Annotated in this window: 48 protein-coding genes and 1 pseudogene; 21 read left to right on the top strand and 28 right to left on the bottom strand. The window is 64.4% G+C overall.

The genetic code is table 11. The annotated features are described in order from the left end of the window. Positions 1-1,733: 1,733 nt before the first annotated feature. Both BMX92_RS07170 and BMX92_RS07165 read right to left on the bottom strand, forming a co-directional pair. Entirely contained in the window at positions 1,734-2,657 is a 924-nt protein-coding gene (locus tag BMX92_RS07170) for a DUF4007 family protein (protein ID WP_093014172.1), read from the bottom strand. A gap of 40 nt (positions 2,658-2,697) precedes the next feature. Next, the gene (locus BMX92_RS07165; RefSeq protein ID WP_093014169.1) at positions 2,698-3,882 is read right to left on the bottom strand and encodes a cysteine desulfurase family protein; all 1,185 of its coding nucleotides are present in this window, start codon (positions 3,880-3,882) and stop codon (positions 2,698-2,700) included. Positions 3,883-4,279: 397 nt separating this feature from the next. Here BMX92_RS07165 and BMX92_RS07160 point away from each other — a divergent pair, with 397 nt between their 5' ends. From BMX92_RS07160 to BMX92_RS07100, 13 genes are all read left to right on the top strand, one after another. After that, on the top strand, positions 4,280-6,313 hold the full coding sequence (locus tag BMX92_RS07160) for a conjugal transfer protein TraG (RefSeq protein ID WP_093014166.1): 2,034 nt from the start codon (positions 4,280-4,282) through the stop codon (positions 6,311-6,313). Next, the gene (locus BMX92_RS07155) at positions 6,310-6,729 is read left to right on the top strand and encodes a CopG family ribbon-helix-helix protein (RefSeq protein ID WP_093014163.1); all 420 of its coding nucleotides are present in this window, start codon (positions 6,310-6,312) and stop codon (positions 6,727-6,729) included. Before BMX92_RS07160 ends, BMX92_RS07155 begins: the two co-directional genes overlap by 4 nt. Before the next feature lie 140 nt (positions 6,730-6,869). Then, on the top strand, positions 6,870-7,856 hold the full coding sequence (gene trbB, locus BMX92_RS07150) for a P-type conjugative transfer ATPase TrbB (RefSeq protein WP_093014158.1): 987 nt from the start codon (positions 6,870-6,872) through the stop codon (positions 7,854-7,856). Then, entirely contained in the window at positions 7,853-8,185 is a 333-nt protein-coding gene (locus BMX92_RS07145; RefSeq protein ID WP_093014154.1) for a TrbC/VirB2 family protein, read from the top strand. Before trbB ends, BMX92_RS07145 begins: the two co-directional genes overlap by 4 nt. Continuing rightward, positions 8,185-8,457, top strand: a complete 273-nt coding sequence (locus tag BMX92_RS07140; protein ID WP_093014151.1) for a VirB3 family type IV secretion system protein — start codon at positions 8,185-8,187, stop codon at positions 8,455-8,457. The genes BMX92_RS07145 and BMX92_RS07140 overlap by 1 nt, the downstream gene beginning before the upstream one ends. Further along, positions 8,454-10,904 carry a conjugal transfer protein TrbE gene (gene trbE / locus BMX92_RS07135; RefSeq protein ID WP_093014806.1) on the top strand — a complete coding sequence of 817 codons (2,451 nt, stop codon included), beginning with the start codon at positions 8,454-8,456 and terminating at the stop codon, positions 10,902-10,904. Before BMX92_RS07140 ends, trbE begins: the two co-directional genes overlap by 4 nt. Continuing rightward, positions 10,901-11,617, top strand: coding sequence for a P-type conjugative transfer protein TrbJ (gene trbJ, locus BMX92_RS07130; RefSeq protein WP_093014148.1), 717 nt, complete (start codon positions 10,901-10,903; stop codon positions 11,615-11,617). Before trbE ends, trbJ begins: the two co-directional genes overlap by 4 nt. Before the next feature lie 8 nt (positions 11,618-11,625). After that, positions 11,626-11,919: a putative entry exclusion protein TrbK-alt gene (trbK-alt, locus tag BMX92_RS07125; protein WP_093014145.1), complete on the top strand. Its 294-nt coding sequence runs from the start codon at positions 11,626-11,628 to the stop codon at positions 11,917-11,919. Beyond that, positions 11,916-13,295: a P-type conjugative transfer protein TrbL gene (gene trbL / locus BMX92_RS07120; RefSeq protein ID WP_093014141.1), complete on the top strand. Its 1,380-nt coding sequence runs from the start codon at positions 11,916-11,918 to the stop codon at positions 13,293-13,295. The genes trbK-alt and trbL overlap by 4 nt, the downstream gene beginning before the upstream one ends. Before the next feature lie 6 nt (positions 13,296-13,301). Next, complete coding sequence (gene trbF, locus BMX92_RS07115) at positions 13,302-13,985, top strand: conjugal transfer protein TrbF (protein ID WP_093014139.1); 684 nt, start codon at positions 13,302-13,304, stop codon at positions 13,983-13,985. After that, complete coding sequence (trbG, locus tag BMX92_RS07110; protein ID WP_093014137.1) at positions 13,982-14,998, top strand: P-type conjugative transfer protein TrbG; 1,017 nt, start codon at positions 13,982-13,984, stop codon at positions 14,996-14,998. Before trbF ends, trbG begins: the two co-directional genes overlap by 4 nt. Then, entirely contained in the window at positions 14,995-16,209 is a 1,215-nt protein-coding gene (locus BMX92_RS07105; RefSeq protein ID WP_093014134.1) for a TrbI/VirB10 family protein, read from the top strand. Before trbG ends, BMX92_RS07105 begins: the two co-directional genes overlap by 4 nt. Beyond that, a complete protein-coding gene (locus BMX92_RS07100; protein WP_093014131.1) occupies positions 16,206-16,427 on the top strand; it encodes a DUF2274 domain-containing protein in 222 nt (73 codons plus the stop codon). The genes BMX92_RS07105 and BMX92_RS07100 overlap by 4 nt, the downstream gene beginning before the upstream one ends. 17 nt (positions 16,428-16,444) lie before the next feature. On the opposite strand, the gene BMX92_RS07095 is transcribed toward BMX92_RS07100, so the two are convergent. From BMX92_RS07095 to BMX92_RS07000, 20 genes are all read right to left on the bottom strand, one after another. Next, positions 16,445-16,753, bottom strand: coding sequence for a hypothetical protein (locus BMX92_RS07095; protein ID WP_093014128.1), 309 nt, complete (start codon positions 16,751-16,753; stop codon positions 16,445-16,447). Next, the gene (locus BMX92_RS07090; protein WP_093014125.1) at positions 16,750-17,697 is read right to left on the bottom strand and encodes a LysR family transcriptional regulator; all 948 of its coding nucleotides are present in this window, start codon (positions 17,695-17,697) and stop codon (positions 16,750-16,752) included. The genes BMX92_RS07095 and BMX92_RS07090 overlap by 4 nt, the downstream gene beginning before the upstream one ends. A 60-nt stretch (positions 17,698-17,757) precedes the next feature. After that, positions 17,758-20,805 carry an efflux RND transporter permease subunit gene (locus BMX92_RS07085; RefSeq protein ID WP_093014122.1) on the bottom strand — a complete coding sequence of 1,016 codons (3,048 nt, stop codon included), beginning with the start codon at positions 20,803-20,805 and terminating at the stop codon, positions 17,758-17,760. A gap of 6 nt (positions 20,806-20,811) precedes the next feature. Next, positions 20,812-21,924 (bottom strand): efflux RND transporter periplasmic adaptor subunit, encoded by a 1,113-nt coding sequence (locus BMX92_RS07080; protein WP_218145741.1) that lies wholly within the window; start codon positions 21,922-21,924, stop codon positions 20,812-20,814. A gap of 2 nt (positions 21,925-21,926) precedes the next feature. Next, on the bottom strand, positions 21,927-23,420 hold the full coding sequence (locus tag BMX92_RS07075) for an efflux transporter outer membrane subunit (protein ID WP_093014116.1): 1,494 nt from the start codon (positions 23,418-23,420) through the stop codon (positions 21,927-21,929). Positions 23,421-23,478: 58 nt separating this feature from the next. Further along, on the bottom strand, positions 23,479-24,285 hold the full coding sequence (locus tag BMX92_RS07070) for a MipA/OmpV family protein (protein WP_177184955.1): 807 nt from the start codon (positions 24,283-24,285) through the stop codon (positions 23,479-23,481). A 288-nt stretch (positions 24,286-24,573) separates the two neighbouring features. After that, a complete protein-coding gene (locus tag BMX92_RS07065; RefSeq protein WP_093014110.1) occupies positions 24,574-25,005 on the bottom strand; it encodes a glycine zipper 2TM domain-containing protein in 432 nt (143 codons plus the stop codon). Positions 25,006-25,051: 46 nt separating this feature from the next. After that, positions 25,052-25,891, bottom strand: coding sequence for a DUF3313 family protein (locus tag BMX92_RS07060; protein ID WP_143066735.1), 840 nt, complete (start codon positions 25,889-25,891; stop codon positions 25,052-25,054). A gap of 131 nt (positions 25,892-26,022) precedes the next feature. After that, positions 26,023-26,613 (bottom strand): TetR/AcrR family transcriptional regulator, encoded by a 591-nt coding sequence (locus BMX92_RS07055; RefSeq protein ID WP_093014103.1) that lies wholly within the window; start codon positions 26,611-26,613, stop codon positions 26,023-26,025. Positions 26,614-26,807: 194 nt separating this feature from the next. Beyond that, the gene (locus tag BMX92_RS07050) at positions 26,808-27,932 is read right to left on the bottom strand and encodes an ABC transporter permease (protein WP_093014100.1); all 1,125 of its coding nucleotides are present in this window, start codon (positions 27,930-27,932) and stop codon (positions 26,808-26,810) included. 3 nt (positions 27,933-27,935) lie between these two features. Beyond that, positions 27,936-30,689: a ribosome-associated ATPase/putative transporter RbbA gene (gene rbbA, locus BMX92_RS07045; RefSeq protein WP_093014097.1), complete on the bottom strand. Its 2,754-nt coding sequence runs from the start codon at positions 30,687-30,689 to the stop codon at positions 27,936-27,938. Beyond that, positions 30,686-31,762, bottom strand: coding sequence for an HlyD family secretion protein (locus tag BMX92_RS07040; protein WP_093014094.1), 1,077 nt, complete (start codon positions 31,760-31,762; stop codon positions 30,686-30,688). Before BMX92_RS07040 ends, rbbA begins: the two co-directional genes overlap by 4 nt. Further along, entirely contained in the window at positions 31,759-33,228 is a 1,470-nt protein-coding gene (locus tag BMX92_RS07035) for an efflux transporter outer membrane subunit (protein ID WP_371262290.1), read from the bottom strand. Before BMX92_RS07035 ends, BMX92_RS07040 begins: the two co-directional genes overlap by 4 nt. A 309-nt stretch (positions 33,229-33,537) precedes the next feature. After that, positions 33,538-34,413: a universal stress protein gene (locus BMX92_RS07030; RefSeq protein ID WP_177184954.1), complete on the bottom strand. Its 876-nt coding sequence runs from the start codon at positions 34,411-34,413 to the stop codon at positions 33,538-33,540. Between the two features lie 41 nt (positions 34,414-34,454). Next, entirely contained in the window at positions 34,455-37,112 is a 2,658-nt protein-coding gene (locus tag BMX92_RS07025) for an HAD-IC family P-type ATPase (RefSeq protein WP_256213304.1), read from the bottom strand. 235 nt (positions 37,113-37,347) lie between these two features. Further along, entirely contained in the window at positions 37,348-37,653 is a 306-nt protein-coding gene (locus BMX92_RS07020) for a hypothetical protein (RefSeq protein ID WP_093014082.1), read from the bottom strand. Positions 37,654-37,848: 195 nt separating this feature from the next. Then, positions 37,849-38,706, bottom strand: coding sequence for a universal stress protein (locus tag BMX92_RS07015; protein ID WP_256213303.1), 858 nt, complete (start codon positions 38,704-38,706; stop codon positions 37,849-37,851). Between the two features lie 107 nt (positions 38,707-38,813). Beyond that, the gene (locus BMX92_RS07010; RefSeq protein WP_093014800.1) at positions 38,814-39,203 is read right to left on the bottom strand and encodes a response regulator; all 390 of its coding nucleotides are present in this window, start codon (positions 39,201-39,203) and stop codon (positions 38,814-38,816) included. Between the two features lie 89 nt (positions 39,204-39,292). Next, positions 39,293-39,916: a response regulator transcription factor gene (locus tag BMX92_RS07005; RefSeq protein WP_093014079.1), complete on the bottom strand. Its 624-nt coding sequence runs from the start codon at positions 39,914-39,916 to the stop codon at positions 39,293-39,295. Further along, positions 39,906-41,798 carry a PAS domain-containing sensor histidine kinase gene (locus BMX92_RS07000; protein ID WP_256213302.1) on the bottom strand — a complete coding sequence of 631 codons (1,893 nt, stop codon included), beginning with the start codon at positions 41,796-41,798 and terminating at the stop codon, positions 39,906-39,908. Before BMX92_RS07000 ends, BMX92_RS07005 begins: the two co-directional genes overlap by 11 nt. A gap of 280 nt (positions 41,799-42,078) precedes the next feature. Between BMX92_RS07000 and BMX92_RS06995 the strand changes: the two genes are divergently transcribed. Beyond that, complete coding sequence (locus BMX92_RS06995; protein ID WP_093014076.1) at positions 42,079-42,504, top strand: hypothetical protein; 426 nt, start codon at positions 42,079-42,081, stop codon at positions 42,502-42,504. A 29-nt stretch (positions 42,505-42,533) separates the two neighbouring features. On the opposite strand, the gene fabI is transcribed toward BMX92_RS06995, so the two are convergent. The 5 genes from fabI to BMX92_RS06970 form a co-directional block, all read right to left on the bottom strand. After that, the gene (gene fabI, locus BMX92_RS06990; RefSeq protein ID WP_093014074.1) at positions 42,534-43,307 is read right to left on the bottom strand and encodes an enoyl-ACP reductase FabI; all 774 of its coding nucleotides are present in this window, start codon (positions 43,305-43,307) and stop codon (positions 42,534-42,536) included. Continuing rightward, a complete protein-coding gene (locus tag BMX92_RS06985; RefSeq protein ID WP_093014071.1) occupies positions 43,304-44,500 on the bottom strand; it encodes an acetate/propionate family kinase in 1,197 nt (398 codons plus the stop codon). The genes fabI and BMX92_RS06985 overlap by 4 nt, the downstream gene beginning before the upstream one ends. After that, complete coding sequence (locus BMX92_RS06980; RefSeq protein WP_093014069.1) at positions 44,497-45,918, bottom strand: bifunctional enoyl-CoA hydratase/phosphate acetyltransferase; 1,422 nt, start codon at positions 45,916-45,918, stop codon at positions 44,497-44,499. The genes BMX92_RS06985 and BMX92_RS06980 overlap by 4 nt, the downstream gene beginning before the upstream one ends. Position 45,919: 1 nt before the next feature. Beyond that, positions 45,920-47,671: a PHA/PHB synthase family protein gene (locus BMX92_RS06975; RefSeq protein ID WP_093014066.1), complete on the bottom strand. Its 1,752-nt coding sequence runs from the start codon at positions 47,669-47,671 to the stop codon at positions 45,920-45,922. Between the two features lie 167 nt (positions 47,672-47,838). After that, on the bottom strand, positions 47,839-48,747 hold the full coding sequence (locus BMX92_RS06970) for a LysR family transcriptional regulator (protein WP_093014063.1): 909 nt from the start codon (positions 48,745-48,747) through the stop codon (positions 47,839-47,841). A gap of 111 nt (positions 48,748-48,858) precedes the next feature. Between BMX92_RS06970 and BMX92_RS06965 the strand changes: the two genes are divergently transcribed. The 4 genes from BMX92_RS06965 (at position 48,859) to BMX92_RS06950 (ending at position 51,900) form a co-directional block, all read left to right on the top strand. Then, positions 48,859-49,212 carry a putative quinol monooxygenase gene (locus BMX92_RS06965; RefSeq protein ID WP_093014060.1) on the top strand — a complete coding sequence of 118 codons (354 nt, stop codon included), beginning with the start codon at positions 48,859-48,861 and terminating at the stop codon, positions 49,210-49,212. Positions 49,213-49,250: 38 nt separating this feature from the next. After that, on the top strand, positions 49,251-49,934 hold the full coding sequence (locus BMX92_RS06960; protein ID WP_218145740.1) for a hypothetical protein: 684 nt from the start codon (positions 49,251-49,253) through the stop codon (positions 49,932-49,934). 136 nt (positions 49,935-50,070) lie between these two features. Beyond that, a complete protein-coding gene (locus tag BMX92_RS06955; RefSeq protein WP_093014057.1) occupies positions 50,071-50,655 on the top strand; it encodes a carboxymuconolactone decarboxylase family protein in 585 nt (194 codons plus the stop codon). A gap of 117 nt (positions 50,656-50,772) precedes the next feature. Next, positions 50,773-51,900 carry an alkene reductase gene (locus BMX92_RS06950; RefSeq protein ID WP_093014054.1) on the top strand — a complete coding sequence of 376 codons (1,128 nt, stop codon included), beginning with the start codon at positions 50,773-50,775 and terminating at the stop codon, positions 51,898-51,900. Between the two features lie 422 nt (positions 51,901-52,322). On the opposite strand, the gene BMX92_RS06945 is transcribed toward BMX92_RS06950, so the two are convergent. Continuing rightward, the gene (locus BMX92_RS06945) at positions 52,323-53,591 is read right to left on the bottom strand and encodes a tyrosine-type recombinase/integrase (protein ID WP_093014052.1); all 1,269 of its coding nucleotides are present in this window, start codon (positions 53,589-53,591) and stop codon (positions 52,323-52,325) included. 488 nt (positions 53,592-54,079) lie between these two features. Here BMX92_RS06945 and BMX92_RS06935 point away from each other — a divergent pair, with 488 nt between their 5' ends. From BMX92_RS06935 to BMX92_RS06925, 3 genes and pseudogenes are all read left to right on the top strand, one after another. Next, complete coding sequence (locus BMX92_RS06935; protein WP_093014047.1) at positions 54,080-55,303, top strand: TCR/Tet family MFS transporter; 1,224 nt, start codon at positions 54,080-54,082, stop codon at positions 55,301-55,303. Positions 55,304-55,374: 71 nt separating this feature from the next. Continuing rightward, the gene (guaA, locus tag BMX92_RS06930; RefSeq protein WP_093014044.1) at positions 55,375-56,946 is read left to right on the top strand and encodes a glutamine-hydrolyzing GMP synthase; all 1,572 of its coding nucleotides are present in this window, start codon (positions 55,375-55,377) and stop codon (positions 56,944-56,946) included. 294 nt (positions 56,947-57,240) lie between these two features. Further along, positions 57,241-57,528: pseudogene (locus BMX92_RS06925) on the top strand (Arm DNA-binding domain-containing protein); the annotation flags it as partial. Positions 57,529-57,671: the final 143 nt, after the last annotated feature.

Here is a 57,671-nt window from a genome sequence, read left to right as displayed (position 1 = left end):
GCGCAATGCGTAGCTGTCGGTCAGGCTTCCGATCGCCATTACGGCACCGGACGCTTTCAGCTTCTTGGCGCTTGCCTTGGCGAGGGCTTCCACTTCGCCGCCATCGATCGAGCCGTCGCCCATCAACATGACCAACGCGCCGCTGCCGCGGGATTTGCTCGTCGCCAAGGTGACTGCAAGATCTGCGGCAGTATCTTCCGAGCCGACCATGCGGATGAGAATCTCGAAGGTTCTGAGTGCACCGGTCTTGAAATAATGGCGCTTCGCAGCCGCGAACCCGAAGCCCGCACGCTGGGGAAGTACGACCAGCTGCTCGGCCTCGATCGGCCCAATCGAGCGCGCGATGGCGTCTTCGAGGTCAAAGTCGCTGCCAGCGAACAGCGCATAGCCGCCGAGGCGCGGCTGCCGGATCAGGACTGCCCAGTCGAGCAGATCGGCCAGCACGTTCGCGAGACCGGCGGTGTCCAGTTCGGGTACGGCAAGGCCGAGGAAATCGTCGGCGAGGACGACGCCCGACCCGTTGCGGAAGAACTCAATGACCGCTGCCGCCTTGGTGACCGCGACATGCGCCGCCCCGCCCTTGGCGCCGGCACGCTCGATCGCCTCGAAGGCGAGGCTGAAGCGGGCGCCATCATTGCCGCCTGCGAGCGCCATGCCAACATTGCCGACGAGATAATCCCACAGCTGTGCCGGGCCATAGGTTGTGCCGTCGTTCGGCGTGGATGCCAGAAAGTCCTGAAATCCATCAGGCTCGGCCGAACTCAGAAAGCCGAACAGGCTGCGTTCGTTCTGGGAGAAACGCTGGCGGGATACCGGTCCCATGAGCAAGGCCGTAACGGGATTGAGCGGCCAAGTCTGGGCAAGCGCGTCCGCGAGCAAGGCAGCATCCGCGGGGCGCCGCTGTGCGACCGCAGTGGCCGCGAGCTCGGCTTGCTCTGCCGCGCCTGCAGGCCGGGTGTCGCAGGCGATCGCCTGCCCGAGCAAGGCCACTGTTTCATCCGCCCCGCTCAGGAATGCGATATCCTGATAGCGGCCCTGAACCTTGGCCCATTCCTGCCGGGCATCGCGCGCAGCTCGCGCGGCATATTGGTCGAACGACTGGTGTAGGATTCCGATGACGATCAGCCGGCCGGCACTACGCGAGGCGCGCTCGGCGAGATCTTGCAGCAGGTGAACGTCACCCCCGGACGCAGCCTCATGCTCGAGCATCTTGCCGAGTTCGTCGAGAATCACGAGAACTCCACCACCCTGCGCCGCTGCCGCCGACAGCCTGTCGATCAGCGCGCCATCACTGGCCATGGCGGAGGACCGTTCATCGGAACCCCATCGAAACGTCGCCGAAGCGGCCTCGGCCACCGCGTCGCGCAAGCTCATGCGGCCGCCGGTCACGGCGACGACATGCCACGGACCGTTTTGTTCGGGGAAAGCCTTGGCATAATGCTGCTGGAACGGCTTCCCCACGATCTTGCGCGCGATCTTGCGATTGTCCGGCGCGCCGGCGACGAGGTTGGCCAGCAGCAGCGCCGCACTGGACTTTCCGCCACCATAAGGACCCGTCCAGGTGAAAGCCCCTTGCTGACTCTCGATTTGACTGTCCGCCAAGGTCGAGAGCGCTTTCGCGACGCTCGCCTGCAGCACATAGCCTACAAGCGGCGGCGTGCCGTTCAGATCAGTATCGACGCGCGCGGAACGGGCAAACCGGCGATTGATCGCGACGATGTCGGCGAGCGGCGTCATGCGGCGTCCGCGAGCGAAGATGCATGCCCATAAGCGGCGGGGATCAGCATTTCGACAGCGATATCCCGTATCCGCTGAATCTGGCGCAGTCCCGCCGTATCGGTCCACCGCCAAGCGTTGTCGGTGGTATCGGCGATCCGCATCAGGCGGGTGATGACGCTGTCTTCGTCGAGCTTGAACACGCGTCCCGGCGACCCCGGGGCAAAGCATAGCTGCTCGGCTGTGAGTACGCTCGAACTGCCCTGCGCGGCCCAATAGCGCCCGATCGCATAGGCGAACACCGCGTCGGGCAGAGAAGGCTTTGGCCCCCTCACAAATTCATACCATCCGCCAAGCCGGGCTTCGCGAATCAATCCGAGTTCTGCGAGCAATGGCTCGGCCGCATCCTCGGAAGCGGCGTCGTCGCGGCGAACGTAACTGCGAAGGAACACCTCGACATCGCGTTTGAGAGTGCCGCGCGTCGCACGCCATCCCCGGCTGCTGACCAGAGCCATCAGCTCATCGACCAGGGTCGCCGGATCGAACTCGATCGCGGCCAAGCCATTGAAGGCATAATATGCGGTGGTCGTCATCTCGGGCGAGCCCGCGATATGCCAGTGGGCAAGCCAGACCGTAGCCGCCGCTTCGACATAGGGATCGAAGCCGTCGTCTTTGAGGATCATCTTGCCGAGCGTCGTCGGCAAGATCGTCCGCTCGCGCTCCGTAAAAAATCCCGATGCGGTCGCCCAGAATCGCATCGACACGGCCATGTTGCGACCGACTCCGAAACGTGCGATAGCATCTTGTTCTTGGAATGTTCCAGAAGGAGCCCCGTCGCCGACAGCGTCAAAGGCCTTTTTCAGCCACAAGAGCCGCAAAGGGAAGGTTTCGTGACCGGCAAATTGACCGCGAATATCGGAACTGACGACGGCGTGCTTCATGCACAGCATAATAGGCCGGACTGGCGAAGCCGTCCAGTAGCTATCGCTGCCTGCGCGCCGCCTCGGTGATCGCATCTGCCGCTTCTGCGATGTCCGCTTCCGTTAGATATCGGTGGCAAAACACGCGGACAACACAGGCGGCATCCTGACCAGATAAACCCATTGATTCAAGAACATGGGAGGTTCTAAGTTGCCCTGCTGTGCAGGCGGAGCCGGTCGATATCGAAACCCGATGGCTTGCTGAGGCGCAGAGATCCTCAGCATTCACGCCAACGAACTGGAGCGCGAGGCTGCCGGGAACCGTCACATGATCGCCAGTGATCGGACGATACCCAATCTGCCGATCAGACAGAGCACGCAATAGTTGTAACGACAATGAGCGGGTGTGCGCGCCGCTCGCATCGAGGTCTCGGGCCGCGATGCGTGCAGCCTCGCCGAAACCGACAATGAGCGGTACGGGCTCCGTACCCGCGCGCAGACCGCCCTGCTGCCCTCCACCAAAGCTCTGCGCCACCGGGCGCGGCGCATTGCTCGACACGTACAGCGCGCCGATGCCCATCGGTCCATACATCTTGTGAGAGGAGAAGCTCAGATAGTCGACATCAAGGTCGAACACGTCGATCGCAATCTTGCCGACTGCCTGAGCCCCGTCGCAGTGGACGAGCGCGCCGCGAGCGTGCGCGAGAGCAACCACCTCCGCGACGGGCTGCAAAACACCGGTTTCGTTGTTCGCGGCCATCAGCGAGACGAGCAGGGTATGCTCGTCGAGAAGGGCCTCCAGCTTTACAAGATCGAGCCGGCCATGATGATCAACGGGTGCCAAAACGATCTCGAAGTTCAGCTTCGCGAGATGGGCGGCTACTTCGAGTACCGATTTGTGCTCGATGGCCGACACGATGATCTTGCGCTTCAAGGCGGTTGGCACGGCTGTCCCGAGCAAAGCGAGATTATTGGCCTCGGTGGCGCCAGACGTGAAGATCACTTCAGCGCTCATGGCACCAATCAAAGCTGCAACGGACGCGCGCGCATCAGCAACGAGCCGCGCTGCTTGCTCGCCAGCGATGTGAGGCGAACTTGCATTGCCTGGCCTGCTCCAGGCTTCGATCATTGATGCTCCCGCTTCCGGGGCAAGCGGGAGGGTTGCGAAACCGTCAAGATAGATGGGAACGGCGCGCGCACGCGCATTGTGGGCCAGCGAAGCATCAAGATGGGCCGGGACGTTCAACGAATCTCACTCGAAGCGATTGCGAGCTTTGAGCTTCGCTTATCATCTGTGCGCGCGCGCATATACATGGCGGGAATGCTAGCAGAGATAGCCGCGCCGAGAAACTGGTTCGTACATCCATCCGCTGTAGATAACGCAGCTATGCCTGGTCCGGTACAAAGGGCCACTTAAACGAATGACCCTTTATGAGCGCCGCCGATCACGGCAAACAGCGCGACGGGCAATTGATGGTAATGGTCTGCGCCCATCCGAGCGGCAGTTATTCCTCTATGACATATCAGAAGTTGCCCGCTAGGATTGATTTGTAATTACGCCATTCCCGGTATTTCTGCGCTAGGCTTTCCACTCCGAGCCTCACGGCTTGATTCTTTAGCCAGCATCCACTGATCTTAGCGCTATGTCCGCGACTAAAATCCTGTGGGGCCAGATCATCGTCGTCTTCCTGATCGTCCTCATGACGGTCTGGGCCGCGACGCAATGGACGGCCGCCGCGCTCGCCTATCAGCCCGAACTGGGGCCGCCCTGGTTCGAGGCGTTCGGCTGGCCCGTCTATCCGCCGCCCGCCTTTTTCTGGTGGTGGTTCTCGTTCGACGCCTATGCGCCCGAGATATTCCAGACCGGGGCCTTCATCGCGGTGTCGGGCGGGTTCGCGGCGATCGTCTTCGCGATCGGTATGTCGGTGTGGCGCGCGCGCGAATTGAAGAATGCGCAGACCTATGGCTCGGCGCGCTGGGCCGGACGGCCGGAAGTCGGCGCGGCCGGGTTGCTCGGCGACAATGGTGTCATGCTCGGCCGGCTCGGGCGCGACTATCTGCGCCATGACGGTCCCGAGCATGTGCTGTGCTTCGCGCCGACCCGAAGTGGCAAGGGCGTGGGCCTGGTGGTGCCGACGCTGCTCACCTGGCCGGGCTCGGCGATTGTCCATGACATCAAGGGCGAGAACTGGACGCTCACCGCCGGCTTCCGCGCCACGCAGACCCGCGTGCTGCTGTTCGATCCGACCAACGCCGCGTCGGCCGCCTACAACCCACTGCTCGAAATCCGCAAGGGAGCCTGGGAAGTGCGCGACGTGCAGAACGTCGCCGACGTTTTGGTCGACCCGGAAGGCTCATTGGAGAAACGCAATCACTGGGAGAAGACCTCCCATGCCCTGCTGGTCGGCACGATCCTTCATGTCCTTTACGCCGAGGCCGATAAGACGTTGGCGGGAGTCGCCGCCTTCCTGTCCGACCCCCGCCGCCCGATAGAAAGTACCCTATGGGCCATGATGACGACGCCGCATCTCGGCGAGGCGGGCGTGCATCCCGTCGTCGCCTCGGCCGCGCGCGAGCTGCTCAACAAATCGGCCAACGAGCGATCGGGCGTGCTCTCGACCGCGATGTCGTTCCTCGGCCTCTATCGCGATCCCGTCGTCGCGCAGGTCACGCGCACATGCCAGTGGCGCATAAAGGATCTGGTCGAAGGCGAGCGGCCGGTGACGCTCTATCTCGTCGTGCCGCCGTCCGACATCTCGCGCACCAAGCCGCTCATCCGCCTCATCCTCAACCAGATCGGCCGCCGGCTCACCGAAGACCTGAAGGCGCGGCAGTCGCGCCACCGGCTGCTCCTGATGCTCGACGAGTTTCCCGCGCTCGGCCGGCTCGATTTCTTCGAGAGCGCGCTGGCCTTCATGGCCGGCTATGGCATCCAGAGCTTCCTGATCGCGCAGTCGCTGAATCAGATCGAGAAGGCGTATGGGCCGAACAACGCGATCCTCGACAATTGCCATGTGCGCGTCTCGTTCGCCACCAACGACGAGCGCACCGCCAAGCGCATCTCGGACGCGCTCGGCACGGCGACCGAGATGCGGGCGATGAAGAATTATGCCGGGCACCGGCTGTCGCCCTGGCTCGGGCATCTGATGGTCTCGCGCTCGGAGACCGCGCGCCAGCTCCTCACCCCCGGCGAGGTGATGCAGCTCCCGCCCGACGACGAGATCGTCATGGTCGCCGGCATCCCGCCGATCCGGGCGAAGAAGGTCCGCTACTACAAGGATCGCCGGTTCACCGAGCGGGTGCTGGCACCGCCCGACGCCAAGGCCAGCCTCGGGACTCCGCGTCCCGATGACTGGAGCGGGCTGCCGCCGGTCGCGGCCCCACCGATGCCCGAGCCGGTGGAGGATGCAAAACCGAAGAGGCCGAAAAAGAAAAAGGCCGACAAGGCGCGGGCAGAAACGGATGACGACGCCGCAAACGCCGACCTGCGCCGCGAGCCGCAGATGGAAACGCATATCGACATCGCGCCTGCGCCGAAGCCGGCGCCGGCCAATGAGTTCGAAATGGACGAGCCCGATCCCGACACCGACGCGGCGCGGCAGGCCGCAGTGCGCCGCCAGATGCAGGGTATGGCGCGACAGGCGTCGCTCGATCCCGACGACGGTATCGAGCTATGACTACCAAGACGCCGTTCTCGGTCTATCTCGACCCGGAGCTGATGCACGCGCTGGCGGCCTATGCCGACCGGCGCGGCAAGTCTCGCTCGCTGGTGGCCGAAGCCGCCATCGCCTCGTTCCTCTCGCCCGACGCCGACGAGCAGCGCGAGGCCGCCATCGCCAAGCGGCTCGACAAGTTGGACCGCCGCACCACCCGGCTGGAGCGCGATGTCGGCATCGGCGTCGAGATGATCGCGATGTTCGTGCGCTTCTGGCTGTCGAACACGCCGCCACCGCCCGAAGCGGAACGACCCGTCCTGCGCCGCCAGGGCGGTGATCGCTACGACGCTTTCATGGAGGCGCTGGGCCGCCGACTCGCGAAAGGCCCGAAGGTCCGGCAGGAGATCGGCGAGGACTTACCGCCTCAAGAAGAATGAGCGCCCTACGCCAGACTTGGTTTGTCGTCGCCAGCCCGCGATGATCGCATTTACTTGTTGAATCCCTATCTTTGCTGTCTCTCTTGATGTGTCCCTGACGCCGGGCGGCGGTTCGCCCGGCCCAATTCAGGGGCCAGTCGTTGACCGTCCAGCCGATCCGATCCGAGGCGAACTCACGCGGCGCGCGAATGCTGCGCACGGCGCTAGGATCGTCGATCGCGGCCTGGCTCGACGACCCCGCCGTCATCGAAGTGATGCTGAACCCGGACGGCCGGCTGTGGCTGGATCGGCTGGGCGAAGGGATCAGCGACACCGGCGAGGTGCTGAGCGCCGCCGATGGCGAACGCATCGTCCGCCTGGTCGCTCACCATGTCGGCGTCGAGGTTCATGCCCGCTCCCCGCGTGTCTCGGCTGAGCTGCCCGAAGGCGGCGAGCGGTTCGAGGGGCTGCTGCCGCCCGTCGTCGCCGCGCCCGCCTTCGCCATCCGCAAGCCCGCGGTCGCGGTGTTCACGCTGGGCGACTATGCGGCCGCCGGCATCATGTCGCCGGCCGAGGCCGAGGCGCTACGGCACGGCGTCGAGACTCGGGCCAACATCCTCGTCGCGGGCGGCACCGGCAGCGGCAAGACCACGCTGGTCAACGCGCTGCTCGCCGAAGTCGCCAAGACCACCGATCGCATCGTCCTCATTGAAGACACGCGCGAGCTGCAATGCGCCGCGCCCAACCTCGTCGCCATGCGGACGAAGGATGGCGTCGTCTCGCTGTCCGATCTTGTCCGCTCCTCGCTGCGCTTGCGGCCCGACCGCATCCCGATCGGCGAGGTGCGCGGCGCCGAGGCGCTCGACCTCCTCAAAGCCTGGGGCACCGGCCATCCCGGCGGCATCGGCACGATCCACGCCGGGACCGCGCTCGGCGCGCTGCGCCGCATGGAGCAGCTCATTCAGGAGGCCGTCGTCACGGTCCCGCGCGCGCTGCTGGCCGAGACCATCGACCTGATCGCCGTGCTGGTGCGCGACGGACACGGCCGCCGCCTCGCCGAGCTGGCCCGCGTCGAAGGGCTCGACGCCGCGACCGGCGACTACCGCCTCACGCCGCTTTCCCAACCCCAGCCAGGAGACCTCAAATGATCCATGCCCTTCGGCATGGCGCACGCCGCGCCATGCTTGCCGCCACCGCCAGCGTCGTCGCGCTGACCTTCGCCGTCCCGGCCCATGCGTCCGGCTCGTCGATGCCATGGGAAGGGCCGCTCCAGTCGGTCCTGGAAAGCATCGAGGGGCCGGTCGCCAAGATCATTGCCGTGCTGATTATCATCATGACCGGCCTGACGCTGGCGTTCGGCGATACGTCGGGCGGTGCGCGCAAGCTCATCCAGATCGTGTTCGGTCTGTCGATCGCCTTCGCGGCCAGTTCCTTCTTCCTGAGCTTTTTCAGCTTCGGCGGCGGGGCGCTGGTCTGATGTCGGACGGAGCCGAACCGATCGGAGGCTTCTACGCGCCGGTCCACCGGGCGCTGACCGAGCCGATCCTGCTCGGCGGCGCTCCCCGGTCGCTCGCCATCGTCAACGGCACGCTGGCGGGCGCGATCGGCCTGGGCCTCCGCCTCTGGATCGCCGGCCTGGTCATCTGGGTCATCGGCCACGCGCTGTCGGTCTGGGCGGCGCGGCGTGATCCGCAGTTCGTGGACGTGACCCGCCGCCACCTCCGCTACCCAACGTGGATGCGGCCATGATGAGCCTCAGCGAATATCGCGGCAAGGCGGCGCATCTGGCCGACTTCCTGCCCTGGGCCGCCCTGGTCGGCGAAGGCCTCGTGCTCAACAAGGATGGCAGCTTCCAGCGCACCGCCAGGTTCCGCGGTCCCGATCTCGACAGCGCCACGCCGGCCGAGCTGGTGGCGACGACATCGCGGTTGAACAGCGCGCTGCGCCGGCTCGGCTCGGGCTGGGCCATCTTCGTCGAGGCGCAGCGCACCCCGGCGCTCGACTATCCGGAATCCGAGTTTCCCGATCCCGTGTCGGCGCTGGTCGATATGGAGCGCCGCGAACAGTTCCGCGAGGAAGGCGCGCATTTCGAGAGCGCCTATTATCTGACGCTGCTGTGGATGCCGCCGGCCGAGGACGCCGCGCGCGCCGAAGGCTGGCTCTACGAGGGCCGCTCGACCACCGGCGTCGATCCGTGGGAGCTGCTGGCGGGCTTTCGCGACCGCAGCGACCGGGTGCTGGGTCTGGTCGAAGGTTTCGTACCCGAGGTCCGCTGGCTCGATGACGCCGAGACGCTGACCTATCTGCACAGCACCATCTCGACCCGCCGCCAGCGCGTGCGCGTGCCCGAGACACCCATGCACCTCGACGCGCTGCTCGCCGACGAGCCGCTGACCGGCGGGCTGGAGCCGAAGCTGGGCGACCATCATCTCCGCACGCTGACCATCACCGGATTCCCCAGCGTCACCTTTCCCGGCCTGCTCGACGAGCTGAACCGTCTCGCCTTCGAGTATCGCTGGTCCACGCGCGGGATCATGCTCGACAAGACCGATGCCACGAAACTGCTGACCAGGATCAGGCGGCAATGGTTCGCCAAGCGCAAGTCGGTCGCGGCCATCCTGAAAGAGGTGATGACCAACGAGGCGAGCACGCTGCTCGACAGCGACGCCTCGAACAAGGCGGCGGACGCAGACACCGCCCTGCAGGAGCTGGGCGCCGACTATGCCGGCATGGCCTATGTCACCGCGACGGTGACGGTGTGGGACCGCGATCCCGCCATCGCCGCCGAGAAACTCCGGCTGGTCGAGAAGGTCATCCAGGGCCGCGATTTCACCGTGATCCCGGAAGGGATGAACGCCATTGAAGCGTGGCTCGGCTCACTTCCCGGCCACACCTATGCCAACGTCCGGCAACCGCCGATCTCCACGATCAATCTCGCCCACCTGATCCCCCTGTCAGCAGTATGGGCGGGGCCGGAACGGGACGAGCATTTCGGTGCAGCCCCCTTGCTCTACGCAAGAACCGAAGGCTCGACCCCGTTCCGGTTTTCCCTTCACGTCGGCGATGTCGGCCACACCGCTATCGTCGGGCCGACCGGCTCCGGCAAATCGGTGCTGCTGGCGCTGATGGCGATGCAGTTTCGCCGCTACGAGAATGCGCACGTCTTCGCCTTCGACTTCGGCGGCAGCATCCGCGCCGCGGCGATCGGCATGAGCGGCGACTGGCAGGATCTCGGCGGGATGCTCGCCGACGAGGCGGAAACCGGCGTCCAGCTTCAGCCGCTCGCCCATATCGACGATCCCGCCGAACGGTCCTGGGCCGCCGAATGGCTGGCCGCGATCCTCGCATCCGAGAACGTCACCGTCGATCCGCAGGCCAAGGATCATATCTGGTCGGCGCTGACCTCGCTCGCCACTGCGCCGGTCGCGGAACGGACCCTGACCGGGCTCGCCGTTCTCCTCCAGAGCCAGCAACTCAAGCAGGCATTGGCGCCGTGGTGCGTCGGCGGTGCCTGGGGCCGGCTGCTCGATGCCGAGAGCGAGCGGCTCGGTGACGCCGCGATCCAGGTGTTCGAGACCGAAGGCTTGATGGAGAGCGGCGCCGCGCCGGCGGTCCTGTCCTATCTGTTCCATCGCATCGCGGGGCGACTGGACGGACGCCCCACGCTCATCATCATCGACGAAGGCTGGCTCGCGCTCGAATCCCCCGCATTCGCCAGCCAGCTTTCGAAATGGCTGGTCACGCTGCGCAAGAAGAACGCGAGCGTGATCTTCGCCACCCAATCGCTCGCGCAGATCGAGGGCAGCACGATCGCGCCCGCCATCGTCGAGAGCTGCCCGACGCGCATCTTCCTGCCCAACGAGCGTGCGGCCGAGCCGCAGATCGCGGTGATCTACGAGCGGTTCGGGCTCAACGCCCGCCAGATCGAAATCCTCAGCCGGGCGACGCCCAAGCGCGACTATTACTGCCAGTCGCGGCGCGGCAACCGCCTGTTCGAGCTGGGGCTGGGCGAGGTCGCGCTGGCCTTCGCCGCCGCCTCTTCCAAAACCGATCAGCTCGCCATCGCCGACATCATGGAAACGCACGGCCAGGCCGCTTTCGCGGCCGAATGGCTGCGCCATCGCGGCTGCGCCTGGGCCGTCGAGCTTCTTCCCGCCGATCCCCAACCCCAACCCCAGCAGGAGTTACTTCTATGAAGACCCCCATTCTGCGCCGTGCCATCCTGGCCGGCGTCCTCGCCACGACGGCTATCGCCCCAGTCATCGCGCCCATGCCGGCCTACGCGCAGTTCGGCGGGATCGTCTATGATCCCACCAACTATGCGCAGAACGTCCTGACGGCCGCCCGGTCGCTCCAGCAGATCAACAATCAGATCCAGCAAATCCAGCACCAGGCGACCAGCCTCATCAACGAGGCGCGCAACCTGACGTCGCTGCCGTTCAGTTCGCTTCAGCAATTGCAGCAGCAGGTCCGCCAGACCCAGCAGTTGCTGAGCGAAGCCCAACGCATCGCCTACGACGTGCAGGACATCCAGCAGGTGTTCAACGGGCGCTACAAGGGATCAGCGCTGACCGGCGATCACGCGCAGATGGTCGCCAATGCCAACGCCCGCTGGGAGGATAGCGTGGGCGCCTTCCAGGACGCCTTGCAGGTGCAGGCCGGCGTCGTCGGCAACATCGAAGGCGCGCGCACGACGATGGACAGCCTGGTCTCGGCCAGCCAGTCCGCGACCGGTGCGCTTCAGGCGACCCAGGCGGGCAATCAGCTTCTCGCGCTTCAATCGCAGCAGCTTGCGGACCTTACCGCCGCCGTCGCCGCGCAAGGCCGCGCGCAGGCGCTGCAATCCGCCCGGCAAGCGGCCGAGGAAGCCGAAGGCCGCGAGCGGTTCCGCCGCTTCATGGGCAACTGAGCCAAACCATGTCGCGCACAGCGAAGATCGCGGGGGTGGCGGCGCTGGCCGGGCTGATGATGACGGTGGCGATCGTCGCCGTCGTAAAGCCCGATGAGCCTGCGCCGCCACCGCGCGCGCTGCCCGCGGCCGAAGGCCACGCCCGGCTCGCCCGCGAACTCGACCGCTGCGCCACGCTCACCATGCCCGATGCCGGCTGCGAGGCCGCCTGGGCCGCGAACCGTCGCCGCTTCTTCCGCCAGGACGAGCCTGCGTCCCAGACGGAGAGCGAGACCCCGGATGCCGAAGGCGCCGAACCATGAACGACACGGGCGTCATCGACACCTTCCTCAATGTCTTCACCAGCTACATCGACAGCGGGTTCGGACTGCTCGGCGGCGAAGTCGCCTTTCTCTCGACCACGCTGATCGCCATCGACCTGACGATCGCGGGTCTGTTCTGGGCCTGGGGCGCCGACGAGGACGTGCTTCAGCGCCTCGTCAAGAAGACGCTCTATATCGGCACCTTCGCCTTCATCATCGGCAATTTTTCGACGCTCGCCACCATCGTCTTCGAGAGCTTCGCCGGGCTCGGCCTTCAGGCCAGCGGCGGCGGAATGTCGATCGCCGATTTCATGAAGCCCGGCACGATCGCCGCGAAGGGGCTCGAAGCCGGCAAGCCGCTGCTCGACGCGGCGGGCCAGTTCTCGAACCTCTGGGCGGTGTTCTCGAACCTCGCGCTCATCCTCATATTGCTGCTTGCCTGGGTGATCGTCGTGCTCGCCTTCTTCATCATCGCGGTGCAGGTCTTCATCACCCTCATCGAGTTCAAGCTGGTGACGCTGGCGGGGTTCGTCCTTCTGCCGTTCGCCTTCTTCAACAAGACCGCCTTCATGGCCGAGCGCGTACTGGGCCATGTCGTCTCGACCGGTATCAAGGTGCTGGTCCTCGCCGTCATCACCGGCATCGGCACGACGCTGTTCAGCCAGTTCACCAATGCCAGCCTCGGCGTTGCGCCCGACATCAATCAGGTCATGGCGATCGCGCTCGCGGCGCTGTCGCTGCTCGGCCTCGCCATCTTCGGCCCCGGCATCGCCAACGGCATCGTCTCGGGCGGACCACAGCTCGGCGCGGGCGCGGCGGCGGGAACCGCGCTCGCGGCCGGTGGCGCGCTGGTCGGCGGCGCAGCGGCCGCGAAACTGGGCGTGGGGGCGGCAGGCTCGGCCATCGGCGCGGCCGGCCGGATGACCGGCACCGCCGCGCGTGGCGGCGCACAGGCCGCGGGCGGAGCCGCCAGCGCCTACAGCCTCGGCTCGCTCGGCAAGAGCGGCGCCGGTGCGGTCGCGGGCGGCATGGCGGCGGTCGGCCAGGCAGCGGCTGGCAGCGCCGCGAGCGCCGTCCTCTCGCCGCTGCGCAAGGCGGCCGCCAAGGGCGGCGAGGCGATGAAGGCCAGTTTCCGCTCGGGCGCCCGCGCCGGGTTCACCGCCACCGGCGGCACCATCACCGGCGGCCCCGCGCCCGCCGCCGCCAGCGCCACAGCGGCCTCTTCAACCGCCGCCGCCTCCGGCCCACCCGCGTGGGCGGCCGCGATGAAGCGCCGCCAATCCGTGTCGCACGGCGCCACCGTCCTCGCCCACACCATGAAGGCCGGCGACAGCCACGGCGGCGGCGGCGGTCCCGACATCAAGGAAAAGGACTGAGCCCCAATGTTTCGACGTCCCACCATCCGCTATAGCCAGACCCCCGAGGCCACCACGCCCTATCAGCGCGCCGCGCAGGCGTGGGACGACCGCATCGGCTCGGCCCGTGTGCAGGCGAAGAACTGGCGCCTCGCCTTCTTCGGCGCGCTCGCCTTGTCGGGCGGGCTCACGGCCGGCCTCGTCTGGCAATCGGCACGCGGCCATATCGTCCCCTGGGTGGTGCAGGTCGACCGGCTCGGCGAGGCGCAGGCCGTCGCGCCGGCCGAAGCCGGCTACCGCCCGACCGACCCGCAGATCGCGTTTCATCTCGCGCGGTTCATCGAGCAGGTTCGGGCCATTCCCGCCGATCCGATCATCGTGCGCCAGAACTGGCTGCGCGCATACGAGTTCACCACTGATCGCGGCGCGATGGCGCTCAACGATTATGCCCGCGCCAACGACCCCTTCGCCCAGGTCGGCAAGGTGCAGGTCGCGGTGGAGGTGTCGAGCGTGATCCGGGCCTCGCCCGACAGCTTCCGCGTCGCCTGGACCGAGCGCCGCTATCAGGACGGCAGCCTTGCCGCCACCGAACGCTGGTCGGCGATCCTCACCATCGTCGTGCAGCCGCCGCGCACGCCCGACGCGCTGCGCAAGAACCCGCTCGGCGTGTTCGTCAACGCCCTCAACTGGTCGAAGGAGCTGTCGCAATGACCGCAAGTCCGCTTCGCCGCGCCGCCTCGGCTGCGCTGCTCGTTTCCGCTTCCGCCTTGGCCGGCTGCGCCACCACGTCGGCGAAGCCGCCCGCCATTACCTATGACGATCCGCCGCGCGAGATCGCGGCGACACCCGCGCCCGAACCGCCGCGCGCTGTCGAGGTGGTGACGATCCCCCAGCCGCTGCCGCTTCCCGGTCAGTTGAAGCCGCTCGGCCCCAGTGCATCGCTACCGGAATCCGGCGATCCCCGCCGCCGCGTCGGCGCGGCCAACGCCGCCGCCCGCGTGCAGCCGGCGCGCGACGGCTTCCTCAATGCGATCCAGCAATACCCCTGGACCGATGGCGCGCTCTATCAGGTCTATACCGCGCCCGGCCAGGTAACGGACATCGCGCTTCAGGAAGGCGAGCAGCTCGTGGGGCCAGGGCCGGTCGCGGCGGGCGATACCGTGCGCTGGATCATCGGCGACACGGTGAGCGGCAGCGGCCCCACGGCGCGCGTGCATATCCTCGCGAAGCCCACGCGGCCCGACATTTCCACGAACATCGTCATCAACACCGACCGTCGCACCTATCACCTGGAGCTGCGTGCGACGGCTTCGACCTACATGGCGTCGGTAAGCTGGACCTATCCGCAGGACGCGCTGATCGCCCTGGCAGGCCGCAATGCCGCTGCCGCATCCGCCACGCCGGTCGCGAGCGGCGTGGACGTGACCGCGCTCAATTTCCGCTACCGGATCGTGGGCGACCGCGTGCCGTGGAAGCCCGTTCGCGCCTTCGACGATACCGCGCAGGTGTTCATCGAGTTTCCAGCCGGGATCGCGCAGGGCGAGATGCCGCCGCTGTTCGTGACCGGCGCGGCCGGCGATGCCGAACTGGTCAACTACCGCGTGCAGGGCCGCTACATGGTGGTCGATCGTCTGTTCGCCACCGCCGAGCTGCGCTTGGGCGACAAGCGCAGCGAGCAGCGCGTTCGTATCGTGCGCGAGGACGGACGGCGGGGGCGGCCATGAACGATCCGGCCGACACCCCTGCCGCCGAAGCGCCCGCACCGCAGGCGCCGCGATCCGATCCTCAAGCCTTCCAGCTTCGGGGTGATCCGCCGCGCGTCATGCGCCTCTCGCGCAAGGCGCTCGCTGTCGTGGGTCTCGCCGCAGGGATCGGCATCGGCGGCTCGCTGATCTACGCCTTGAAGCCCGCTGGTGAGAAGGAAGCGAAGGAACTCTACAGCACCGACAGCCGCGCCACATCCGAGACCATCACCTCGGGACCGAAGGACTATGGCCAGGCCCCGAAGCTCGGCCCGAAGCTCCCCGGCGACCTCGGCGGCCCGATCGTCGCGGCGCAGCAGCAGGGCGAGAATGTGCCCGTGCCGCCGATCGGCGGGCAACCCGATCCCCGCGCGCAGGCGGAGGAAGCCGCCCGGCAACGGGCGCAACAGGAACGCGACGCCGCCCGCACGGCCGGCGTCTTTCTTGGCGGCGGCGGTGCGGGCGCCATGCCATCCGCTGCGACCCCACCGAGCCTTGTGGCGGCCCCGACCGTAGCCCCGCCCGTGGACGAGACCGCGCAGGGCGACCAGGCCGCGAAGCGCGCGTTCATGGCGCAGGCGTCCAATCAGCGCACGGTCAGCGTCGAGCGGCTCGTAACCCCCGCATCGCCCAATATCGTGCAGGCGGGAAGCATCGTGCCCGCGGCGCTTATCACCGGCATCCGCTCGGACCTGCCCGGCCAGATCACCGCCCAGGTGACGGCCAATGTCTATGACAGCCCGACCGGGCGCATCCTGCTCATCCCGCAAGGCGCGCGACTGATCGGCGAATATGACAGCGAGGTCGCCGCCGGACAGACCCGCGTGCTGCTCGCGTGGGATCGGCTGATATTGCCGGACGGCCGCTCGATCGTTCTCGAGCGCCAGCCCGGCGCCGACGCGGCCGGCTTTGCGGGCCTACAGGACCGCGTGAACCAGCATTGGGGCAATCTGCTCAAAGCCGCCGCCGTCTCGACGTTGCTGGGGGTCGGGACCGAGCTGGGCGCCGACAGCGAGGACGATCTGACCCGCGCGCTGCGGCGCGGGTCGCAGGACACCATCAACCAGACCGGCCAGCAGATCGTGCGGCGGCAATTGAATGTGCAGCCGACGCTCACGATTCGGCCGGGCCACCCGTTGCGGGTCGTTCTGACCCGCGACCTCATATTGGAGCCGACCGGAGTGACACGATGACCAAGTTAAAGCTGGGGCCGCTTCCCGACGAGAAGCCGATCAAGGCGACCGTGGACATTCCCGCTGCGGTGTATCGCGAACTGAACTCCTATGCGGAGGCGCACGCGGCCGAGACGGGCGGTTCGCCTATGCCGCCCGAGAAACTGCTCGTGCCGATGGCCACTCAGCTCATGGCGACGGACCGGGGTTTTCGCCGCTGGCTCACGCAGAGGAAGTGAGCGCGCGCCGCCTGCTGTCAGTTGCCCATGAACTTCTTGAAACGCTCGCGGCCTTCCGCCTCGATCACCGCCTGCTCGGCGTTGGTGCATTCGTCGCCCCGCGCCGAACCCTCCGCGCATTGCTGCACGACCTGCCGAGCTTCATCGATATGTGCCGCGAAGTATTGCGTTCCGCGCGGCTCGGCCGGCGTCGGGGAGGCGGCAGACGGGCCGACGACGGTCGCTGTCCGTTCGACGGGCACGATCACCGGCCGCAGCACGAAGCCGGCGCCGAACCCTATAATGAGCGTGACCAGCACGATTATGAGTGTTTTTCCTTGCATCATGACGGCTCCTTTCCCGGTTGCTGAAACGGTGGTTGCGGCCCAGGCACGGACGGCATCGAATAGCGAGCGGTGACGAACTCAAGAAAACGGCGCAGCACCGGATTTTTATTGTCCTCGCGCCAGTAGCCCGAGAAGCCGATCCGCGTGTGCCCGTTGGTGTCGTGGACCTCGCGGAAGACCACGCCGGGGACGTGGATGCCGAGCGCCGACTCCGCGACGACCGAAATGTGCCCGCCGAGCGCGATGACGCTCAGCACGGTATCCCGCCGGATGTCATCCATGACGATCTCCGGCGAGTAGCCCGGCATCCCGAGCTTGCCCAAGAGCATGTTGCGCGTCTCGGGACCTGGATCTTGCTCGGTGAGCAAGAACCGCTCGCCGGTCAGGTCGGGCCAGTGGATGCGTTCGCGCGTCGCAAGCACGTGCGCTTCCGGTATCGCCACCAGGATGCGCTCGCTCCAGAACGGGCGCCTCATCAGGCCCCGATACGACGCCTCGCCGATCATGATCGCGATGTCGAGCAGTCCGTTTTCAATCCCCGTCAGCAGTATTTTGCGGTCGCGCTCGAACCCGCATAGCTTCACCTTGGGATGGCGTTCGCCAAACTCGCTCAAGGTGGCACGCAGGTTGCCTGCCGAAAAGGACGTGTAAAAGCCCACCGCCAACCTGCCAGCCTCGCCATTGCGCGTAGAGCGGACCCAGGCGTTTAATTCGTCCCACTCGCCCACGATTCGCTGCGCGGTGCGGAGATAGGTCTCGCCATCCTTGGTGAGCGTCGCGCCGCGCGTCTTGCGGTCGAATAGGGTTATGCCAAGCCGCTTCTCAACATCGAGGACATGCCTGCTGAGCGTTGCCTGCTTTATATTGAGATTGCGTGCGGCTCGACTAAAGCTCCCAGCTTCGGACGCTGCTATCAAATAGCGGAGCTGGCGCAACTCAATCATTTAAGGGTACTACTGTCATGGAATTTGACCGACTACCTGTGCTCACCAATAAATACTGCCTCATGAGGCAGTATTTTTCGTTTCAGGCGCTGTGATGAAGCGGGCCAATCGTGGTCGAACACGCATCTCGAGATCGTCGATGATTTCATAGACCACGGGAACCAGAACCAGCGACAGCGCCGTCGACGAGATCAGCCCGCCGATCACCGCAAGCGCCATCGGCACACGGAACTCGGAACCTTCGCCAAGCCCCAACACGGTCGGGACCATGCCGGCGGCCATCGCGAACGTCGTCATGACGATAGGCCGCGCGCGTTCGCGACAAGCTTCGATCAATGCATCATGCTGGCTCACGCCCGCACGTTCGGATTCGATCGCGTGCTCAACGAGCAGGATCGAGTTTTTCGCGGCGAGCCCCATGAGCATCAGCAATCCGATCAGCGCCGGCAGGTTAAGCGCGGCGCCGCCAAGGACGAGACCGGCAAAGGCCCCGATCAAGGACAGCGGCAGGGCGACAAGGATGGTGATCGGCTTGAAGAAGCTGCGGAACAGCAGCACCAGCACCGCGAAGATCAGCGCGACGCCGGCGATCATTGCGCCTATGAACCCGCCGAACAGTTCAGCCATATCGGCGGACTGACCGAAAGCGGGCCGGGTCACACCATCGGGCAGTTGCTGGATGATCGGCAAGGCGTCGATCTTCGCCAGTGCCTGCCCGATCGATACGCCGTTCAGTTCGGCCTGAACCGTCACCCGGCGCTCGCGGTCGAACCGCTCGATGCGGGTTACACCCGGCTCGAAGCTGAGAGACGCCACGGCCGAAAGCGGCACGGATTCTCCGTTGGCCAGAGGCACGCGCAGATTGCCGATGGTCTCGAGATCGGCGCGCGCGCTGTCAGGGAGCCTGACCCGGATCGGAAGACGCTGCTCGCCATCGTTGAACCGGGCGGTATTGGCGTCGATATCGCCCATGGTGGCGACGCGGATAATCCCGGCCAGCGCCTCGGACGTTACGCCAAGCCGCGCCGCTTCATCGGGCTTCGGGCGGATGACCAGTTCGGCGGCAGGGCGCGGGGCGAGCTGGTGGACATTGGCCATTTCCGGCACGCCGCGCATCTGGCGTTCGAGCGCCAGCGCGGCTTTCGCGAGGGCATCGCCATTCTCGCCAGCAAGAATGACCTGGACGTTGGACCCGCTGCCGCCGCCTTCGCCATAGCTCAGGCGCACATCGGGGATGGTGAGGAGGACAGGCCGGATCGCCGCCTGAAACGCCTGCGTGGTCCGGTCGCGGTCTTTCTTGAGGAGGATGGTGACGGTGCCCGTGCCGACGCTTCCGCCGCTGCCGATCGAGCTGAAGACGAGATCGACATCGGCCTGTTCGTGCAGCCTGTCGGTGAGCAGGGTCGTGGCCCGGCGCATCTCCTCCAGCGTGACGCCGGGCGGCCCCTCGACCTGGATATCGACGATGCCGTCGTTGCTCTCCGGCGTGAACCCGGTCGGGAGGGTCGTTGCCAGCCACAGCGAGGCGATGAACAACAGGCCCGCGCCGGCCAGAGAGCGCCAGCGATGAGCAAGCGCCCATTCGACGGTTCGGCGGTAGGGGCCGTTAAAGGGCTTGCGCGGCTTGGGGTGGGCGGAGGGCTTGAGGAAGTAGGCGGCCATGAGCGGCGTGAGCAGCCGCGCGACCAGCAGCGACGACAGCACCGCGATCGCGACCGTCAGACCGAACTCGCGGAAAAACCGGCCAGCCATGCCGGGCATCAGCGAGACGGGCACGAACACGACGACGATCGCCATGGTCGTCGATATGACGGCGAGCCCGATCGCGTCGGCGCCGATGAGTGAAGCCTGATAGGGTGTTTCCCCGGCCTCGATACGCTTCTCGATATTCTCGATCTCGACGATCGCGTCGTCGACCAGCACGCCAATCACCAGCGTCAGCGCCAGCAGGGTGATGATGTTGAGGCTGAACCCGAGCACCGCCATCGCGGCAAAGGTCGGGATCAGCGCGATCGGCATGGCGATCGCAGCAATGACCGTGCTGCGCCACTCGCGCAGGAAGGCGAACACCACCAGCGCGGCGAGCAGCATGCCTTCGAGCAGGACCATGACGGTGGCGTTGAAACTTTCGCGCGTATTGTCCGCGCCCGATATGAGCTTGCGGAACTGAACATCGCCATGCTCGGCCTGGAGCTGCGCGATCGCCTCGGTCATCTCGTCCTCGACCGCCACGTCGGACGCGGCGCGGGTCTTCATCACCTGGAAGGCGACGACCGAGCGGTTTTCGAGCTGGGCAAGATGCGTGCGCTGCGCCGGGCCGCTGGTGACGCTGGCGATATCGCCAAGGCGTATCTGGCGCCCGTCGCCCGTCGGGATGATCGTATCGCGCAGCTTGTCGACCGTATCGGCCGCGCCAAGCACGCGCACGGTCTGCGTGCGCCCGCCGACCTCCGTGCTGCCGCCCGGCACATCGGCATTGAAGCTGCGCAGGGCATTGTTGATCCCCGGCACGGTAAGGCCGCGGGCTTCAAGACGCTCCGGATCGAGCGTCACGTTGATCTCGCGGTCGACCCCGCCGAGGCGCTGGACCTGGCCGACACCTTTTCGCGCCGCGAGGCGCCGGGCGACCGTATCGTCGACGAACCAGCTCAGTTCCACATCGGACAGGCGCGACGAGGACACCGCATAGATGACCACCGGCTTGCTCTCGAACTCAAGCCGCGAGACCACCGGCTCCTCCACCTCGCGCGGCAGTTCGTCGCGGATACGGTCGATCGCCGCGCGCACTTCATCGCTCGCGCGCTGCGGATCTTCGCCGATGTCGAAATTGACGATCGTGCTCGACCGGCCAAGGGTGACGGTGGATTGAACATGATCGACGCCCGGAATATTGGAGACCGCGGCCTCGACCTCGCGCGTGATCTGCGTCTCCACTTCACTCGGCGCGGCGCCGTTGAGCGTCACCGACACCTCGACGCTGGGGAAGGACACGTCCGGCACCAGCTTGACCGGCAAGGTGAGATAGCCGCCGACCCCGGCGAGCATCAGCAGAATGAAGAGGATACTGACCGGAATCGGGTTGCGGATCGCCCAGGCGGATATGCGCATCGCGCGTCAGCCCTTCACGGGTGAGGCAGGCGCGGGTCCTGCGGCGGGCTTGACCGCTTCGACGACATCACCGTCGAGCAGGAAGGCGCCGCCCCCCAGCGCGACGCGGGTGCCCGCCGGCGGGCCGTCGATCAATTCGACCCACCCGGCTTCCCTGACGCCGGTGCGGACCGTCTGTGCGCGCACACGCTTGTCGGCGCCGACCACCATGATCGTGGCGCCGCTGGCATCGAACTGGATTGCGCTTTCCGAAACGGCGGCGGCCATGCGCGGCACGCGCTGGAATTCGGCGCGGGCAAAGCCGCCGCTGCGCACCTGCGGATTGACGGGCAGGCTGATCCGGGCGCGGCCGAGCTTGGTGCGGGGATCGACGCGCGGCGACACCAGACGGACGGTGCCGTCAAGCTGGAGGCCGGAAGGAAGACTGACCCGCACGGCGGTTCCGGGGCCGATCGCCGACAGTGCGTCTTCGGGGATCTCGGCATCGAGTTCGATGCGGCGGTCGCGGGCGATCCGGAACAGGGGATCGCCGCCTCCGCTGGCAACCGCGCCGGGCCTCGCGGTTCGCTCCAGCACCACGCCGGCGAACGGCGCGCGGATCACCATCTGGGCGCGCTGGGTCAGAAGGTCATTGAGCTGGGCGTTCGCGGCAGCAGCGGCGGCTTTCGCGCTGTCGGCCTGGGTCCGGCGGCTCATGATCTGCTCGTCGGACAAAACGCCGGTGCCATCGAGACCCGCCACGCGCTCGGCTTCCTGCTCCGCCTGACTGGCCTGAGCCTTCGCCTGGGCCAGCCCTGCGCGGGCCTGTGCGATCCGCGCTTCAAGCAGGGTAGGATCGAGGCGGGCCAGGGGCTGGCCGGCGCGAACGACCGTGCCTTCATCGACCAGGACGGCGGAGATGCGAAAGCCCGTCAGCTCCGACCCGATCGCCGCTTCCTCGAAGGGGATGAGCAGACCCGATGCGGCGAGCGTGCCTCCCAGGGGACGCATCTCGATCGCGGCCACCGAGACCGCTCGGGCGGGGGAGGCAGCTTCCTTGGCGTTTTCATCGCCGGTCGACCCGCCCGAACAGCCGGTCAGGGCGATCGCCAGCAGCGCGGCGGACAGGTGGGTCTTCATCGTCATTCCCTGGATCGCTGGGGCGCCTCGGGCGCGGTCCAACCGCCGCCGAGTGCCTGGAAGGTCTGGACCGAGCGTTGCAGCGCATCGACCCGCGCATTGGTGAGGGCGGTTCGCGCGGCGCGGAAACTCCGCTCCGCATCCAGCGTCTCGGAGAGGTCGTTCAGCCCGCGCCGGTATCGTTCGAGCCCTGCGTCATAGGCGCGCTGCGCGCGCACCAGCCCCGCCTCAAGGGCTGCTACCCGCTCGCGATCGGCGGCAAGCCGCGTCAGCGCCTGATCGACTTCGGAATAGGCGGTGTGGACGGTGCGTTCATAGGCCAGCACCGCCTGCTCCGCCCGCGCGCTGGCGCCGCCAAGTTCCGCCTTGAGGCGCCCGCGATCGAAGATCGGCAGCAGGATATTGCCGCCGATCGCGCCGAAGACCGTGGTCGAGGCGATGCCGCCGGTCTGCGCATTATAGCCGAGCGTCGCCTGGGGCGTGATGGTCGGATAAAAGGCGAGTTCGGCAAGCCGGACATTGCCGGTCTGCGCGGCAAGGCGGGCATCGGCCTCGCGTATATCGGGCCTGCGGATCAGCAGCGTGCCGGGAAGCGTGCCGGGGACATCGGGCACGCGAACCTCAGCCTGCGTAATGGCGAGGCTTTGCAGCGGCGCCGTCCCGGTCCCGATCAGCACCAGCAGGGCACGCCGGCTCGCATCGAGCGCACCGGCAAGGTCCGCCGCCTGCGCCCGCGCCTGCGCAAGATCGCTTTCCACCCGGTCGAGATCGGAGGTCGCGGCAAGGCCGCGGTCCACACGCACGCGCACAATGTCGGCGAGCTGCCCCTGTATGCGTTCGCTGGCGCACGCATCCTCAAGCTGGGCGGCGAGCCCGCGCGCCTCGAACAGGCCGCGCGCGACATCGGCCGCGAGCATCGCGCGGACACCTTCATAGTTGAAGCGGGCAGCGGCAAGGTCGGCCTCGGCCACATCGCGCGCCGCGCCGCGCCGCCCGAACAGGTCCAGCTCCCAGCTCAGCGGGAGCGAGACATTGCCGGTCTTCGTCGTATTGGGGGCGAAGAGGTTGGTGAGCGAGCCGCCCCCCGGAAGCCCCGGGATGGCAAGATCGGGCGCCGATACATAATCGGTCCGGCGGATCTCGCCGGTCGCCTGGACATTGCCCTGAAGGCCATAGCGCGACAGCGCCGATGCGCGCGTGGCGCGGGCCTCGGTCAGCCGCGCGAACGCCTCGCGCACCGAGAAACCGCGTGTCAGCGCCTGATCGACGAGAGCCAGCAATTGCGGATCGTCATAGAGCAGCCACCAGCGATCGAGCGCGGCCGCCGGGAGGGCGGGGCCGGCGGCATCATAGGCCGCCGGCAGGTCTGCCGCTGCCGGTCGGATCGGCGGCGCGTTTGCGCAGCCGCCGAGCCAGAATACCGCGCCAAGCGCGGGCGCCTGCCAGGCAAGCGCGCGCGACAAGGCCGTTCGCGGCCGCGAACCGGAGCGTTTCATCTTCACCCGTCTCAGGCCGATGCGCGCCGTAAGGCGGTCATTCCCCGCGACCCGCGCATTACAGGCGATAGGTCAGCGTGAAGATGCCCGAGGGCTGGGTTTTCTTCTCGACGAGCGGGCTATCGGCAGCGTCGCCGATCATCGAGGTGACGCCGCCCGTGGCGCTCAGTGTGATCCGGTCGGTCAGCCGGTAGGAGGCGGTCAGCATGCCCGACACATCCTTGAACCCGCCGCCCATGCCGAACTCCGGCAAGCCCGACGCGAGCGATTCAGTCGGCGTAACGCCGAAATAGCGATCATTATATTTGCGGTCGGCCCAGGTCGTGCCAACCGTGGGGGTGAGCGTGAAGCGCGACGAGATATTGATCGGATAGGAGATGCTGGCGTCCGCCACCGTGCCCTTGGTTCCGCCCGAGACGATCTTGACCGCGCCGAGCGTCGCGACGAAGCCGCCGGCACGGATGTTGGTGAAGAGACGGGCGCCCACCCCATCACTCAGCCTGTCGATGCCATCGGGTACATCCTTGCCGCGATAGCCCTGCACGAAGACGGCGCTGGCGCCGATCTCGAAATGCTCCGTGCTGATCGGGATGACGCCGACGCCGTTGCGCAGATTGGCGAAGAGCCAGCCTTCGCGAATGTCGATGGCGGGAATGGGGATGATACGCGTTTCATCGGACCCCTGATAGGCAGGCGTGGCGGCGACACCGACGCCAAGGACGATATGATCCTGGTTCTGCGATTGCGCCTGGGCCTGCGTCTGCGCGGGCGTCTGGGCCTGGGCGGTGCCGGCCGCCGCCGCGCTCGCGGCGACAATCAGCAAGGCGGTGGACCGTCGGAAGTGACCCTTGGAAATCAGCATCATGGTAGAACTCGCTTTCATATCTGGTGTTCGTTGGAACGCAGGGGGTGGCTGGACATCAAAAGTGTGAGGACGTGCCGAAGCACGCCCTCACACAGTCATCGGCACGGGCTGGCGGACATGGCGACGGCTCTCGCCGGGCAAGGGTGTGGGGGCAGCCCGGCATTGCCGTCTGTCGCTTCCCGGTGCCGATGAACTGCGAGTCCACTTTCGAGGTTGTTTGCGACCCGAGGCGCTCGCAGCGAGATGAAGGGAAGGGCATGGTCGTCACCAATGCCGAGCGGCATGGCGCTATTCACAGCGGACATTCTTTCGATCGATCGCGCGTCCCGCGAGCGCGCCGCCACCGGCGCCGAGGATCGTGCCGAGCGTCTTGGAATCGCCGGGCGCGATGATGTTGCCGAGGATGCCGCCAGCCAGGGCACCGACGATGGCGCCGCGCGAACCGTCCCGGCGCTGGCAATAATAGCGCCCGTCGCGATCGCGATAGATCCGGTCGCGATCGCCGAGCTGGCGGCGCTCGCGTGCGCCCCGCCGGTCATCGTCGCGCCGCCGATCGGAACGACTGCGATCCCGATCCCGGTCCCGGTCCCGATAGCCATCTCTGTCCCGGTCGACATGGCCATAACCGGGGCGTGCGCCGCGGTCGCCATAACTGTCGGAAGCGCAGGCCCCGAGCGAGAGCATGGCCGCGATGACCGGAACGAAGACGATGGTACGCATGTATATTTAGTCCCTTTCTGAATTTACCGCGCCGCAGACGGCTGCGTCACTTTTCGTCGTCAGGCTCGTCCTGCGAGACGCTGGTGCCCGCGACCTGCGGCATATAAAGCCCGGTCACGCCGCCCACGACGCCGTTGGCGACCCCGCGGGTGATGTTGCGGCGCGACCCGAAGCGCGCGCAGGGGTCGGGGTCGGCGATCTTGAGCTTCGGGCGGTCCTCGCTGGCGAAGGCGTCCGCCACCCTGTCGCCGAGCGGCTCGGCGAGCTGGAGGGCATCACCGGCGCGCGACAGCGATGGCTTGGTCCGCCCGACGATGCCGGCATTTTTCGTCCACAGCACGGCCGCCACCTGACGGCCATCCGGCGCCAGAAGCTCGGATTCGACGGCAAGGCCGCCGGTCGAGGAGGGAACACGGAAATTGACCAGCGGGACCGGATTGACGAAATCCACAGCAGCGGCGGCAACCGATCCAACCCGGCTGTTCGATTGCAGGCGGACAATCGCGGTGCGGATCGTCCCGGCGCCAGGTGCCGGTTCGGCCGCGATCACGAAGCGTTCGCTGACCTCGAAGCAGATCTGCCGATCGACCTCGCGCAGCACCATCGCCTTTTCCTCGGCCGACAATTCGGTCTCGATATCGGGGGCGATGACGGCGGGCTGGATGAAGACCATCTGCACCGCGTCAGACGCCGCGTCGTCACGGTGATGGGCCGACGCATTCCTCTTCGCTTCCGCCGCAGGCAAGCCCGCGTAGCTCGACAGGAAACCGGACTGCGCAGCCGGGCTGCTCTGGCATGCCGATGTCGCGGCAAGGATAGCAACCAGTCCGCCATATTTGAGTGTCATCGCGCCGAAGCGGCTGTGACGAGCAAAACCCACCGACACGTTTGACCTCCACTACAAGATACGCATCGTATCCTAAATATGAGGGTCCACTGTCAATAGGGATCGCACTGTCTCTTATAATTTTCTCCCGGCCCTTCTGGGATGTTCAGGGAAACGACTGAAAATCCGCCTTATTTGCGCGTCGGCAATCCCTCGCCCGTGACCAGCGGAAGGAAGGTCTGGTCGAGGATTTCCGCAATCGCCTCGTCCGAAATCTGTTTCACGGTAATGACGACCTCGTGCATGACGAGGCTGAAAGGCAGCCGGACGACGCGCGGGGTCAGGCGGTCCTTCTCGATGTCGCCGCGCGCGATCGCGCGCTCCATCACGTCCTTCATCGGAAAGTCCTGGAAGCGATCGTCCATGAAGCTCGTCCCTTCGGCCGCCATGTCCTGGCTCATCTCGAAGATGAGGCCGAGCAGCTTGGGCGGCGCGCGATCGGAGAAGCGGCGCAGAAGCAGGCACATCTCGTCGCGGAAATTACCGAGATCGGGCACGATGACGGGATTGAGCCTGATGTGGCGGACAATCGCCGCCGATGCGATGCTCGCCTTTGTCGGCCAGCGCCGGTAGAGAACCGCGCGGCTTGTGCCGGCGCGATCCGCCACGGCCTGGAAGGTGAAGTCGCTATACCCACGCGCCTCCAGCTCGCTCCATGCAGCGTCGAGGATCGCCTCTTCAAGCGCTGCGCCTCTCCGGCGTTTTACAGTCGTTTCTGTCATTCTTGGCCACCACTCGGGCTTGCACGCACTATGCTTGGAGTTCCGGTCAAATCACCTTCCTTAATCTCTTAAGAGACGTTCTGGACCTTCTGCTAGCGGTTTGACGGCAAAAAAGCCAATCCTGCGCTTTGTCCCTGGCGGCGGTCATCAGACTTTGGGGGCGATCCCTGCAAGGCTGGCCAGCCTGCGGCCCATCAGCCCATCGCGCTGATCGTCCGGCGGAACCGCGCGAGGGCAATACCGAAAAAGGCAGCGCCCAGGATCGCGAGCGCCACGAGCTGCGGCCAGACCACGTCCATTCCCGCGCCCCGGAACAGGATGGCCTGCGCCATCTCGACGAAATGCGTGGTGGGCGCCACCAGCATGATGGTCTGCACGAACTCCGGCATTGCCTCGCGCGGCGTCATCCCGCCCGACAGCATCTGGAGCGGTAGGAGGATCAGGACCAGCAGCAGGCCGAACTGCGGCATCGAGCGCGCGATCGTCGCCATGAAGATACCGAGCGAGGTGGTGGCGAACAGATGCAGGCCCGCCCCTGCGAGGAACAGCGGCACGGACCCCTGAATGGGCACGGCGAGGAAGCCGCGCACGATGACGACCAGCGAGAAGGAACAGGCGAGCAGAACGACCAGCCCCATGGCCCAGACCTTGCTCATCATGATCTCGAAAGGCGTCACCGGCATCACCAGCAGATGTTCGACGGTGCCGTGCTCGCGTTCGCGGATCAGCGCGGCGCCGGTCAGCACGATCGAAAGCATGGTGATATTGTTGATGATCTCCATGATCGTCTCGGACCAGCTCGCCGTCAGCGTGGGATTGAAGCGGGCACGCACCGCCAGCTCGACCGGCTGCGGCCCGCTGCCGCGCGTCCCGGCCAGGAACTCGGCGACCTCGCCCTGGATGATCTGCTGGACATAGCCGCCGCCTGTAAACGCCTGCCCCATGCGCGTCGCATCGATGTTGAGCTGGATCGCCGGTCGCCGCCCGGCGAGCACATCGGACTGAAAATCGGGCGGGATGGTCAGGGCGAAGGTGTAAAGCCCTGCGTCCATGCCGGCATCGGCGTCGGCCAGATCGGTCATGACCGGGGCCATGAAATGCGGCGGGTAGAGCGCGCCGACGATACGGTTCGACAGCGGAGAGCGGTCCTCGTCGATGATCGCGATCGGCGCATTGTGCAGCGTCTCGGGCTGGCTGCCGCTCGACATGGCGACGTTGATCGAAAAGGCGAAGATGATGAGCCCGACCATCATCGTGTCGCGGCGCAGGCTGCGCAGTTCCTTGATGCCCAGGCGCCAGATGTTGGTCAGCGTGCGCATGGTTCAGCGCTCCTGTTTCTTCGTCAGCATCACGCACAGGACCAGCAGGATCGGAAAGGCGGCCGCCAGCGTCAGAAGCGGCCCGATCAGGTCGAAAAAGCCCAGCGCCTTGGAGAAGACGCCGCGCGAGATGGTGATGAAGGGGCCTGCGGGATAGACACTGCCGATCAGCTTTCCGACCCCTTCGAGTGACGACACAGGCGTAATGAAGCCGGAAAATTGCGTCGCCGGCAGGATGGTGCCGAGCATCGTTGCGAACAGGGCGGCGATCTGACTGCGCATGAAAGTGGAGAAGAGCAGCCCGAGCGCGGTCGCGGCCAGCACATAGAGGAAGGCGGCAAGCGTCAGGACGAGAATATTGCCTGTCACCGGCACCCGGAACACCACCGCTGCCAGCAGGAAGAGCAGCAGGAAGTTCACCATGGCAAGCGCCACATAGGGCATCTGCTTGCCGAGCAGGAATTCGACGGGCCGCGCCGGGGTCACATAGAAATTGATGATCGAGCCAAGCTCCTTCTCGCGCACCACGCTGAGCGCCGTGAGCATGGCCGGGAACATCATCAGGAGGATCGGAATGACCGCGGGCGTGATCGCCACCAGGCTCGCGACGTCCGGATTGTAGCGGTAGCGCGTCTCGATATCGATCGCGCCGGCGGTGGGCCGCACGCCGGTCTGCTCGCGCGCGAACTCGCTCAGCCAATGGCCGTGCATGGCGCGCAGATAACCTTGCACCGTCTCGGCGCGATCGGGCATCGAACCATCCGCCCACACACCGATTTCGACGGGCACGCCGCGTCCGATGTCGCGCGCGAAGCCGGGCGGAATCTCGATCGCGAGGCTGATGTCGCCCGATCGCATGCGGCGGTCGAGATCGCCATAGTCGGTGATCGCGGCCTTCTGCGTGAAATAGCGCGATCCCGACAGGTTAAGGACATAGTTTTCGCTGGTGGTGGTAGCGTCCCGATCGAGAACGGCGAAGGTCAGGTTCTCGACATCGGTGCTGATGCCATAGCCCATGATGAGCATCAGGATCACGCTGCCGAGCAGCGCCAGCGTCGCCCGGATCGGGTCACGGCGCAGTTCGAGGGTCTCGCGCCGGGCAAAGCTCAAGACCCGGCGCCAGCTAAACTGCCGGATCTCGGTGTGCGCCTTGGCTGCATCCGGACCAGGAGCCGACTCTTCCGGCGCTGCCGCCGCATCCTGACCCGACGCCTCGCGCAGATAGGCGATGAAGGCCTGTTCGAGCGATCCGTCGCCGCGCGAGGCGGCGATCGCGGCGGGCGTATCGCTGATCAGCACCTTGCCCGCGTGCATGAGCGACATCCGGTCGCAGCGCGCGGCCTCGTTCATGAAATGGGTGGAGATGAAGATCGTCACCTTGTCCTGCCGCGAGAGGTCGACCATCATCTGCCAGAACTGGTCGCGCGCGATCGGATCGACGCCCGATGTCGGCTCGTCGAGGATCAGCATCTCGGGCTTGTGGATCATCGCAACGGCGAGGCTCAGGCGCTGCCGCTGCCCCAGCGGCAAGGCATCTGGAAGCTCGGCCATGATGTCGGTGAGCCCGAAACGCTTTGCCATCTCCTCGATGCGCGCGGGTATATCGGCCTGCGGCACATGGAAGAGCTGCGCGTGCAGCTCCAGATTCTGGAAGACGGTCAGCTCGGCATAGAGGGAGAAGGCCTGGCTCATATAGCCGACGCGCTTGCGGGTCTCCATGTCGGCGGCGCGCACCTCGCGCCCGAACAGCCATGCCTGACCCTCGCTCGCGGTCAGCAGCCCGGTCAGCATCTTCATTGTCGTCGATTTGCCGCAGCCGTTCGACCCCAGGAAACCGAAGATCTCGCCGCGCTCGATGCGGAAGTCGACATGATCGACCGCAGTGAAATCGCCGAACCGCATGGTGAGGCCCTTCGCCTCGATCGCGATATCCTGGGTATTTGCTTCGCGCGGCGGGATGACGACCGGCGCGTGCCCGCGTCGGCGCTCGGGCGGCAGCAGGGCAATGAAGGCCTGCTCCAGATCCTCGCAGCCGGTGCGCGCATGGATGTCCTGCGCCGTTCCGGTGGCGAGGATGCGGCCTGCGTCCATCGCGATCAGCCAGTCGGCGCGCGCGGCCTCGTCCATATAGGCCGTCGAAAAGAGCACGCTCATCTGCGGCCTGTCGGCGCGGATGCTCTCGATCAACTCCCAGAATTGCGCGCGCGAGAGCGGATCGACCCCCGTGGTCGGTTCGTCGAGCAGAAGCAGATCGGGATCGTGGATCAGCGCGCAGCACAGTCCCAGCTTCTGCTTCATGCCGCCCGAGAGCTTGCCGGCGGGGCGGCCGCGAAAAGGCGCGAGGCCGGTTCGCCGTGTCAGCTCGGCGATGCGCTCTTCGCGCTCCTGCGCATCCTGACCGAAGAGCCTCCCGAAAAACTCCAGATTCTCATCGATCGTGAGCGTGGGATAGAGATTCTTGCCAAGCCCCTGCGGCATATAGGCGATGCGCGGGCAGACGGCCTCGCGGTGGCGGCGGTCGGCCATGTCGCCGCCCAGCACCTCCAGCGTTCCTTGCTGTATGACCCGCGCGCCCGCGACCAGCGAGAAGAGGCTGGACTTGCCGACCCCGTCCGGCCCCATCAGCGCCACCATCCTGCCTGCCGGAACATCGAGGTCGATGCTGTCGAGCGCCCGCGTCTTGCCATAGGAGAGGCCGATGCCCGTAAGGCGGGCCGCCGGCGCCTCCCGGTCGGCCGCGCCTGTCGCTCCCGTCACGGCAGGGGCCGAAGCGCGAGGCTGTCGGGCCAGTGCACCTCGGGGTCGATCCGAAGATAGGCGACGCCCGGAAGGCCGGTTTTGACATGGGCGATGTTGCGCTGGAGCAGTGGCGGATCGATCCGCGCCTTCACCCGGAACATGAGTTTCTGCCGCTCGCTCTGGGTCTCGACGGTCTTGGGGGTGAACTGCGCCACGTCGGCGACAAAGCTGACTTTCGCCGGGATCGGATAATCGGGCGCGGTGTCGAGGACGATACGCACCTCGCTTCCGATGCCGACCCGGCCCGCCTCGGTCTCGGGGACGAAAAAGGTCATATAGACATCGGTGAGGTCGACGAGGTTCAGCACGCGGCCTCCGCCGGAAACCACCTCGCCGGGCTGGGCAACCCGATATTGCACGCGCCCGGCGCGGGGTGCGCGAAGATCGCTGTCGCGAATATCCGCCTGGACGCGCTCGATGGTCGCACGCGCGGCATCGACATTGGACCGGGCGCCGATCACCTGACTACGCGCCGTGGCCACTGCCGCATCGACGGCCGCGAGCTGCGCGCGGGCCGCTTCGACCGCCGCCGCCGCGCCCTCGACATTCGCCGCGTCATCATCGCGCTCCTGCACGGCGGTTGCGCCCTCGCGCGCCAGCGTCTCGGACCGTCCGAGCCGCTTGCGCGCCGCGACAAGTTCGGCCTCGCGTTGCCGCACGGTGGCGAGGGCTGCCGCCCGCTCGCTCTGGCGCTGCGCGACCTGGCTTTGCGCGGTTTCGATCATGTTGATCGCCTGGGCGAGCTGAGCCTGCGCCTCGGCTTGCTGCGCTTTCAGCACGTCCACGTCCATGTGCGCGACAACCTGCCCGGCGGCCACCATCTGCCCTTCGTCGGCAACGATGTCGCGTATTCGGCCCGGCGATTTGGCGGAGACGTCGATCTCCACCGCCTCGATCCGGCCATTGCCGCTGATGATCCCGTTCGGGAGTCCGGAAGACTTGAGCGCCGACCACAGAAAATAGCCCAGCCCGAGGGCAGCGACGGCGAGTCCCGCGCGCATGAGCCATTTTTTGCGTGTTCCTTCTGTCATGGCTGTTCCCCGCCTTGCGTCCCGCTGTCGATGTCGAAGGTCCGGTCGGCGGCGAACCCGCCTCCCAGCGCTGAATAAAGGGCGACGATGCTCGCCAGCTCGGCGCGGCGAAGCTGGACCAGCGCCTGCTCCGCATCGAACAGGTCGCGCTGGGCATCGAGTACTTCGAGATAGGCCGATCGGCCATTGTCGAACCGAAGCTGGGCAAGCCGCGCGCGTTCGCGCTGCGCGTCCAGCAGCGCGCGTGTGCTGTCGATCTGGAGGCCGAGTTGCCGCCTGCGCACCAGGGCATCCGACACATCGCGAAAGGCGGTCTGGATCGTGCGCTCATACTCAGCCACAGCGCGGTCGCGTCGTGCCTCGGCAACGTCGAGATTGCCCTTGAGCCGCCCTGCGTTGAACAGCGGCAGCGTGATGGTCGGCGTGAAAGTCCAGGCCTCGCTATTGGCGCCAAACAGGCCGTCCAGCGCGTCGCTCGCCGTGCCATAGGCGCCGGTCAGGCTGATGTTGGGAAGAAAGGCAGCGCGCGCCGCGCCGATGTTCGCATCGGCGGCCCGAAGCTGATGTTCGGCCGCGACGATATCGGGCCGGTTGACCAGCAGGTCCGACGGCAATCCCGCCGGAAGCTCTGCAATCGGTCCCGTCGCGGCGAGACCGAGCGCACCCGGCGCGATCGTCACCGGGCTTCCTACAAGCAGTGCAAGCGCGTTGCGGTTGACAGCCCGATCCTGCTCCAGCGCGTGCAGGACCGTCTGCGCCTGCGCCAGCAGGGTCTGGGCCTGGATCATCTCCAGCCTGGAGCCGGAGCCCACCTCATAGCGCCGCCGCATGATGCGCAGCCCCTCCTCGCGTGTGCGAAGCGACTGCGCGGCAAGGGCCGCGCGTTCCTCATAGTCGCGTTCGAGCAGATAGCCGTTCACGACCTGCGCGATGAGATCGGTCGCGACCGCGCGGCGCGCTTCCTCGCTCGCCAGATATTGCGACCGGGCCGCATCGCGCAGATTGCGCAGCCGGCCCCAGAAATCGATCTCCCAGCCCGCGCTGAGCTGGGCGCTGACCTGCCGCGTATCGAAGCGCTGGGTTCCGGTCCCTGGAAGATTGAAGATCGAACGGCCCCGCGTTCCCGTGCCCACCGCGTCAAGCTGCGGATAGAGCGGCGCGCCCTCGATCCGCCAGGCCGCACGCGCTTCGGCGACCCGTGCGGTCGCCACGCGGATGTCACGGTTGTTTGCAAGCGCCTGGGCGATCAGCGCCTGCACCTCGGCATCGTGGAAGAAATCGCGCCAGCCAAGCCGGGCGATCGACGGCTCCTGTCCATGCACGCCGGGATAATGATCGGCGACCGGCAGCGAAGGACGACCATATTGGGGAGCAAAGGAACAGCCGGAAAGCAGCAGGGCGAGGCCGGTCCCGATCCAGCCTGCGCGCCATTCTTCCCGACGCCTCTTCTTTGATTGCTCAGCCAACAGTCGATAACCCCCATTTGCCCGTGCCCGACTTGTCCTCGCCCGCGACGCTCGCCTGTTTGCCCTCAATCTGGACCGCGCGCGCAGCGACGTGCCCAAACGCACGCACTGCGCCAGCCAGCCTCCCGCGAACAATCGCGAGAAAGACACCATCTCTGTGAACGAGACCCCGTCATATCGTCAGGCGCGCTCGCTTACAAGATACTAATCGTATCTTAGCGGAGCCATCTTATCTGGAGTGTCGCTGTTCGAACTGAGGCCGTTGGCTCGATGACGCATAGCTGAGAGAGTCCGATGCCGGATTGGAGCCTACGGCTGATAACGGATGATCAGGAGATCGCCTTCGAGCTTTTCGATCAGGGCCTTGGCAGTGCTGCCGATGAGCGCGTCGAACAAAGCGCCCCGCCCATGGCTACCTATCACCGTCAGATCCATCTGCTGATCCTCGACATAGTCGCTGAGCTGCCGCTCTGGAGAGCCATGTTCGATGACCACGTCGAGCCGCTGGCGTAACCGCGCCTCCACTCGGTCATCACCAAGAAACCGGGTCTGAAGTTCCTTCTCCATCGCGCGCAGGTCACGTTTGAAGCTCTGGTCGTCAAGAAAGCCGGAAAACGGCACATCATAGGCGTGGAACAGTGTTAGTGCGGCAGTCGGAAACAGATGTGACGTTGCCAGCAGCGCCTGAAGCGATGCTTCTGAAAAGTCGGTCGCCACCATGATGTTCTTGTAGGGTCTTGTTGCCCGGTCATGTACGACGAGGACGGGCGCCGCCGATCCTCGCACAAGCCGATTGACGGTATTGCCAAGAAAGAAGCGACCCAGCGTTTCATCGCGTGCGACGCCTGTGACGATAAGGTCGCAGCCTTCGCGGGCAGCGATCGCCAGCAAGATTTCCGATGGCTCGCCTTCCTCAACTATGACGCGGATGCCACCGGCAGCGTCGCCCAGATCGCGCCGGAGGCGCCATCGCATCCGGTCGATGGGGCTCGGCAGGCGCCGCCAGGACGCCGGCGTGCGATCGAAGCGGAACTGGCGCGTTGCGTCGGGGTCCACGACATGGGCCGCGATCAGTTCGGCGTCCCAGGCCCTGGCTAGCTGGATCGCACGGTCCAGTGCCCGATCGCAGCGGCAACTGAGGTCCGTGGTCAATAGTATCTTCCGCGGCGCGACTATCTCATTCATGCGACATCCTTTCATCGTTAGTTTGGACTAAGTCAGTCCAGTCAGGACAGTTCGTCGAACCAGCCAAGGCGGCGCATCAGCAGCTTTTCCGCTTCAAGGCAGAAGAACAGACCTGCGCCCAGGGCGATGATGAGCGCGCCGTCGGTGAAGGTGAGCGGCCGACTTTCGAAGATCGCCTGCATGAACGGCGCATAGGTGTAGAGAAGCTGCGCGATTGCGACCGTTGCGATTGCGCCAAGCACGACCGGCGTTCCGATCGCGCCGCGCCAGGTGAGCGAGCGCATGTGGAGATAGCGCACGTTGAACAGGTAGAAGATTTCCGCCACGACCAGCATGTTGACGACCATCGTCCGCGCCGTTTCGACGCTGCGGCCCTGATCGAGCGTGTAGAAGAAGACGCCAAGCCCCAGACCCGCGAGCAGCATCGAGACGAGGAAGACGCGCCAGAGGAGGAAGGGCGAGAGCAGCGGCGCGCTCGCTGCCCGCGGACGCCGCGTCATCGTGCCCGGCTCGCTCGGTTCGAACGCAAGGACCAGACCCAGCGTCACGGCAAGCACCAGGTTGATCCACAGGATCTGGGTTGCCGTCATCGGCAGGGTGAAGCCAATCAGGATGGCCAGAACGACAGCCACCGTTTCGCCGCCATTGGTTGGCAGTGTCCAGGCAATCACCTTGCGGATATTGTCGTAAACCGTGCGTCCTTCGCGCACCGCGGCGACGATCGAAGCGAAATTATCGTCGAGCAGGACCATCTCGGCCGCTTCCTTCGCCGCCTCGGTCCCCTTATGGCCCATCGCGGTGCCGACATCGGCCTGCTTGAGGGACGGCGCATCATTGACGCCATCACCTGTCATGGCGACGATGAGGCCATGCGACTGGAGGGCTCTAACGATCCGTAACTTATGCTCGGGGCTGGTGCGGGCAAAAACGTCGACGTTCAGCACATGCGCGGCAAGCGCGTCGTCGCTCAGTGCTTCGACGTCCTTGCCAGTAAGGCCGTGCGGATCCGCGCTGATATCAAGCTGCCGTGAGATGGCGAGCGCCGTGGCGAGGTGATCGCCGGTAATCATCTTGACGGCGATGCCGGCCGAGCGGCACTCGGCAATTGCCGCTCGCGCTTCGTCACGCGGCGGGTCGATGAAGCCCATCAGGCCGAGAAACTCGACGTCGCTCTTCAGGTCGTCAAAGACAATGCGCTCCTTGCGCGAGGCGAGCCGCTTCATGGCGAAGCCGAGCAGGCGTTCGCCATGTTCAGCCGCCTTCGTGATCCGCTGGTCCCAGAGCTGCTGGTCGATGCCCGCGATCGCCATCACTTCTTCGGGCGCACCCTTGATGAAGATCACCGGTTCGCTGCCTGGCCCCTCATGGAGGGTCGCCATGAAGCGATAGGCTGCATCAAATGGGATTTCGTCGAGCCGCCGCCATTCGCCGCGCAAGTGATCAGCGTTGGCTCCAGCCTTCATCGCCAGCGCGACCAGCGCGCCTTCCATCGGGTCGCCATCGACCTTCCAATGTCCGCCATCATTTCGCAGCATCGCATCATTGCACAGAAGTCCGCAGCGGATGATGGCGCTTGCCGAAGCAATGGCGTCGGCATCGTCATCGGCCCCCTCGCTGGTCAGGCCGCCCTCCGGCGCATAGCCTGAGCCTCCCACCAGAATCTCGTCTTTCTCGATGAGAACACGCCGCACCATCATCTCGTTGCGTGTGAGCGTACCTGTCTTGTCAGAGCAGATCACGGACGTGGCCCCAAGCGTTTCTACGGCGGGAAGCCGCCGGATCACGGCATTGCGCTTGGCCATCCGTTGCACGCCGATCGCGAGGGTAATCGTGATAACCGCCGGCAGCCCCTCGGGGATGATACCAACGGCAAGCGCGACGATCGCAATCAACGCATCAATCCAGTGAAACTCGCGTGCCACCACAGCGAAGGTGAACAGGGCGACCGCACCCGCCATGACAAACCAGGTGAAGCGGCGCGCAAAGCGGTTGATCTGGCGCAACAGCGGCGTTGTGACCGTGTCGACAGACTGGAGCAGACGGCTGATCCGGCCGATCTGCGTGTCCATCCCGGTTGCAGCAACAACACCGCTTGCTTGTCCCGAGGCCACGAGCGTGCCTGAAAAGGCCATGCTGCGCTGGTCGGCAATCCCGAACGACGCCTCGACCGGATCTTCATGCTTTTCGACAGCGACGGACTCGCCCGTGAGCGGAGCTTCATCTATAAGAAGACCCCTGGCACGCAACAGCCGAAGATCCGCAGGCACACGGTCGCCGGCCTCCAGCATCACGATATCACCAGGCACCAGATCGGGAACTGCGACCGTGCGACGCGCGCCTTCGCGCAGGACGACCGCGTGTGGAGCGATCATGTCGCGGATCGCGCCCAGCGCGCGCTCGGCTTTTCCTTCCTGGACGAAGCCGACGACCGCGTTGACGAGAACGACCACCGCGATGACGATCGCGTCGACGAGATGCCCGAGCAGCCCGGCTGCAAATGCTGCGGCGAGAAGAAAATAGATCAGCGCGCTGTTAAACTGGGCGAGGAAGCGTAGCAGTGGATGTATCCCCGCCGCGCTGGGAAGCGCGTTCGGGCCATGCTCTGCAAGCCTCTTGCCAGCGTCTTGCTCACTAAGACCGGCAATGTCTGCGTCCAACCTGTCGAGAACCATATTAGCCGGCAGAGCATGCCATGCCACGATCTTATCCAGCTTCACCGATTATCACCCCGTCAGTTCGTTGAACTGGCCGAAAGATCAGGATTGGCGCCTGCCGGGCATATACGGGATCATACTAGGGTATAGTTCGGCCCGCGCGGCAAAGAAGATCGCTTTAGACCGCACCGTGCGTGCAGGCCGGGAATGCGCACAGAGCGCCTACCTTATCATATCGACAATCATCATCGGTCCCTTCCGGGTTCTCGATAGCGTTTGCTCATGGCCGTCCCCGAACATGGGCGGCGGGATCGATAATCGTGATGGCATCGCGCGAACCATTTGCGACGGCATCGACGATCCCGAAAATCTCGACACGACCGCCTTCGTTGTAAATGCGTCCCGCCACGGTGCCGTGGATGATGGCGCGACTGCCCCTCTCAATGACCAGGTTGCCCGTGATTGTGCCGTGGAGGACGAACCGGGCGCCTCGGCGCAGGGTCGCGTCGCCGGCGATCATGCCATAGAGGGCGATATCTTCATTGAGGGTATAAGGGCCTTCGATCCTGCCATGCTCTGCTCGCACAACGCACTCCGGTAATGTGTGAAACGACACTGTTATACATCATCCAGGCTTATCGGAGTTGCTGGCGGAAACTGAGATAGAAATTACTCGAACACGGAACAGCCTGGCTCCGGTCTTGTGATCCTCATTTGGCGGGCAATCCGGCAAGCGGCCTCGCAGGGGCACGGAGTCCTTTCCGTTCCGGCAAAGGCAGCGTCAGTGTCCGAACAGGACGGGCAAGGGCGCGCCATTGATCAGATCATGGGTGACGCCGCCCAGGAACAGCTCGCGAAGGCGCGAGTGCGCCGACGCGCCGACCACCAGCAGATCTGCCCGGTTCCGCCTCGCAAAATCGACCAGGACAGCAGACTCGCTCTCACCCTTCGAGAACAAACCATGGACCGTCACATCAAAGCCATGCCGACTGAGATTGCGGGCAATGTCGGTACCGGGTTCAGACCCATGCCCTTTTGCGCTGCTTTTGGCGTCGACGACGACCACGTCTATTTTCGCGCCAGGCATTGCCAACTGCAATGCGTCACCGAGCGCGCGGGTTGCTTCCCGCGTCGCATTCCACCCAATCGCCAAATGATGGAGGGGGCGGGGATTCCACTGTGGTGGCAGGATCATCACCGGCCGTCCGGACGACAGTGCGACATTTTCGAAGAGGCGCCGGCGAAGATGTTTGTTGGCGTAGGCATCGGCCTGTCCGAACAGGATCAGGTCAGCATAACGAGCCTGGACCGGAGCCTTGTCTAGTAGAGACTCCGGTGCATCGCTCAGTATCCGCACCTCGAAGCCGTCCCGCTCACCGATCCTGGCAACCTTGGCCAGCTTCTCCTCAGCCGCCTCCACATAGTCCGCGAGCAGAAAATAAGGTGGCCCGTAAGCGACAGCATAGTCGGGGGTAGGAACCGCCGAGAGGATTGCGATGGTGAGATGCGCTTCGCGAAAGCGTGCAAACTCGCGCGCATCCTTCAGGAACTGCTCGTCCGCATCACCTGTATCGACGATCGCCAATATGTCCTTCGCCATCATACCCTCCGCAATTGCATCGGCGAGATGGTCGATCATCAAGGAAACTAGTGCATTCGTGGAATGTACGTAGGCCCCTTGGAACAGTGTGTACTTCGACAATCCGCCCGCTGAGATAGCGATGAATTCACGGTAAAGCGCGCTTCCTATGTTCGGCCAGTGGCACGATCGACGCAGGCGAGCAGCCTGCGGTCGACCAGGGGCTTCTCCAGAATATCGGTGAACTCCGCATTTTCCCGATCTTTGAGATAGGTTCGATCGGCCGTTATCAGGATGGCCGGCTGTCGCCATCCGGCGGCCCGAAGGGCGTGCAGCAATTCCGGCCCGCTCATTCCCGCCATGCGATCGTCGGTAACAAGGCAAGCTGCCAGGGTGGCGGAAGGATCAGCGAGCGCGAGAGCGGCGCTCGAAAAGGCGCGCACGTCATAACCATAGGCCCGGAGCATCAACTGGATGGAGCGACGATCGGCGCTGTCGTCTTCCACGAGCAGGACACGCAACCGTTCTAAATCGGCATGACTGCCACGCTGTAGCATCGCGGATTTCCACTCGGGCTTTACCATCTGTTGCCACTATGTGTCTCATCCAAATTCCCGTCCCTACGTAATCCCCCCAATCAAAAATCTCAGTTCGGATAGATGCCCAGGCCGGCTGCGAAGGCGATCCGCAGGGCATCGGGGAAGGAGCGGACGCCAAGTTTCGCCATCAGATTCGCGCGATGTACCTCGACCGTTCGGGCGGATATGCCGAGATCATAGGCGATAGTCTTGTTGGGCAGCCCCCTGGCAAGGCCTTCGAGGACGTCGCGCTCACGCGGGGTAAGGCTGGCTATGACGAGCGCCGCTTCCTGCGCGGACGCCGCATAGCGTTCCTTGTCGTCGAGCCGCGCGAAGGCAGCCTCGATGGCGTCAAGCAGCACCGCAATGTCGAAAGGCTTCTCGACGAAATCGACCGCGCCAGCCTTCATCGCGCGCACCGCGATGCCGACATCGGCATGACCTGTCAGCAGAACGATCGGCATCGTCACGCCTTGATCGATCAGGGCCTGTTGGACATCAAGGCCATCCATGACGGGCATGCGGATGTCCAGCAGGATACACCCTTCGGCGGCGCTTCGCACATCCTTGAGAAACTCGACCCCCGACGGCCACGCTTCCACTCTATATCCCGACTTCTTCAGAAGGAAGCCGGCCGAACGGCGGATTGCCGCTTCGTCATCAACAATATGGACAGTGGGCCTATCGCTCATCGCGCTCCTCCGAAATGATGTGCATCAAGGTGAAATGAAAGCGCGTCCCGTGACCGGCGGACGATTCCACCCATATCTTGCCGCCATGCGCTTCGACGATCGTGCGGCAAATCGAAAGCCCCAGGCCCATGCCGTCTGTCTTGGTGCTGAGAAAAGCCTGGAAGAGTTGGGACGCGACCCCCTCGTCGAGGCCAGGGCCGGTATCCGCGATAGTGACACGCACCATCCCCGCGCTTCCCAGTGCACTCGCAATGGTGATGATCCGCGTCGGACTTTCCACCATCGCCTCGGCGGCGTTACGGATGAGATTGACCAGGACCTGCTCGATCTGGATGCGATCGGCGAGCACTGGCGTGGCCGCCTGATCGAGCTGAAGTCGGACGGTGATGCCATGTTCGCTCAGACCAACCAAGCCCAGCGAACATGCTTCCTCAATCAATGTCGGCAGATCATGGACCTGCTTCTGCACCTCGCCGCGGGCCACGAAATCGCGCAACCGGCGAACGATCTGTCCTGCACGCAGTGCTTCACCCGCCGCGTCGGCCAGCGCGTCCCTCACTTCGGCGACGGTTTGCGGATCGGGCGACTCCAAGAGGATGTTGGCGATTTGCACATAGTTGACGACCGCGGTGATGGGCTGATTCAATTCATGGGCGAGCGTCGAGGCCATAGCCCCCATCGCGCTGACCCGGGAAACGTGGATAAGTTCGGACTGGAGATCCTTGAGGCGAGCCGCTGTGGCCTCCTGGTCGGTGAGGTCGCGCATGAAGCCGGTAAAGACCCGCTCGCCTCCACCGGTGGCTTCACCGATTGCCAGCTCATGGGGGACGAGGGTGCCGTCTTTCCTGCACCCCATTACGCGCCGCGTGCTACCGATAATATGCGCTTGGCCGGTCTTGAGATATTGGGTGATATAGCCATCGTGCGCTTCGCGGTCGGGCGAAGGCATCAGCATTGAGACATTCTTGCCAAGAACCTCGCTTTCGTCGTAACCGAACATCCGCTGCGCCGCGTTGCTGAACGAGAGCATCGTTCCTTCGGCATCGATCGTCACCATCGCATCGGGGACCGTCGCCAGAATGGCGTTGAGCTGTGCTTCGCGCTTCTCGATCGCGCGTTCTGCTGCCTTCTCGTCAGTGATGTCCCGGACGACCTTCCCAAAGCCCCGCAAGCGCCCGTCAGCGTCGTGGAGCGCCGTTATCGTCACATCGGCAAGAAACTCTGACCCGTCTTTGCGTAAGCGCCAGGTCTCTTCCTGAAACCGCCCATCCGCGCGGGCCTGGGCAAGGTCCGCCTCGGGTTTGCCTTTTGCCACATCCTCATGCGGATAGAAGGCGGCGGCGCTGCGGCCGAGGATTTCCTGCTCCTTCCAGCCTTTGATCCGTTCCGCGCCCTTGTTCCAGATCGTGATGTGTCCCCGCGCATCCAACATGTAGATGGCGAGTGTGGTCGCACCGTCGATCAGCAAAGCCTGTTCTTCGGCCGTTTCTTGCGCTTTGCGTGAACTCTCGCCCGCGTCGATTTCATGGACATGCGCTGCTTCGCGCCAGTGCGAAAGCCGCCTCATAAGCAGCACGATCCCAAGTGAGATCGTCACAAATCCCGCCGCATGGACGAGGCGGTCCGCATCGCGAAACGGCGTATCCACGAGCAAGACTCCGCTCAGTGCCGAAGCAAAGGCAGTGGCTGCTGCCGCCATGACGCCGCTCGCCCATGCGGAGGCAAGAACCGCTATTGTCAGCAACAGCCAGGTCGGCCGATCGGCGAGGAACGGTTCAAGAGCGATGGCGGCCAGCGTTGCGATGCAGACCGACAACAGCGACGTGATGACAACGCGCGCCGGGGACGCGGGAGAAGCCTGCGGTGAAAGCCTTACTGCCACTGAAGTTCATCCATCTGCCGTCGCCACAATTAGAGACAGATTGTCTCCTTTAGCGACCCGGCGCAACCGCTTGGCGCTCGTCGGCGGTGGCGGCTGATCGGGATGACACTCCGGAGCGAAGGGCGATGAGCATGAAATCGCCCGTTTTCCTTTGCACGTCCACCTGCTGCTGCTTCGTAAGCGATCGCAAGCTACGTACATTCCACGATGGCCGGTGAAGTCGGCGAAGGCCAGGCTCCGGCCACCCGTCTGAAAGGACACAGCATATCAGGAGACCATCATGGCACAGCCCCTCGAAAACGTCGTCGCCCTTGCGCAGGCGAATATCCGCCTTGGCCTCAAGCTCGCCGAGACGTGGCGGGAGAGCGGTCAGAAGCTGATCGAACTTGGCACCAAGGGAGTGGCCGAGATTGGCGAGGAAACGCGTGTCGCGTTGGCGAGCAGCCTGTCTGCCGACAAGGGAACCTCGGTCAACAGCGTCAACGGGCACTGGCAGGACATGCTTGCCGAGGTCGAGGCTGTCCGCATCGCGACCGCGCAGGAGATGGAGGCAGCGGTGGGCGACTGGCGCAAGAGCTGGGCCGAGGCGTTGACCCTCGATGCCAACCTCCCCGCGGAAACGCTTTTCAAACCCTGGCTGACAATGCTTCAGTCAGTGGCCCCGTCTCCGGCCCCGGATAAGGGCGTGACGGCAAAGAAGTCCTGAAAGCGCAGCTCGCTCGCGCGGGCGATGCATCACGCCAGAAGATGCTGGCCGCTGTCTACCGGAATGATCGTCCCGGTGATGCGACGGGCGGCGTCGCTGACGAGGAACGCCGCCAGAGCGCCCACATCGGTGATGTCGACCAGTTGTCCCGATGGCGCTGCGCTGGCAGCGCGGTCCAGAAGCTCATCGAACCGCTCGATGCCGCTGGCGGCCCGGGTTGCGATGGGGCCGGGGGAAATCGCATGAGCGCGGATTCCCTTTGAGCCGAGTTCGGCGGCGACATAACGCGTGGCGCTCTCGAGCGCGGCCTTAACCGGTCCCATGAGATTGTAATTCTCGACGACGCGCTCCGAACCATAGAAGGTGACGCAGAGCAGACAGCCGCCATCCGCCATCAAAGGTTCGGCGAGCTTCGCCATGCGCAGAAAGCTGTGACATGAGACATCCATCGCCAGCGCGAAACCTTCGGCCGACGAATCGACGACCCGCCCGTGCAAATCTTCGCGCGGCGCAAAGGCAATCGAATGGAGCAGGAAGTCGAGGCCGCCCCATTCATCGCGTATCCGCTCGAACAAGGCTTCCAGCTCGCCCGGCTGCCGGACATCGCAAGGCGCCAGCCACTCGATGGCAAGCGCCTCCGCCACCGGTTCAACATAGGTTTTCGATTTCTCGTTAAGATAGGTTGCAGCCAACCGCGCGCCACAGCGCGAGAAAGCCTCGGCACAACCAGCAGCAATGCTGCTGTCGTTGGCGATGCCGACGACCAGTCCGCGCTTGCCTGAGAGATCCACGAGCGGCTTCATTTCGATGTGCTCCTTTCCGACGAAATCAGGTCGGTGACATGATGGGCAATGACTGCTTCTTCATCCGTCGGAATGACGCGAACGCGCACTTTGCTTTCCTGCGTGCTGATGACGGCGGCGTTCGCGCTGTTGGCCTCTGGATCGAGAGCGACGCCTGCCCATGACAAGCCTTCGCAAATCCGCGCCCGGATGACGGCATCATTTTCGCCGATGCCGGCTGTGAACACGAGGCCGTCGAGCCCTCCTAGCGAGGGAATCAGCGCCGCCGCCTGACGGACAGCCTGTCTCACGAACAGCGAGATGGCTTCGGCCGCCTCGGGTGCTTCGCTGGCGTGGAGCGTGCGCATATCGCTCGATATGCCGGACACGCCAAGCAGGCCGGATGTCCTGTAAAGGAGCGTCTCGACCTCGTTCGGCGACATGCCCATCTGCGTCTGCAAATGGAGAACGACACCGGGATCCAGCGCGCCAGCCCGCGTGCCCATCATGAGACCATCCAGCGCGGTGAAGCCCATGGTCGTATCGACGCTCTTGCCCTCGCGCATTGCGCACATGCTGGCGCCGTTGCCGAGATGCGCCGCGATCACCCGCCCCCCGGCATGCTGGGGATCGGCATCGAGCAAGCGCCTGGCTATGTATTCGTAGGACAATCCGTGAAAGCCGTACCGCCGCAAGCCCTGGTCATGGAAGGTACGGGCCAGGGGCAGGCGCGTGGCGAGCGGGGGCAGGTGGTGATGGAAGGCGGTGTCGAAGCAGGCGATCTGTGGCCGATTGGGCGCTAAGGCGCGCAACGCGCGCACGGCGGCCAGGTTATGGGGCTGATGAAGCGGCGCCAGTGGGACCAGAGCTTCCAATGCTTCGAGCAGGGGATCATCGATCAGTCGAGGCGCATAGAAATCGCTCCCGCCGTGGACGATGCGATGACCGATGGCGACGATCTCACGGTCGCCGAGCTGTTTGGCGGCCCAGGCGAACAGATCTTCCAGCAGATGCTCGTGCGAGAGGACACTTCCTTGCGGCCAGTCACGTTCAAGGATGGCCTCCCCTTGGGCATCGCGGGCACGCAGGCGAGGCGCTGTGCCGATCTCCTCGATCTTCCCGCCGGCATCGAAGCGCAGGCCATCGGCCAACAGTTCATAGAGCGCGAACTTGATGCTGGACGAACCCGCGTTGAGCGTGGCGATGACCTTCACGAGGGCCGGACCAGAGGACCGGGCGACGCTTTCGTTGCGGCGCGCGCTAGAAGCACGGCGACGGCGCAGGAAGCGAGGCTCGTGCGAAGAGAATCCGCTCGGCTCGTGAGGATGATGGGAACCCGTGCGCCCAGCACCACTCCGGCCGCATCAGCTCCGCCGAGAAACGTAAGCTGCTTCGCGAGCATATTGCCTGCTTCCAGATTGGGAACGACGAGGATCTCGGCGCGACCGGCGACGAGCGAGACAATGCCCTTTTCCTTGGCTGCCTTCTCGCTGATCGCATTATCGAAGGCGAGGGGGCCGTCGAGGATGCCGCCGCTGATCTGGCCGCGATCGGCCATTTTGCAGAGCGCAGCGGCCTCCAGGGTCGAGCGGATTGCCGGGTTCACCGTTTCCACAGCGGAGAGGATCGCGACCTTTGGCTCCTCGATACCGATCACATGCGCCAAATCGATCGCGTTGCGGATGATGTCTGCCTTGTCCTCAAGGCTCGGCTCGATGTTAATCGCGGCATCGGTAATGATGAGCGGCGTCGGATGGCCAGGCACGTCCATGACATAGGCATGGCTGACCCGGCGTTCGGTCCGAAGGCCCGTCGCCGAGGGGACCACGGCGCCCATCAGCTCATCGGTATGCAGCGATCCCTTCATAATCAGTCCCGCCTCGCCCGACCGCACCAACTCCACCGCGCGGGCCGCAGCGGCATGACTGTGAAGCGTGTCAACGACCCGGAACGCGGAGATGTCCTGGCCGGCATCCTCGGCCGACTTGCGGATCCGGGCCTCCGGGCCGATGAGCAGGGGAAGAATAAGACCGGCTTTGGCGGCGTTGGCAGCAGCCGTAATGGCCGCCGGGCTGCAAGGATGGACGACGGCGGTCAGCACCGGATCGCCGCCAGCCGTCTGTTCGATGAGCCTGCGATAGCCGTCATGATCCGAGATCTGGACGTCGGGGAGCGCGATGCGCGGACGGCGCACCTTCTCGGTCGGCGCTCGCACCTCGGCTTCGCCGGTGATGACGTCTTCGCCCTGCTGATTGACGCAGCGGCAGTCGAACAGGATCACCTCATGCCCCGGACGCTTCTCCTTGACCGTAACGGATGCGGTGATTGTGTCGCCAAGCCCCACAGGTCGGCGGAACCGCAAACTCTGGCTGAGATAGATCGTGCCCGGGCCGGGAAGCTCGGTGCCGAGCACAGCCGAGATCAGGCCGCCGCCCCACAAACCATGAGCGATCACACGGCCGAACAGGTCGCCAGCGGCGAACTCGGCATCGAGATGGGCCGGATTTACGTCGCCCGAGACCAACGCGAAAAGCTGAATATCACGCTCGCTCAGTATCCGCGTGATACTGGCGCTGTCACCCACCGCGATCTCGTCGAAGGTGCGGTTCTCGATCATTTCGGGGCTGCTCATCTCAGCGTTCCATCACATAATGACCAGGCGCATCGCAAAGCGGCCGATAAACGCCGTCCGCTTGTCCCATGCCCGGCGGTGCGACGCGCTCGCCCGAATGCGCGCCAAGCCAACGGCCCCATTCGAGCCACCATGACCCATCCTGGGCTTCCGACTGATCGAGCCAATCGTCCGGATCGAGCGCCGGGCCGTCGAGAGGCCGTGTCGAGACATGGAAGCGCCGACGCGCATGGCCAGGTTCGGAGACAATGCCGGCGTTATGGCCGCCGCTGGTCAGCACGAAGCGGATCTCCGCACTTGTGAGCCAATGAATCTTGTGGACCGAGCGCCAGGGCGCGACGTGGTCGCGTTCCGTTCCCACCACGAACAGAGGCTGGCGCAGTGCTGACAGGGTGACGGTGCGGTTTCCGACCTTGAACCGCCCCTCGGCGAGGTCATCATCGAGGAAAAGCCGGCGCAGATACTCGCTGTGCATCGCATAGGGCATTCGCGTCCCGTCGGCGTTCCAGGCCATCAGGTCAGACATCGGCTCGCGCTCGCCCATCAGATAAGTGCCGAGGATACGGGACCAGATGAGATCATTGGATCGCAGGATATGGAAGGCGCCGCCCATCTGACCGCTGTCGAGATAGCCACGGCTCCACATCATATTTTCGAGCAGGTTGAGCTGGGCTTCATCGATGAAGAGGCCGAGTTCGCCCGGCTCGCTGAATTCCGTCTGTGCGGCCAGCAACGTAAGAGTGGCCAAGCGGTCATCCTGATCACGCGACATCGCCGCCGCCGTAATCGCGAGCAAGGTTCCTCCCAGGCAGTAGCCCAGGCCATGAACCTTGTCGGAGCCGGTGATCGCCTGAACGGCGTCGAGCGCGGCTACCGGCCCAAGCCGCCTATAGGCATCCATGTCCAGATTTCGATCTTCGCTGCCCGGATTGTGCCAGGAGATCATGAACACCGTGTGTCCCTGGTCAACGAGCCAGCGGACGAGAGAATTGTAAGGGGAAAGGTCGAGGATGTAGTATTTCATGATCCACGCCGGAACGATCAGGATCGGCTCGGGATGCACGGTCTCGGTGGTTGGCGCATACTGGATCAGCTCGATCAGTTCGTTGCGGTAGACAATTTTCCCAGGCGCCGCCGCGACGCTCTTGCCGACAACAAACTGTTCGGAGCCCACTGGCGGCTCGCCCCGGGCCAGGCGTTGAGCATCCTCCCACCAATGCCGCGCGCCTTCGACGAGGCATTGCCCTCCAGTCTCGACAATCTTGCGCTGAAGCACCGGGTTTGTGGCAAGGAAGTTGGTGGGAGCGAAGACGTCGAGAAGTTGGCGTGCGGCGAAATTGACCATCTGCTCATGGTGGCGCGAGACTCCGCCGATCCCGGTTGTTGCCGCATGCCACCATTGTTGGTTGAGCAGAAATGCCTGCGAGATCAGGTCGAATGGCCGTTCGGACCAGGCAGGATCCGCGAAGCGCCGATCCTGCGGCAGCGGTGCGATCGCAGGATCGGCACGGTCGTCGTCCGCCCGTCGGGCGGAATAGTCGGCGATACGCCCGACTTTCCGGCACGCCTTGTTCGCAAGCTGCAACTGTTTGCCTGGCGAAATCGCAAGGTGCGCGGCCCAGTCCAGGAATGCCTGGGTCATCGTCACCGGCGACAGTCCTGACATCGCTTGCGCCACAAAGGCGGCGGCCGCGCGGTCGAGTGTCTGGGCGATCCCGTCGAGCGGGTCTGGGGAAAGGCTGGAGGTTGTCATATATGCTCCGAAGGGTTGGCATTGGCATGCCGCCCCGGCACTCCCCTCGCACTACGTAATATCCATTAGGCAGCCCATGCGGCGCAAGCCGCCATTTGGAAGCGGGGGCTTGGAATTCAGTAAAGTGAGGTCGCGACGGTCAAACGCATAAAGCCATCCTCAACGTCTCAACTCAGCTTCCCGCTCGCCGCTTCTGCCAGCAGCCGGTCAACGAGGTGGCGAACGCGGGGGCTGAGATGGGCCTGGCGCGGCCAGACGGCATGAACCTCGACCGGCACCGTCGAGAAACTGGTCAGCACAACCTCCAACATCCCCTGTGCCACAGGAGCCCGCACCATTGATACAGGGACCTGGCACAGACCAAGGCCCGCGACCGCCGCTCCCACCATCGCTTCACCGTCGCTGATCTGGTGCGTCGCTGGCGGAGTGATCTTCTTCTCCTGACCGCCTTCCCGGACAATCCAGGCGAGCGGCGGTCCGTTGGAAGACCCGACGATACAGCGGTGGTGGCGCAGGTCGGCCAGTGTCTCGGGGCGGCCATGCTGAAGCAGATAGGCCGGTGCCGCGCAAATCACCCTGTCCTGGTCGACGAGATGGCGCGCGATCAGGTGGCTGCTGTCTTTGAGCGTCCCGAACCGGATCGCGAGATCGACATCCTCTTGCAACAGATCGCTGGTCGCATCGGTAAAGGTCAGGGCGAGATTGAGGCCAGGGTGCTCGCGCGCGATGTCGACAAGAATCGGCAGAAGTACGTTGCGCCCGAATGCGACCGGCATATCTACCCGTAACCGACCGCTCAGGACGCAACCGGCAGACGCCAGCGCTGCCTGCGCGGCGGTGATTTCATCGATCGCGGCGACGCACGCTGCAAGATAAGCCTCACCATCTGCCGTCAGCCGTGTCAGCCGGGTGGTGCGGTGAAAGAGCTTTGTCCCAAGCCGCGCTTCGAGCCGCGCGATCGCCTTTCCGACTGCGGATTTCGTCATCCCGAGCCGCTGGGCGGCAAGCGTGAAGCTACCTGCGCGGGCGGCAGCGGTGAACACGGTCGTACCGGCCAGAGGATCTTGCTCCGCCATTGTGCCCCTCAATTCTACATAGAGTCTCTATCTGCGATATTTATCATGCAATCTTCTACCGTATATTGGCAAGTGCGGAGGCTGTCGCTTCGACCGATCAGGAACCAATTCATGCAGAACGAGATCTACTCCCTCTATCATCTCTCGATCCTTCCCGAGAATTTCGAGGCGTTCAAATCGCTCGTCGAGCAGATCGTCGAGGCGACAAGCAAGGAGCCCGACACAACCACCTACGAATATGTCGTCAATGCCGAACACAGCGTCGTGCATATCGTCGAACGCTATCGCACCCAGGGTCTGCTGCCGCATGTCGAAGAGACCTTCACGCCCTTTGCTGAGCGGTTTCTTGCGCTTGCCAGCATCGACAAACTTTATGTCTACGGCGACACCACGCCGGACATTCGCGCCAAGCTCGATGGCTTCGGCGCCGTCTATCTGACGCCGTTCGCGGGCTTTTCGCGGTGACTTCGCGGGGAGCCATGAGGACAGGGCGCCGCACAGCATTGATAGCCGGCGCCATTGCGGTCGCCGGTATTCTTGCGTTGGGCGGTGCCCCGGTTTCCGCTCAGGATCAGGTCGGGGACTTCCGGCTATCCGGCGTCGCTCTTCAGCAATCCACCTATCAGGGCGACCCGGCCCTCAAACTGACCATGCCGTCTTCCGCCTATCAGGATCCTGCGCGTGAGAAACTGGCCGACCGCAATTTCATGGCATGGCTACCGCTCGATTTTAGCGACGGCACGATCGAGGTGGAAGTTGCGAGCGATCTCGCTGCGGATGCACCGGACTATGCCCGCGGCTTCATTGGTCTGGCATACCGGATAGACGCGCAGGGCCGGTTCGAAAACATCTACCTGCGCCCCACGAACAGCAGCGCTCCCGATCAGGTCCGGCGTAATCACACCGTCCAGTACGCGGCGTATCCCGATTTCCGCTTCGACATGCTGCGTTCGCAGTTCCCCGAGAAATATGAAACCTACGCCGATATCGCCGCTGGCCGCTGGATTCACATGCGGCTTGTCGTCGAAGGATCACAGGCACAATTGTTCCTCGACCGCTCACCGAATCCCGCCTTCATCGTCAACGACATGAAGCTGTCACCCGGCCAGCGTGGCGGCGTCGGCATCTGGCTGGAATCCGGAACCGTCGCTCATTTCCGCAACCTGCGCGTCATCCCCAAAGACTGAATCTCGCGAAAACGGGATCGGTCACGGTTTCAGAGGGTCTCAGCACCGCCCGGCGCTGCTCGTATGACTAAGTGTTCGCAATTGAAGCCGTCGGTCCAGAAATTCATCGGAACCAAGACATTTTAAGGAGGTAGCCGTGGCGGACCAATCTCTATCCAACGACAAGATCAGCTCGGTAGTCAAAATCGATTATCCAGATTTTGCTGAACTTCCGCGCGACGTGCGAGAAAAGTTTGAGAACCTGCCGACAAAAGTGAACGCTTTCCGGATGCTGGGCCACAGCGCAGGCACATTCATCCCCGTTATCGATCTCACCAATGCCATATTCAAGAATTTGGTCATCTCGGATTATCACAAGGAACTCGTCGTCCTGCTGGTGGCTGCGCATGAAGGCGCGACCTATGAATGGGAGCAGCATGTTTCCATCGGCCAAGCCGCAGGCGTCCGCCAGGAACAGTATGTCGCCATTGCCGAAGGCCGGTTGGACGATCCCGAAGCCTTTGGCGAAAATGAGCGCGTCCTTTTGCGGCTAGGAAAGGCCGTGTTGGAAAAGGGCAAGGCGCCTGGTGTGTTGTTCAAACATGGCCTGCGATATTTTTCCGTTCAGGAATTGGCCGACGCCCTTATCGTTCTTGGCTACTACAGGATGTTGTCCGGCTTCATCCAGACCTTCGATCTTTCTGTCGATCCACAGACCGACGGGAATTGGATCAAGGGCTGAAAATCGACCTGCCGAATTCCTTCATCAACAGTCGGCGGCCTGATTTGAATGATCGGCGGCCTCTTCGACGCGATGCAGCCCGCACATATTTGCCAGTATCAAAGGATCACTTACTCAATGACTCCCGTTTTCGAAGATTTCGACCTGTCCGGCACGCTGCTCAAAAACCGGATTGTCATGGCGCCCCTGACCCGCTCGCGGGCACCGCGCGATGTCGCCGACGAACGGGTCGCGCTTTATTATACGCAACGCGCCACCGCCGGGCTGATCGTCAGCGAGGGCACACCGATCTCGCGCGAAGGACAGGGCTATCTCTTCAATCCCGGCATCTTCACGCCCGAACAGATTGCAGGATGGCGCCTGACCACCAACTCGGTGCATGCAGCGGGCGGCAGGATGTTTGCCCAGATCTGGCATGTCGGGCGCGTCTCACATCCCTCGATCCAGGAGGACGGGAAGACCCCGGTCAGCGCAAGCTCGAAGCGCCCGTCCGGTGCGATGGCCTATGGCTATGACGCCGACGGTAAGCCCGATCTGGTGGAAGCACCTACGCCGCGCCAACTCGCCACGGACGAGGTGGCGCGCATCGTCCAGGAATTTGCACAGGCGGCGGCCAACGCTATCGAGGCGGGCTTCGACGGGGTCGAGATCCACGGTGCGAACGGGTATCTGTTCGAGCAATTCATGAACCCTCTCGTCAACGACCGCACCGATCAGTATTCGGCCGCCACGCTGGAAAACCGTCTCCGCTTCACGCTGGAGGTGATCGACGCCGTCGTCGCGCGCATCGGTGCGAACCGGGTCGGCATCCGCATCTCGCCCTATGGGCAACTTTTCGACATGCCGCACTATCCGGAAATCGACGAAACCTACATCACCCTCGCCAGCGAGATCGGCAGACGCCAGCTCGCCTATGTGCATGTCATGGATCAGTCCGGCTTCGTGGTAGGCGAGACAGTCGTCGGAGCCGGCGAAACCGGGTTTCCGGGGCTCTTGCGCAAGCTCAAGGGGTATTTGCCGAACACGGCCCTGATCCTGGCAGGCGGCATGACGCGCGAGAGGGCCGAGAAGCTAATCGGTGATGGGGTGATCGATCTGGCGGCCTTTGGCACCCCCTTCATTGCCAACCCGGACCTGGTCGCACGGCTGAAGAACGATTGGCCGTTGAACATGCCGATCCGCAGCACCTTCTATGGCGGCGGCGCCGAGGGCTATATCGACTATCCGGCCTATACAGCCGCTTAATCGAGATTAGATATGTATTAGCGATCATCCGGCCTTTAGATGTCACATAGGCATAATCGGCCGACCGCGCCGTCTTCATTCGAGACGTGCAGATTTGGCAAGAATCTTACTGACTTTGCAATCAGGAAGCGGCGCGGTCAGGCTTATTGTTCAACCGAATGATGTCGACCGTGCGTGCATAGCGTTCGCCCTCGGCTGCTTTGGTAAGGATGCTGCCAAGGGTCCGATAATTCTCTTCGTTCAGCCGGCGCCTCCGCGCCATGTCCTGTGGCATCCTGACACGTGTGCTGGATTTACCTCGATGACGCCTAGCTCGTCTCGCGCATATGCGAGCCTCAAAAAAGGCGATATGGATTGGTCTTCCAGCATCGGTCGCGACCTTCGCATTGCTTTTGGCGCTGGGCAAAAAGCCTGTTCGACCGTCACGCGGCAAGCTGCATCGTATCCAGCTTCGCGGCGCCCTCGGCAAGGAGCCGCTCAATCTTGTCCGAGGTCCGCCGCACGGCGAGCTTCAACGCTTCGTCGATGTGGATATAGTCCTGCGTGACGTTCTGCGAGGCGTGGCCGAGCATGGCCCGGATCGTCAGCTCTGAAAAGCCGAGATCGCCGGCTACGCTGCCGAACGTATGGCGCAGTGTGTGCGGCGTGACGCCCTCGATCCCGGCGAGCTTGCAGATACGCTCAAGGCACGCGCTGACCGCCGTGAACGGTCCCGACCCCACTTCTGAAGGGAAGGCGTGCGGATTGCCCACGAGACCAAGCTGGCTCTCCACGACCTTCACCGCCGCAGGTCCGATGGCCCGAATTTGCGCGCCACCCTTCGTATCGGGAAACGCCACATAGCCGCTCGCGCCATTGACCCAAGCCCGGTGCATTGCTTGCGCCTCTTCCCGGCGATACCCGGTTAGCAGCAGCGTGCGGAGTGCGCCGAGGGCGACGGGGTTCTCGCCATTGCGCTCGGCATAGGCCATTGCCTTGCCTACCATGATGATCTCGGCGACGCTGAGGCGCCGCGTCTTTTTTCTGCCGGCCAGCTTCTTCGCGCCTTGTGTCGGGTGAGCATCGAGCAGGCCCTTATGCTTGGCATGGCCAATGATGGCCTGAATAGTGCCCACGCAACCCGATGCAGCGGCGGGACCGCCAGTTGCCTTGCCGCCGCGGCCGTCGCCGCGCGGCTTCGCGGTCTTCCCCACTTTCACATCGGTCTGCATCTGCTCGATGTCGGCCGGAGTCAGATGCCGCACGATCCGCTTGCCGAGCAGCGGTTTGATGTGCGTCTTGATCCGGCTTTCGTCCTTATCGAGCGACGATGCCTTGATGGGGAGATTCTTGCGCCCGAGAATACGTCCGGCGCGGGCCTCGACAAGATACCAGTCGCACATCTCCTCGACCGTCATCCCTTTGCGCGCTTGCTGAACTTCCTCGGCGGGATCTTCGCCTTTGATGACGGCGGCGAGTTTGAGCTTGGCTTCGTCGCGGGCCTGTTCAACCGTCAGAATGCCATAGCGTGCGATATTCATGCGGCGCTTGATCCCCTCGGCATTTCGGTACTGCACGATGAAGGTCTTCAGACCCGAGGGCAGCACCCGCACACCGAAGCCCTTCACATCAGTATCCCAAAGGACTTCCTGCTTCGCCGCGGGCGGGACGAGCGCATCGATGGCGCGCTTGGTCAGTTTGCAGGTTGGCATTGCGTATCTCCAGTTGGAGACAAAACTTGAATGGAGCAGCTTTGTCTCCAAAATGTCTCCACAGAGCGTCTAATTACGCCCAGCCACAGAGTACGATAGACAACTGTAAGTATCAAGGAATATTAGGAAAATCGTAGTGTAGCGCAGCCTCGAAAAGCGTGGGAAAGCCCGGCGTTTAAGTTGCCAAGGTTGGGGTCGAGGGTTCGAATCCCTTCGCCCGCTCCAATATTCTTCCTATAAATTCATTTTATAACAGTGGTTTCGGGCGAAACGCGACTGCGGCCTGGCCGCCGTTTCAGCCCTTGAGGAGCGCGAATATTTTCGCGCATCCCATCGGCCTCTCGCTCAGCAATATGCTCAAGAAACCGCGAAAGCCGCATTGAAGACACCCGCGCCCGTGGACGGAGGGCATGACAGCATTTAGCAACTTCATAAACTTCGCCGCGGCGCCCCTTGGCATCCTCTGCGCGCCGCGATAGCCCCACGCCATGACCGCATCCGCCTCCCCGCGCCGCACCGCCGCGATCATCTTCATCCTGATCACGGCGCTGCTCGATGTGATGTCGATGGGCATCATCATCCCGGTGCTGCCGCATCTGATCGAGACGCTGTCCGGATCGGATGCTGCGGCGGGCATGTGGAACGGCCTGTTCGTGGCGCTCTGGGCCGGCATGCAATTCATCTGCTCGCCGCTGATCGGTTCGCTGTCGGACCGTTTCGGGCGGCGGCCGGTCATCCTGATTTCGGTAGCGGGGCTGGCGCTCGATTATGTGCTGATGGCGCTGGCGCCCAATCTCTGGTGGCTGGCATTGGGGCGTATATTGGCGGGCGTCACCTCGTCCAGCTTCACCTCCACCTTCGCCTATATGGCCGACATCACCCCGCCGGAGGAACGCGCCAGAGGCTATGGCCTGATCGGCGCGGCGTTCAGCGCCGGCTTCGTCGCCGGGCCGCTGATCGGTGGCGTGCTGGGTGAGATTTCCCACCGCGCGCCCTTCTGGGCGGCCGCGGCGCTGTCTGGCCTCGCCTTTCTCTACGGCCTGTTCGTGCTGCCCGAATCGCTCGCGCCGGAAAAGCGCATGGCGTTTAGCTGGCGCCGGGCCAACCCTTTTGGCGCCTTGCAGTTGCTGCGGTCCCACCCCGAATTGTCCAGCCTCGCCGTCGGCAATTTCCTCCTCTATTTCGCGCATCATATCTTCTCGGCCATCTTCGTCCTCTATGCCGGTGACCGCTATGGCTGGGGCGCCTGGCAGGTCGGCACCCTGCTGGCGCTGATCGGCGTGCTCGACATGGCGGTGCAGGGATTGCTGGTCGGGCCGATCGTCAAGCGGCTGGGGGATCGCGCCACCATGGTCATGGGCCTCTGCTTCGGCGCCGTCGGCCTCGGCGCGATGGGGCTGGCGCCCAGCGGCCTGTTCTTCGTCGCCGCCATGTTCCCCAACTGCCTGTGGGGTTTGGCCATGCCGACCATCCAGTCGCTGATGACCCGCCATGTCTCCGAATCCGAACAGGGCCAGTTGCAGGGCGCGAACAACAGCGTCGGCGCGATCGCGGGCATCGTCTCCCCGCTCTTCTTCGGCGCCATCTATTCGCTGTCGGTCGGACCGAAGCCGGCCCTGCCCTTCATCGGCAGCGGCTTTCTGATCGCGGCCGCCATCCTTGCGGGCGCGGCGCTGATCGGCTGGCGCGCGGGCAGGCAGTTCAAGGCATAACTGGACATAAGGGCAAGCTGCGACTAACCGGGCGCGAATCCCTTCCCACGCTCGATTATAAAGGCGATTCGATGACGCTGCCCCTTCAGGATTCCATCCTCATCGTGGATTTCGGCAGTCAGGTGACACAGCTCATCGCCCGGCGCGTCCGCGAAGCCGGCGTCTATTCCGAGATCGCCCCCTTCAACGCCGCCGCCGAAGCGTTCGAGCGCATGAAGCCCAAGGGCATCATCCTCTCTGGCGGCCCGTCCTCGGTCATGTGGGACGACAGCCCCCGCGCCCCGCAGCATTTCTTCGACGCCGGCGTGCCCGTGCTGGGCATCTGCTACGGCCAGCAGACGATGATGCAGCAGCTGGGCGGCAATGTCGAAGGTGGCGAGAGCGGCGAATTCGGCCGCGCCTTCATCGAGGTGAAGAAGGATTGCGCCCTGTTCGACGGCCTGTGGACCACGGGTGAAAATCATCAGGTCTGGATGAGCCATGGCGACAAGGTGACCCAGCTTGCGCCCGGCTTCGAGGTCGTCGCGACCAGCGAGGGCGCGCCCTATGCCGTCACCGCGAACGAAGCCAAGCGTTTCTACGCCACCCAGTTCCACCCCGAAGTCGTCCACACCCCCGACGGCGCGAAGCTGCTCGCCAATTTCGTCCGCCATGTCTGCGGTCTGGCCGGTGACTGGACCATGGCGGAATTCCGCGCGACCAAGATCGCCGAAATCCGCGCGCAGGTCGGCGTTGGTCCGAATGGGGGCCGGGTCATCTGCGGCCTGTCCGGCGGCGTCGACTCTGCGGTGGCCGCTGTTCTCATCCACGAAGCCATCGGCGACCAGTTGACCTGCGTCTTCGTCGATCATGGCCTGATGCGTCTGGGTGAAGCCGAGCAGGTGGTCAGCCTGTTCCGCGAACATTATGGCATCAAGCTGGTGCATGTGAATGCGGAGGAACGCTTCCTGGGTGGCCTCGCCGGCCTCACCGACCCGGAAAAGAAGCGCAAGTTCATCGGCGGCGAATTCATCGCCGTGTTCGAAGAGGAAGCCGCCAAGATCGGCGGCGCGGATTTCCTCGCGCAGGGCACCCTCTATCCCGACGTGATCGAATCGGTCAGCTTCACCGGCGGACCTTCGGTCACGATCAAGTCGCACCATAATGTCGGCGGCCTGCCCGAACGCATGAACATGAAACTGGTCGAACCCTTACGCGAACTGTTCAAGGACGAAGTGCGCGTACTGGGCAAGGAACTGGGCCTGCCCGACATTTTCGTCGGCCGCCATCCCTTCCCCGGACCCGGCCTTGCCATCCGCATCCCCGGCGAAGTGACCAAGGAACGCTGCGACATTTTGCGCAAGGCGGACTTCATCTATCTGGAGGAAATCCGCAATGCGGGCCTCTATGACGCGATCTGGCAGGCCTTCGCCGTGCTGCTGCCGGTCCGCACCGTGGGCGTGATGGGCGACCACCGCACCTATGACAGCGTCTGCGCGGTGCGCGCCGTCACCTCGACCGACGGCATGACCGCCGACATCTATCCCTTCGACGCCGCCTTCCTCAGCCGCGTCGCGACGCGCATCATCAATGAGGTCAAGGGCATCAACCGCGTGGTGTATGATTACACGTCGAAGCCGCCCGGGACGATCGAGTGGGAGTGAATTTGGCCCCTCCAGCGGGGGCCGAAACTACGCCATATTACGCCGTAAGTAATTGATAAAAATTATTTTTATCGCAACGACATTCAACTACAATCGGTGGGTAGCATTCAAATCCGTCGCGCGATCTGACGGTATCGCCTCCTCTTGTCCATCGCCAAAATCGCCGTTACTGTCAGGGACGCAACAGCCCGTGACGGTAATTTTTTCCGCCTAAGCCACTGGAAACAGTGTGCTTTTCGGGTCGGGAGAGGTGCGTTTTAGAGGCGACGGTAAAAATGATCGGAGGCTCTGGCGATGTTAACCGATGCAGCACTCAAGCATTTGAAACCAAAAGAGAAAGCCTACAAGGTGACGGACCGTGATGGCATGTATGTGCGCGTCGGGACGAACGGCACCATTTCCTTCCGCCTGGATTACCGTCTGCACCGCAGGCGGGAGACCGTAACCTTCGGAAAGTACGGGCCTTCCGGCCTTTCTCTGGCCAGCGCTAGAGAGAAGTGCATCGACGCCAAGCGCATGGTCCAGGAAGGGCTATCGCCTTCAATTGAAAAGCAAAGAGACAAGCGCCGGATCAAGGAAGCGCTCGAAGGCGCGCAACGTCTACCTATCGATGCAGATGCTGGACTGAGTTGAGTTGGTGCCGGAAATTCGGACAGGGTTTTAAGCTCATGCGGACCTGAAGGAATGGACGGGAATGAAGACGACGAGAAAGCGCTACAGCGCGG

Origin of the sequence: Sphingobium sp. YR768 (genome assembly GCF_900111125.1) — a bacterium.
Lineage (GTDB): Bacteria > Pseudomonadota > Alphaproteobacteria > Sphingomonadales > Sphingomonadaceae > Sphingobium.
The sequence above is the reverse complement of the archived record's forward strand: the minus strand, read 5'-3'. Positions and strand labels throughout refer to the sequence as shown.

Coding starts and splice junctions, on each gene's coding strand:
- trbE (WP_093014806.1), top strand. CDS start 8,454: ATGATGAGCCTCAGCGAATATCGCGGCAAGGCGGCGCATCTGGCCGAC.
- BMX92_RS07080 (WP_218145741.1), bottom strand. CDS start 21,924: ATGAAGACCCACCTGTCCGCCGCGCTGCTGGCGATCGCCCTGACCGGC.
- trbJ (WP_093014148.1), top strand. CDS start 10,901: ATGAAGACCCCCATTCTGCGCCGTGCCATCCTGGCCGGCGTCCTCGCC.
- BMX92_RS07170 (WP_093014172.1), bottom strand. CDS start 2,657: ATGAAGCACGCCGTCGTCAGTTCCGATATTCGCGGTCAATTTGCCGGT.
- BMX92_RS07085 (WP_093014122.1), bottom strand. CDS start 20,805: ATGCGCATATCCGCCTGGGCGATCCGCAACCCGATTCCGGTCAGTATC.
- trbK-alt (WP_093014145.1), top strand. CDS start 11,626: ATGTCGCGCACAGCGAAGATCGCGGGGGTGGCGGCGCTGGCCGGGCTG.
- BMX92_RS07090 (WP_093014125.1), bottom strand. CDS start 17,697: ATGATTGAGTTGCGCCAGCTCCGCTATTTGATAGCAGCGTCCGAAGCT.
- trbL (WP_093014141.1), top strand. CDS start 11,916: ATGAACGACACGGGCGTCATCGACACCTTCCTCAATGTCTTCACCAGC.
- BMX92_RS07155 (WP_093014163.1), top strand. CDS start 6,310: ATGACTACCAAGACGCCGTTCTCGGTCTATCTCGACCCGGAGCTGATG.
- BMX92_RS07070 (WP_177184955.1), bottom strand. CDS start 24,285: ATGATGCTGATTTCCAAGGGTCACTTCCGACGGTCCACCGCCTTGCTG.
- BMX92_RS07105 (WP_093014134.1), top strand. CDS start 14,995: ATGAACGATCCGGCCGACACCCCTGCCGCCGAAGCGCCCGCACCGCAG.
- BMX92_RS07050 (WP_093014100.1), bottom strand. CDS start 27,932: ATGCGCACGCTGACCAACATCTGGCGCCTGGGCATCAAGGAACTGCGC.
- BMX92_RS06975 (WP_093014066.1), bottom strand. CDS start 47,671: ATGACAACCTCCAGCCTTTCCCCAGACCCGCTCGACGGGATCGCCCAG.
- trbG (WP_093014137.1), top strand. CDS start 13,982: ATGACCGCAAGTCCGCTTCGCCGCGCCGCCTCGGCTGCGCTGCTCGTT.
- BMX92_RS07030 (WP_177184954.1), bottom strand. CDS start 34,413: ATGAATGAGATAGTCGCGCCGCGGAAGATACTATTGACCACGGACCTC.
- BMX92_RS07040 (WP_093014094.1), bottom strand. CDS start 31,762: ATGACAGAAGGAACACGCAAAAAATGGCTCATGCGCGCGGGACTCGCC.
- BMX92_RS07055 (WP_093014103.1), bottom strand. CDS start 26,613: ATGACAGAAACGACTGTAAAACGCCGGAGAGGCGCAGCGCTTGAAGAG.
- BMX92_RS07140 (WP_093014151.1), top strand. CDS start 8,185: ATGTCGGACGGAGCCGAACCGATCGGAGGCTTCTACGCGCCGGTCCAC.
- BMX92_RS07160 (WP_093014166.1), top strand. CDS start 4,280: ATGTCCGCGACTAAAATCCTGTGGGGCCAGATCATCGTCGTCTTCCTG.
- BMX92_RS07065 (WP_093014110.1), bottom strand. CDS start 25,005: ATGCGTACCATCGTCTTCGTTCCGGTCATCGCGGCCATGCTCTCGCTC.
- fabI (WP_093014074.1), bottom strand. CDS start 43,307: ATGAAGCCGCTCGTGGATCTCTCAGGCAAGCGCGGACTGGTCGTCGGC.
- BMX92_RS07145 (WP_093014154.1), top strand. CDS start 7,853: ATGATCCATGCCCTTCGGCATGGCGCACGCCGCGCCATGCTTGCCGCC.
- BMX92_RS07095 (WP_093014128.1), bottom strand. CDS start 16,753: ATGATGCAAGGAAAAACACTCATAATCGTGCTGGTCACGCTCATTATA.
- BMX92_RS06945 (WP_093014052.1), bottom strand. CDS start 53,591: ATGCCAACCTGCAAACTGACCAAGCGCGCCATCGATGCGCTCGTCCCG.
- BMX92_RS07010 (WP_093014800.1), bottom strand. CDS start 39,203: ATGCTACAGCGTGGCAGTCATGCCGATTTAGAACGGTTGCGTGTCCTG.
- BMX92_RS06980 (WP_093014069.1), bottom strand. CDS start 45,918: ATGAGCAGCCCCGAAATGATCGAGAACCGCACCTTCGACGAGATCGCG.
- BMX92_RS06970 (WP_093014063.1), bottom strand. CDS start 48,747: ATGGCGGAGCAAGATCCTCTGGCCGGTACGACCGTGTTCACCGCTGCC.
- BMX92_RS06935 (WP_093014047.1), top strand. CDS start 54,080: ATGACCGCATCCGCCTCCCCGCGCCGCACCGCCGCGATCATCTTCATC.
- BMX92_RS06950 (WP_093014054.1), top strand. CDS start 50,773: ATGACTCCCGTTTTCGAAGATTTCGACCTGTCCGGCACGCTGCTCAAA.
- BMX92_RS07100 (WP_093014131.1), top strand. CDS start 16,206: ATGACCAAGTTAAAGCTGGGGCCGCTTCCCGACGAGAAGCCGATCAAG.
- BMX92_RS07015 (WP_256213303.1), bottom strand. CDS start 38,706: ATGATCGACCATCTCGCCGATGCAATTGCGGAGGGTATGATGGCGAAG.
- guaA (WP_093014044.1), top strand. CDS start 55,375: ATGACGCTGCCCCTTCAGGATTCCATCCTCATCGTGGATTTCGGCAGT.
- BMX92_RS07075 (WP_093014116.1), bottom strand. CDS start 23,420: ATGAAACGCTCCGGTTCGCGGCCGCGAACGGCCTTGTCGCGCGCGCTT.
- BMX92_RS06965 (WP_093014060.1), top strand. CDS start 48,859: ATGCAGAACGAGATCTACTCCCTCTATCATCTCTCGATCCTTCCCGAG.
- BMX92_RS06995 (WP_093014076.1), top strand. CDS start 42,079: ATGGCACAGCCCCTCGAAAACGTCGTCGCCCTTGCGCAGGCGAATATC.
- BMX92_RS07005 (WP_093014079.1), bottom strand. CDS start 39,916: ATGAGCGATAGGCCCACTGTCCATATTGTTGATGACGAAGCGGCAATC.
- trbF (WP_093014139.1), top strand. CDS start 13,302: ATGTTTCGACGTCCCACCATCCGCTATAGCCAGACCCCCGAGGCCACC.